This is a genomic window from Streptomyces sp. NPDC021100, from assembly GCF_044333095.1.
In the GTDB taxonomy this organism is placed as follows: Bacteria; Actinomycetota; Actinomycetes; order Streptomycetales; family Streptomycetaceae; genus Streptomyces.
The window spans coordinates 492,404-548,153 of sequence record NZ_JBIRQH010000001.1; the positions used below are offsets into that span (position 1 = coordinate 492,404).

Annotated in this window: 53 protein-coding genes, 2 tRNA genes and 1 riboswitch (2 of these 56 cut by a window edge); of the genes, 26 read left to right on the forward strand and 29 right to left on the reverse strand. The window is 72.4% G+C overall.

What is annotated here, in order from left to right; all coding sequences use genetic code 11:
* Window positions 1-1,368 carry the 5' portion of a Na+/H+ antiporter gene (locus ACH4PU_RS02255; protein ID WP_398264665.1) on the reverse strand. 234 nt of this gene lie to the left of the window's left edge, so the window shows 1,368 of its 1,602 coding nt (coding positions 1-1,368); the start codon lies at window positions 1,366-1,368; the stop codon falls past the left edge of the window.
* Between the two features lie 48 nt (window positions 1,369-1,416).
* Between ACH4PU_RS02255 and ACH4PU_RS02260 the strand changes: the two genes are divergently transcribed.
* The 4 genes from ACH4PU_RS02260 to ACH4PU_RS02275 all read left to right on the forward strand — a co-directional run bounded on the left by ACH4PU_RS02260 (window position 1,417) and on the right by ACH4PU_RS02275 (window position 3,912).
* A complete protein-coding gene (locus ACH4PU_RS02260; RefSeq protein ID WP_398264667.1) occupies window positions 1,417-1,680 on the forward strand; it encodes a UBP-type zinc finger domain-containing protein in 264 nt (87 codons plus the stop codon).
* Between the two features lie 119 nt (window positions 1,681-1,799).
* Window positions 1,800-2,357 (forward strand): GNAT family N-acetyltransferase, encoded by a 558-nt coding sequence (locus ACH4PU_RS02265; protein ID WP_398264669.1) that lies wholly within the window; start codon window positions 1,800-1,802, stop codon window positions 2,355-2,357.
* 198 nt (window positions 2,358-2,555) lie between these two features.
* A complete protein-coding gene (locus tag ACH4PU_RS02270; protein ID WP_004937609.1) occupies window positions 2,556-2,972 on the forward strand; it encodes a hypothetical protein in 417 nt (138 codons plus the stop codon).
* A 16-nt stretch (window positions 2,973-2,988) separates the two neighbouring features.
* Window positions 2,989-3,912, forward strand: a complete 924-nt coding sequence (locus ACH4PU_RS02275; protein WP_152262356.1) for an RNA polymerase sigma factor SigF — start codon at window positions 2,989-2,991, stop codon at window positions 3,910-3,912.
* A 90-nt stretch (window positions 3,913-4,002) separates the two neighbouring features.
* On the opposite strand, the gene ACH4PU_RS02280 is transcribed toward ACH4PU_RS02275, so the two are convergent.
* Complete coding sequence (locus ACH4PU_RS02280) at window positions 4,003-4,488, reverse strand: hypothetical protein (RefSeq protein ID WP_398264672.1); 486 nt, start codon at window positions 4,486-4,488, stop codon at window positions 4,003-4,005.
* Between the two features lie 121 nt (window positions 4,489-4,609).
* On the opposite strand from ACH4PU_RS02280, the gene ACH4PU_RS02285 reads away from it, so the two are divergent.
* Both ACH4PU_RS02285 and ACH4PU_RS02290 read left to right on the forward strand, forming a co-directional pair.
* Entirely contained in the window at window positions 4,610-5,578 is a 969-nt protein-coding gene (locus ACH4PU_RS02285; RefSeq protein ID WP_398264674.1) for a diacylglycerol/lipid kinase family protein, read from the forward strand.
* A 321-nt stretch (window positions 5,579-5,899) separates the two neighbouring features.
* Window positions 5,900-6,157, forward strand: coding sequence for a WhiB family transcriptional regulator (locus ACH4PU_RS02290; RefSeq protein WP_004937597.1), 258 nt, complete (start codon window positions 5,900-5,902; stop codon window positions 6,155-6,157).
* Between the two features lie 175 nt (window positions 6,158-6,332).
* Here ACH4PU_RS02290 and ACH4PU_RS02295 read toward each other — a convergent pair whose 3' ends face one another.
* Window positions 6,333-7,802 (reverse strand): sensor histidine kinase, encoded by a 1,470-nt coding sequence (locus ACH4PU_RS02295; RefSeq protein WP_398265337.1) that lies wholly within the window; start codon window positions 7,800-7,802, stop codon window positions 6,333-6,335.
* Between the two features lie 444 nt (window positions 7,803-8,246).
* On the reverse strand, window positions 8,247-8,864 hold the full coding sequence (locus tag ACH4PU_RS02300; protein WP_398264676.1) for a TetR/AcrR family transcriptional regulator: 618 nt from the start codon (window positions 8,862-8,864) through the stop codon (window positions 8,247-8,249).
* Between the two features lie 83 nt (window positions 8,865-8,947).
* On the opposite strand from ACH4PU_RS02300, the gene ACH4PU_RS02305 reads away from it, so the two are divergent.
* On the forward strand, window positions 8,948-9,709 hold the full coding sequence (locus tag ACH4PU_RS02305; protein ID WP_398264678.1) for an SDR family oxidoreductase: 762 nt from the start codon (window positions 8,948-8,950) through the stop codon (window positions 9,707-9,709).
* A gap of 80 nt (window positions 9,710-9,789) precedes the next feature.
* Entirely contained in the window at window positions 9,790-10,572 is a 783-nt protein-coding gene (nagB, locus tag ACH4PU_RS02310; RefSeq protein WP_398264680.1) for a glucosamine-6-phosphate deaminase, read from the forward strand.
* A 296-nt stretch (window positions 10,573-10,868) separates the two neighbouring features.
* Here the strand turns inward: nagB and ACH4PU_RS02315 are convergent, their stop codons facing one another.
* The 4 genes from ACH4PU_RS02315 to ACH4PU_RS02330 all read right to left on the reverse strand — a co-directional run bounded on the left by ACH4PU_RS02315 (window position 10,869) and on the right by ACH4PU_RS02330 (window position 15,719).
* Window positions 10,869-12,527: a glycoside hydrolase family 3 protein gene (locus tag ACH4PU_RS02315; RefSeq protein ID WP_398264682.1), complete on the reverse strand. Its 1,659-nt coding sequence runs from the start codon at window positions 12,525-12,527 to the stop codon at window positions 10,869-10,871.
* 10 nt (window positions 12,528-12,537) lie between these two features.
* Window positions 12,538-13,368 carry a carbohydrate ABC transporter permease gene (locus ACH4PU_RS02320; RefSeq protein ID WP_398264684.1) on the reverse strand — a complete coding sequence of 277 codons (831 nt, stop codon included), beginning with the start codon at window positions 13,366-13,368 and terminating at the stop codon, window positions 12,538-12,540.
* Window positions 13,365-14,342, reverse strand: coding sequence for a carbohydrate ABC transporter permease (locus tag ACH4PU_RS02325; protein WP_398264686.1), 978 nt, complete (start codon window positions 14,340-14,342; stop codon window positions 13,365-13,367). The genes ACH4PU_RS02320 and ACH4PU_RS02325 overlap by 4 nt, the downstream gene beginning before the upstream one ends.
* Before the next feature lie 99 nt (window positions 14,343-14,441).
* Window positions 14,442-15,719, reverse strand: a complete 1,278-nt coding sequence (locus ACH4PU_RS02330) for an extracellular solute-binding protein (RefSeq protein WP_398264688.1) — start codon at window positions 15,717-15,719, stop codon at window positions 14,442-14,444.
* A 241-nt stretch (window positions 15,720-15,960) separates the two neighbouring features.
* On the opposite strand from ACH4PU_RS02330, the gene ACH4PU_RS02335 reads away from it, so the two are divergent.
* Window positions 15,961-16,731, forward strand: a complete 771-nt coding sequence (locus ACH4PU_RS02335) for a GntR family transcriptional regulator (RefSeq protein ID WP_398264690.1) — start codon at window positions 15,961-15,963, stop codon at window positions 16,729-16,731.
* A gap of 152 nt (window positions 16,732-16,883) precedes the next feature.
* Complete coding sequence (locus ACH4PU_RS02340) at window positions 16,884-18,116, forward strand: radical SAM protein (RefSeq protein ID WP_398264692.1); 1,233 nt, start codon at window positions 16,884-16,886, stop codon at window positions 18,114-18,116.
* Window positions 18,117-18,153: 37 nt separating this feature from the next.
* Here the strand turns inward: ACH4PU_RS02340 and ACH4PU_RS02345 are convergent, their stop codons facing one another.
* Together ACH4PU_RS02345 and ACH4PU_RS02350 are read right to left on the reverse strand one after the other, a co-directional pair.
* A complete protein-coding gene (locus ACH4PU_RS02345; RefSeq protein ID WP_398264694.1) occupies window positions 18,154-18,528 on the reverse strand; it encodes a VOC family protein in 375 nt (124 codons plus the stop codon).
* A gap of 68 nt (window positions 18,529-18,596) precedes the next feature.
* A complete protein-coding gene (locus ACH4PU_RS02350) occupies window positions 18,597-19,253 on the reverse strand; it encodes an HAD family hydrolase (protein ID WP_398264696.1) in 657 nt (218 codons plus the stop codon).
* Between the two features lie 243 nt (window positions 19,254-19,496).
* On the opposite strand from ACH4PU_RS02350, the gene ACH4PU_RS02355 reads away from it, so the two are divergent.
* Window positions 19,497-19,778, forward strand: a complete 282-nt coding sequence (locus tag ACH4PU_RS02355; RefSeq protein WP_398264698.1) for a DUF3311 domain-containing protein — start codon at window positions 19,497-19,499, stop codon at window positions 19,776-19,778.
* The gene (gene mctP / locus ACH4PU_RS02360; RefSeq protein ID WP_398264700.1) at window positions 19,775-21,400 is read left to right on the forward strand and encodes a monocarboxylate uptake permease MctP; all 1,626 of its coding nucleotides are present in this window, start codon (window positions 19,775-19,777) and stop codon (window positions 21,398-21,400) included. The genes ACH4PU_RS02355 and mctP overlap by 4 nt, the downstream gene beginning before the upstream one ends.
* Before the next feature lie 7 nt (window positions 21,401-21,407).
* Here mctP and ACH4PU_RS02365 read toward each other — a convergent pair whose 3' ends face one another.
* Entirely contained in the window at window positions 21,408-21,872 is a 465-nt protein-coding gene (locus ACH4PU_RS02365; RefSeq protein ID WP_398264702.1) for a hypothetical protein, read from the reverse strand.
* 222 nt (window positions 21,873-22,094) lie between these two features.
* A riboswitch (cobalamin riboswitch) is annotated at window positions 22,095-22,234 on the forward strand.
* A 154-nt stretch (window positions 22,235-22,388) separates the two neighbouring features.
* Here ACH4PU_RS02365 and ACH4PU_RS02370 point away from each other — a divergent pair.
* The 3 genes from ACH4PU_RS02370 to ACH4PU_RS02380 all read left to right on the forward strand — a co-directional run bounded on the left by ACH4PU_RS02370 (window position 22,389) and on the right by ACH4PU_RS02380 (window position 26,397).
* Complete coding sequence (locus ACH4PU_RS02370) at window positions 22,389-24,797, forward strand: ribonucleoside-diphosphate reductase subunit alpha (protein WP_398264704.1); 2,409 nt, start codon at window positions 22,389-22,391, stop codon at window positions 24,795-24,797.
* Window positions 24,797-25,810 carry a ribonucleotide-diphosphate reductase subunit beta gene (locus ACH4PU_RS02375; protein ID WP_398264706.1) on the forward strand — a complete coding sequence of 338 codons (1,014 nt, stop codon included), beginning with the start codon at window positions 24,797-24,799 and terminating at the stop codon, window positions 25,808-25,810. Before ACH4PU_RS02370 ends, ACH4PU_RS02375 begins: the two co-directional genes overlap by 1 nt.
* Before the next feature lie 158 nt (window positions 25,811-25,968).
* Entirely contained in the window at window positions 25,969-26,397 is a 429-nt protein-coding gene (locus ACH4PU_RS02380; protein WP_398264708.1) for a YciI family protein, read from the forward strand.
* A 56-nt stretch (window positions 26,398-26,453) separates the two neighbouring features.
* On the opposite strand, the gene def is transcribed toward ACH4PU_RS02380, so the two are convergent.
* The 8 genes from def to ACH4PU_RS02420 all read right to left on the reverse strand — a co-directional run bounded on the left by def (window position 26,454) and on the right by ACH4PU_RS02420 (window position 34,436).
* Window positions 26,454-27,083 (reverse strand): peptide deformylase, encoded by a 630-nt coding sequence (gene def, locus ACH4PU_RS02385; RefSeq protein ID WP_398264710.1) that lies wholly within the window; start codon window positions 27,081-27,083, stop codon window positions 26,454-26,456.
* 90 nt (window positions 27,084-27,173) lie between these two features.
* A complete protein-coding gene (locus tag ACH4PU_RS02390) occupies window positions 27,174-28,160 on the reverse strand; it encodes a tetratricopeptide repeat protein (RefSeq protein ID WP_004937538.1) in 987 nt (328 codons plus the stop codon).
* A 347-nt stretch (window positions 28,161-28,507) separates the two neighbouring features.
* Window positions 28,508-29,761, reverse strand: a complete 1,254-nt coding sequence (locus ACH4PU_RS02395) for an HD domain-containing protein (RefSeq protein ID WP_398265340.1) — start codon at window positions 29,759-29,761, stop codon at window positions 28,508-28,510.
* 5 nt (window positions 29,762-29,766) lie between these two features.
* Window positions 29,767-31,437, reverse strand: a complete 1,671-nt coding sequence (locus tag ACH4PU_RS02400) for an HD-GYP domain-containing protein (protein WP_398264713.1) — start codon at window positions 31,435-31,437, stop codon at window positions 29,767-29,769.
* 168 nt (window positions 31,438-31,605) lie between these two features.
* Window positions 31,606-31,938, reverse strand: a complete 333-nt coding sequence (rsrA, locus tag ACH4PU_RS02405; protein ID WP_398264715.1) for a mycothiol system anti-sigma-R factor — start codon at window positions 31,936-31,938, stop codon at window positions 31,606-31,608.
* Window positions 31,935-32,624, reverse strand: coding sequence for a sigma-70 family RNA polymerase sigma factor (locus ACH4PU_RS02410; RefSeq protein ID WP_224346990.1), 690 nt, complete (start codon window positions 32,622-32,624; stop codon window positions 31,935-31,937). The genes rsrA and ACH4PU_RS02410 overlap by 4 nt, the downstream gene beginning before the upstream one ends.
* 294 nt (window positions 32,625-32,918) lie before the next feature.
* Window positions 32,919-33,578, reverse strand: coding sequence for an alpha/beta family hydrolase (locus ACH4PU_RS02415; protein ID WP_398264717.1), 660 nt, complete (start codon window positions 33,576-33,578; stop codon window positions 32,919-32,921).
* Between the two features lie 39 nt (window positions 33,579-33,617).
* The gene (locus ACH4PU_RS02420; protein WP_398264719.1) at window positions 33,618-34,436 is read right to left on the reverse strand and encodes an SOS response-associated peptidase; all 819 of its coding nucleotides are present in this window, start codon (window positions 34,434-34,436) and stop codon (window positions 33,618-33,620) included.
* Window positions 34,437-34,578: 142 nt separating this feature from the next.
* On the opposite strand from ACH4PU_RS02420, the gene ACH4PU_RS02425 reads away from it, so the two are divergent.
* The 4 genes from ACH4PU_RS02425 (at window position 34,579) to ACH4PU_RS02440 (ending at window position 38,191) form a co-directional block, all read left to right on the forward strand.
* Entirely contained in the window at window positions 34,579-35,292 is a 714-nt protein-coding gene (locus tag ACH4PU_RS02425) for a M50 family metallopeptidase (RefSeq protein WP_398264721.1), read from the forward strand.
* Window positions 35,293-35,393: 101 nt separating this feature from the next.
* Entirely contained in the window at window positions 35,394-36,758 is a 1,365-nt protein-coding gene (aroA, locus tag ACH4PU_RS02430; protein ID WP_398264723.1) for a 3-phosphoshikimate 1-carboxyvinyltransferase, read from the forward strand.
* 15 nt (window positions 36,759-36,773) lie between these two features.
* A complete protein-coding gene (gene rsgA, locus ACH4PU_RS02435) occupies window positions 36,774-37,781 on the forward strand; it encodes a ribosome small subunit-dependent GTPase A (RefSeq protein WP_398264725.1) in 1,008 nt (335 codons plus the stop codon).
* Window positions 37,782-37,867: 86 nt separating this feature from the next.
* On the forward strand, window positions 37,868-38,191 hold the full coding sequence (locus ACH4PU_RS02440; protein ID WP_171167244.1) for a multidrug efflux SMR transporter: 324 nt from the start codon (window positions 37,868-37,870) through the stop codon (window positions 38,189-38,191).
* Window positions 38,192-38,210: 19 nt separating this feature from the next.
* On the opposite strand, the gene ACH4PU_RS02445 is transcribed toward ACH4PU_RS02440, so the two are convergent.
* Window positions 38,211-38,852, reverse strand: a complete 642-nt coding sequence (locus ACH4PU_RS02445; RefSeq protein ID WP_398264728.1) for a TetR family transcriptional regulator — start codon at window positions 38,850-38,852, stop codon at window positions 38,211-38,213.
* 127 nt (window positions 38,853-38,979) lie between these two features.
* Between ACH4PU_RS02445 and hisN the strand changes: the two genes are divergently transcribed.
* On the forward strand, window positions 38,980-39,786 hold the full coding sequence (hisN, locus tag ACH4PU_RS02450) for a histidinol-phosphatase (RefSeq protein WP_398264730.1): 807 nt from the start codon (window positions 38,980-38,982) through the stop codon (window positions 39,784-39,786).
* A 187-nt stretch (window positions 39,787-39,973) separates the two neighbouring features.
* Window positions 39,974-40,384: a cyclic nucleotide-binding/CBS domain-containing protein gene (locus ACH4PU_RS02455; RefSeq protein ID WP_398264732.1), complete on the forward strand. Its 411-nt coding sequence runs from the start codon at window positions 39,974-39,976 to the stop codon at window positions 40,382-40,384.
* A gap of 106 nt (window positions 40,385-40,490) precedes the next feature.
* Here ACH4PU_RS02455 and ACH4PU_RS02460 read toward each other — a convergent pair whose 3' ends face one another.
* The gene (locus ACH4PU_RS02460; RefSeq protein WP_398264734.1) at window positions 40,491-41,945 is read right to left on the reverse strand and encodes a catalase; all 1,455 of its coding nucleotides are present in this window, start codon (window positions 41,943-41,945) and stop codon (window positions 40,491-40,493) included.
* 197 nt (window positions 41,946-42,142) lie between these two features.
* On the opposite strand from ACH4PU_RS02460, the gene ACH4PU_RS02465 reads away from it, so the two are divergent.
* The gene (locus tag ACH4PU_RS02465; RefSeq protein WP_185940285.1) at window positions 42,143-42,559 is read left to right on the forward strand and encodes a Fur family transcriptional regulator; all 417 of its coding nucleotides are present in this window, start codon (window positions 42,143-42,145) and stop codon (window positions 42,557-42,559) included.
* A 143-nt stretch (window positions 42,560-42,702) separates the two neighbouring features.
* Here the strand turns inward: ACH4PU_RS02465 and ACH4PU_RS02470 are convergent.
* From ACH4PU_RS02470 to ACH4PU_RS02485, 4 genes are all read right to left on the reverse strand, one after another.
* Window positions 42,703-42,776: transfer RNA gene (locus tag ACH4PU_RS02470), tRNA-Met, on the reverse strand.
* A 91-nt stretch (window positions 42,777-42,867) separates the two neighbouring features.
* The gene (locus tag ACH4PU_RS02475) at window positions 42,868-44,832 is read right to left on the reverse strand and encodes a tetratricopeptide repeat protein (RefSeq protein ID WP_398264736.1); all 1,965 of its coding nucleotides are present in this window, start codon (window positions 44,830-44,832) and stop codon (window positions 42,868-42,870) included.
* Between the two features lie 267 nt (window positions 44,833-45,099).
* A tRNA-Met gene (locus tag ACH4PU_RS02480) sits at window positions 45,100-45,173 on the reverse strand.
* Between the two features lie 43 nt (window positions 45,174-45,216).
* Window positions 45,217-48,105 carry a UPF0182 family protein gene (locus ACH4PU_RS02485; protein WP_398265344.1) on the reverse strand — a complete coding sequence of 963 codons (2,889 nt, stop codon included), beginning with the start codon at window positions 48,103-48,105 and terminating at the stop codon, window positions 45,217-45,219.
* 143 nt (window positions 48,106-48,248) lie between these two features.
* On the opposite strand from ACH4PU_RS02485, the gene ACH4PU_RS02490 reads away from it, so the two are divergent.
* Entirely contained in the window at window positions 48,249-48,842 is a 594-nt protein-coding gene (locus ACH4PU_RS02490; protein WP_398264738.1) for a PPA1309 family protein, read from the forward strand.
* A 150-nt stretch (window positions 48,843-48,992) separates the two neighbouring features.
* Here ACH4PU_RS02490 and ACH4PU_RS02495 read toward each other — a convergent pair whose 3' ends face one another.
* From ACH4PU_RS02495 to ACH4PU_RS02505, 3 genes are all read right to left on the reverse strand, one after another.
* The gene (locus tag ACH4PU_RS02495; RefSeq protein ID WP_398264740.1) at window positions 48,993-50,081 is read right to left on the reverse strand and encodes a PDZ domain-containing protein; all 1,089 of its coding nucleotides are present in this window, start codon (window positions 50,079-50,081) and stop codon (window positions 48,993-48,995) included.
* Between the two features lie 474 nt (window positions 50,082-50,555).
* Window positions 50,556-51,029 carry a molybdenum cofactor biosynthesis protein MoaE gene (locus tag ACH4PU_RS02500; protein ID WP_185941685.1) on the reverse strand — a complete coding sequence of 158 codons (474 nt, stop codon included), beginning with the start codon at window positions 51,027-51,029 and terminating at the stop codon, window positions 50,556-50,558.
* Between the two features lie 111 nt (window positions 51,030-51,140).
* Complete coding sequence (locus ACH4PU_RS02505) at window positions 51,141-52,265, reverse strand: SDR family oxidoreductase (protein ID WP_040887362.1); 1,125 nt, start codon at window positions 52,263-52,265, stop codon at window positions 51,141-51,143.
* A 203-nt stretch (window positions 52,266-52,468) separates the two neighbouring features.
* Here ACH4PU_RS02505 and ACH4PU_RS02510 point away from each other — a divergent pair, with 203 nt between their 5' ends.
* The gene (locus ACH4PU_RS02510; protein ID WP_398264743.1) at window positions 52,469-53,932 is read left to right on the forward strand and encodes a zinc-dependent metalloprotease; all 1,464 of its coding nucleotides are present in this window, start codon (window positions 52,469-52,471) and stop codon (window positions 53,930-53,932) included.
* Window positions 53,929-54,471: an NUDIX hydrolase gene (locus tag ACH4PU_RS02515; RefSeq protein ID WP_398264745.1), complete on the forward strand. Its 543-nt coding sequence runs from the start codon at window positions 53,929-53,931 to the stop codon at window positions 54,469-54,471. Before ACH4PU_RS02510 ends, ACH4PU_RS02515 begins: the two co-directional genes overlap by 4 nt.
* A 123-nt stretch (window positions 54,472-54,594) precedes the next feature.
* On the opposite strand, the gene ACH4PU_RS02520 is transcribed toward ACH4PU_RS02515, so the two are convergent.
* Complete coding sequence (locus ACH4PU_RS02520) at window positions 54,595-55,218, reverse strand: M48 family metallopeptidase (RefSeq protein WP_185941688.1); 624 nt, start codon at window positions 55,216-55,218, stop codon at window positions 54,595-54,597.
* A 215-nt stretch (window positions 55,219-55,433) separates the two neighbouring features.
* On the opposite strand from ACH4PU_RS02520, the gene ACH4PU_RS02525 reads away from it, so the two are divergent.
* Window positions 55,434-55,750, forward strand: partial view of a ThiF family adenylyltransferase gene (locus ACH4PU_RS02525; RefSeq protein ID WP_398264747.1) — the 5' portion only. 967 nt of this gene lie beyond the right edge of the window; 317 of the gene's 1,284 nt are visible here — the first part of the coding sequence; its start codon is at window positions 55,434-55,436; the stop codon falls past the right edge of the window.

Below are 55,750 nucleotides of genomic sequence, written 5' to 3' on the forward strand. Positions count from 1 at the left end.
GACGGCGCGCAGGCGGTCGGCGAGCGGCTGGGGCAGGGTGTTGCGGTCGTCGGCGAGGAGTTCGTCGAGCCGGCGCTCCGCGGCGGTGGACGCCTCGCTCTGGGCCTGCGCCTCGGCGAGGGTGGCGGAGCGCGGATCGCGGCCCGGCAGCCGCAGCGCGCGGATCAGCGGGGGCAGGGTGAGGCCCTGCACCACGAGGGTGCCGATCACCGTGGTGAAGGTGAGGAACAGCACCAGGTTGCGCGCCGGGAAAGCGTCCCCGCCATGGGTGGTGACGGGGATCGAGAAGGCGATGGCCAGCGAGACGACCCCGCGCATCCCCGCCCAGCCCACGACGAAGGTGCCGCGGGCGGTGGTCTCCCGTTCCCGTTCGCGGATCCGCGCGGACAGCAACCGCGGCAGGAACGTGGCCGGATAGACCCAGAGGAAGCGGGCGACGACCACGGCGAGGAAGACGGCCAGGGCGTACCAGGCCGCCTCGCCCGTCCCGTACTCCCCCACGCCGCCGACCACCACCCGGAGTTGAAGACCGATCAGGGCGAAGACGGCGGACTCCAGGACGAAGGCGACCATCTTCCACACGGCCGCCTCCTGGAGCCGGGTGGCGAAGTCCACCTGCCAGGAGCGGTGCCCGAGGTAGAGGCCGACCACCACGACCGCGAGCACACCGGACGCCTCCACCTGCTCGGCGGCGGTGTAGGCCACGAAGGGAATGAGGAGGGAGAGGGTGTTCTGCAGCAGCGGGTCCCGCAGCCGCTTGCGCAGCCAGTGCAACGGCACCATGAGAACCAGGCCGACCCCGACGCCGCCCAGCGCCGCCACCGCGAACTCCCGCATCCCGCCCGCCCAGGTGGCGCCCTCGCCGACCGCGGCGGCCAGCGCCACCTTGTACGCGGTGATGGCGGTGGCGTCGTTCACCAGGGACTCGCCCTGGAGGATCGTGGTGATGCGCGACGGCAGCCCCAGCCGGCGGGCGATGGCGGTCGCGGCGACCGCGTCGGGCGGGGCCACGACGGCGCCGAGGACGAGCGCCGCCGTCAACGGCAGGCCGGGCACCACCAGAAAGGCCGTACAGCCGACGGCGAGCGCGGCGAAGAGCACATAGCCGACCGAGAGCAGCGCCACCGGACGGGCGTTGGCGCGCAGGTCGAGGTAGGAACTGTCGAGCGCGGCGGTGTGCAGCAGCGGTGGCAGGACCAGCGGCAGCACGATGTCCGGGTCGAGGGTGTAGTCCGGCACGCCCGGCAGGTACGACGCGGCGAGCCCCGCCGCGACCAGCAGGAGGGGCGCGGACACGGGTGTCCTGCGGGCGGCGCCCGCGACGGCGGCGCTTCCCGCCACCAGTACCAGCAGTGGCATCACGTCCATCGGTGCCCGCCCATGTCCATGCCGTCCTCACCTTCTAATCTGGCCATCATGATCGAATGCCCGCACTGCGCCGAGCTGCCGCGCCCCGAGCCCGTCCCGCTGAGCGAGACCTGCCCCGAGTGCGCGACGGCCGGCAGCCACCCCGTCCAGCTCCGGTTGTGCCTGGTGTGCGGGCACGTCGGGTGCTGCGACTCGTCGCCGCACCGGCATGCCACCGCCCACTACGAGGAGACCGGCCACGCGGTGATGCGCAGCTTCGAGCCGGGCGAGTCCTGGCACTGGTGCTACGTCGACCGGCGCCTGCTGACCTGATCCTCCCCGGCGTTCCTTCGAACGTCCCCCTGATCCGACCCCGACGCGTCCCTGACTTTCCGCCCCTGAGCCGGGTCGGCGCCCGGGGCGCTGTCGGTGCCGCCCGCTAGCATGCAGGCATGATCCGATCCGCGACGCCCGCCGACGTTCCCGTCCTCCACGCGATGATTCGTGAACTGGCGGCGTACGAAAGGGCGCTGGGCTCCGCGCGAGCGACGGAGGAGCAGCTGCGTGAGGCGCTTTTCGGAGCGCATCCCGCGGTCTTCGCCTTGATAGCGGAGAGTGACGACCCCGGAACGGGGATTACGGAGGGCAGCGCGGCCCCGGCGGGCGAACCGGTGGGTTTCGCGCTGTGGTTCCGCAACTTCTCCACCTGGACGGGCACGCACGGTGTTTATCTGGAGGACCTCTACGTGCGGCCCGCGGCGCGAGGCGGCGGGCACGGCCGGGCGTTGCTCGCCGAACTGGCCCGCATCTGCGTGGAGCGCGGCTACCAGCGTTTCGAATGGTCAGTACTGGACTGGAACGAACCGTCGATCCGCTTCTACGCGTCGCTCGGCGCGGAGCCCATGGACGAATGGACGGTGCACCGGATATCGGGCGAACCGCTCCACGCCCTTGCGGCACTCGCGCAGAGTGACGAAAATCCCAACAGGGCGACCTCTCTTTCGATTTGAGACCGCAAGCCCCTAGCCACTTTCCGTGCTCATGGGTTTACCATGAGTGACAGTCGTGGGCCTGCGGCGCGGACCTCCAGATCGCGATAGCGTCGCAGCCGGAAATGTGCCGCGGCGGCCTTGTGCCATCCTCTCCCGGAGGGTGCACGGCCGACGCCCGTCAAAGCTCAAGAAGCTTGTGTCACCTTGGAGGTGAGGGTGTCCCCCATCGCAGGCGAGTCCGGGGCGACCCAGGACTTCGTGGAAGTCCGGCTGCCCGCTGCGGGTGCCTACTTGTCGGTCCTGCGGACGGCGACAGCCGGTCTCGCGGCCCGACTGGACTTCACCCTCGACGAAATCGAGGATCTGCGCATCGCCGTGGACGAGGCGTGCGCGATCCTCCTGCAACAGGCCGTGCCCGGCTCCGTACTGAGCTGCGTCTTCCGCCTCGTCGGCGACGCGCTCCGGGTGACAGTCTCGGCACCCACGACGGACGGCCGCGCGCCCGAGCGCGACACCTTCGCCTGGACGGTGCTCTCCGCCCTGGCCGGCGAGGTGGACTCCACCGTCGCGGACGACCGCACGGTCAGCATCAGCCTGCACAAGAAGCGCGGCGCCGGCCCCGGGCAGCCGTGACGGAAGAGGGGGCTCCGTGAGTACTGCATCGTCGCGGGAAGTACGCACCCCGGCCATCCCGCATCAGTCCGCCCGGCACCATCCGGGGAACGCGGCGGCTCTGGAGCCGGACGAGGCGAGTGACCGACCGGAGCGGGCGGACCACATGGATCAGCAGGACCAGCAGCGGCGGTCGCTCTCGCAGCCGCAGGACCGCAGCGGAGCGCGTGCCCTGTTCACCCGGTTGCGGTCGCTTCCCGACGGCTCCCCGGAGCGGGCGGAGCTGCGCAATCACCTGGTGCGGATGCATCTGCCGCTGGTCGAGCACCTGGCACGGCGGTTCCGCAACCGCGGCGAGCCGCTCGACGACCTGACCCAGGTCGCCACCATCGGCCTGATCAAGTCCGTGGACCGCTTCGATCCGGACCGGGGCGTGGAGTTCTCCACCTACGCCACCCCCACGGTCGTCGGCGAGATCAAGCGCCACTTCCGGGACAAGGGATGGGCGGTCCGCGTGCCGCGCCGGCTCCAGGAGCTGCGGCTGTCGCTGACCACCGCCACCGCGGAGCTCTCCCAGCGGCACGGCCGCGCGCCCACGGTCCATGAGCTGGCCGAACACCTCGGCATCTCGGAGGAGGAGGTGCTGGAGGGCCTGGAGTCGGCCAACGCGTACAGCACGCTCTCCCTCGACGTGCCGGACACGGACGACGAGTCGCCCGCCGTCGCCGACACGCTCGGCGCGGAGGACGAGGCCCTGGAGGGCGTCGAGTACCGCGAGTCCCTCAAGCCCCTGCTGGAGGACCTGCCACCACGCGAGAAGAAGATCCTTCTGCTGCGGTTCTTCGGCAACATGACACAGTCGCAGATCGCTCAGGAGGTCGGCATCTCCCAGATGCACGTCTCGCGACTGCTCGCCCGCACCCTCGCCCAGCTCCGCGAGCGGCTGCTCGTCGAGGAGTAGTCACCTCGTCGGGAAGTGGCCGCCACGACCGGACGTCGGGGAGCTCGGGCCCGGCGTCCGGGGTACCGCGACCCGCTCGGGAACGACGGCTCAGGACTCCCGCGGGCCGATCCCCAGCGCCTCGGTGGCCGTCGGGTTCACCAGCAGCCCCAGGGTGAGCATGGCGGCGAGCGCCAGCACCACGCCCGCGGCGATCAGGCCGCCGCCCCCGTTGATCAGCGACCAGGCGACAGGGAATGCCACGAGCTGGGTGATCAGTGCGGGTCCCCGGCTCCAGCGGCGGCGCAGCAGCAGGCCACGGGCCGCCGCCAGCGGCAGCAGGGCCAGGACGACCATGGTCGCCCCGCCCGTCACCGCCTGCCGCGGGCTGTCCGGCTTCCCGAGCAGCCCCATGACCAGGATGTACAGCCCGCCGACCAGCAGGGCCAGCCCCTCCAGGCCGGCCAGCGCGGCGGCCGCCGTCAACCGGGCGGGCCGCGGACCGGCCGGCTCCGGGACGTCGGGTGCCTTGCTTCCGCCGCGCTCGGGGGCGGCGCTCTTACGGGCGGACTTCGACGCGGACTGCTTGCTGCTCACCCCAGCAGGGTAGCCCCGCCCCGTCCCGACCGGTCGCGCCCGGGCGATCCGGCGACGCGGCGGGCCGGGGCGGCGAGACCTGAGGTGGGTCGTGTACCGACAGGTAGGTAGGCTGGCGCGCATGCGTGCGCTTCTCGTGGTCAACCCTTCGGCCACCACCACCAGTGCCCGTACGCGCGATGTCCTGGTGCACGCGCTCGCCAGCGATCTCAAGCTCGAGGTCGCCACCACCGAGTACCGGGGGCACGCGCGGGACCTGGCGCGGGCCGCCGCGGAGAGCGGGAACACCGAGCTGGTGGTCGCGCTGGGCGGGGACGGAACGGTCAACGAGGTCGTCAACGGTCTGCTGCACCACGGCCCCGACCCGGAGCGTCTGCCGCGCCTGGCCGTGGTGCCCGGCGGCTCGACCAACGTGTTCGCCCGCGCGCTGGGGCTGCCGAACGATCCCGTCGAGGCCGCGGGCGCCTTGCTGGAGGCGCTGCGCGACGGCGACGAGCGGATCATCGGTCTGGGGCACGCGGCCGGTACCCCGGGCAGCGAGGACGAAGGGGCGCCCGGCCGCTGGTTCACCTTCTGCGCCGGCCTCGGCTTCGACGCGGGTGTCGTCGGCCGAGTGGAGCAGCAGCGGGAGCGCGGCAAACGTTCGACGCATTCCCTGTACGTGCGACAGTTCATGCGTCAGTTCGCCGGCGAGTCCAACCGCCGGCACGGGACGATCACCCTCGAACGGCCTGGCGAGGAGCCACTCGCGAATCTCGTCATGTCGATAATCTGCAACACGTCGCCGTGGACGTACTTCGGCAACCGGCCGATCTACGCGCTGCCCCGCGCATCCTTCGACACCGGCCTTGACGTGCTGGGACTCACCAGGCTCTCGACCTTCACGGCCGGCCGCCACATCACCCGGCTGCTGACGTCCACACCGGAGCGCGGACCCGAGGGCAGACACGCTGTGTCACTCCATGACCAGAGTTCCTTCACCTTGCATTCCCAGGCCCCGCTCCCGTTTCAGATGGACGGTGACCACCTCGGATTGCGTACCAGCGTGACGTTCACAGGCGTTCGCCGTGCACTGCGTGTGATTGTGTGAGTGTGAGGGCCTAAAGTCCTTCCACTCGAACGTTTAGCCTGGGTTCCACCCCCTGGAAGTACGGCTGTGACCTAGCTGACACCGAGGAATCAAAAAAAACTTTCCAGAAGGGGTTGTGTCGGCCGCCGAGGTTTGCGAGTCTCTTCATGGCGATCGGGACAGCCGCTCATCTCGGCTTCCCCGGATTGCCCGAACCCCCTCTCTCTTTCCTGGACCGCAGCCAGTCTCGACTGGGTAACGGCCCTTCCGTTGCGGGGGGATTCGTGAAAGCGTTCACATTCACAAGCCACGTAGCCGCAATAACGAGGAGATGGAGCAGCCATGGACTGGCGTCACAACGCCGTTTGCCGCGAGGAAGACCCCGAGCTGTTCTTCCCCATCGGCAACACCGGTCCTGCGCTGCTGCAGATCGAGGAAGCCAAGGCCGTCTGCCGCCGCTGCCCCGTGATGGAGCAGTGCCTGCAGTGGGCGCTCGAGTCCGGCCAGGACTCCGGCGTCTGGGGTGGCCTCAGCGAGGACGAGCGCCGCGCGATGAAGCGCCGCGCCGCCCGCAACCGGGCTCGCAACGCGACCGCCTGACGATGCCCCCTCGGCCCCCGAGCCGCAGCGCGCAGTGCCCCTGACGTATCGGGGGCGCCCACCAGCACCGCACAGTGAAGCTTTGAGCCCCGGACCGGCCACGGTCCGGGGCTCAGTGCTATGCCCGGCGCGACGTGCCCCGATGCCGCGCCGCCGAAGAGCGAAACCCGTCTGATCAGGGCTTTTCCGGCCGGACGGGGAGGTCGAGGACGACTCGGGTGCCCCGCTCGGAGGCGGGCACCATGTCGAACCTGCCGCCGAGCTCGCCCTCGACCAGGGTGCGGACGATCTGGAGGCCGAGGTTCCCGGCCCGGTGCGGATCGAACCCCTCGGGCAGCCCGCGCCCGTCGTCCTGGACCGAGATCAGCAGCCGGGCGTCGGCCCGCGTGCCCCCGCGCACCGCCGTCACCTCGACCGTCCCCTGCTCCCCCGGCCCGAACCCGTGCTCCAGGGCGTTCTGCAGCAGCTCGGTCAGGACCATGGAGAGCGGAGTCGCGACCTCCGCGTCGAGCACTCCGAACCGCCCGGTCCTGCGGGTGTGGACGCGACCCGGCGAGATCTCGGCGACCATGGCAAGCACCCGGTCGGCGATCTCGTCGAATTCGACCCGTTCGTCGAGGTTCTGCGAGAGCGTCTCATGGACGATCGCGATCGAGCCGACCCGGCGTACGGCCTCCTCCAGCGCCTCGCGCCCCTCCGCCGAGCCGATGCGACGGGCCTGGAGCCGCAGCAGGGCGGCGACCGTCTGGAGGTTGTTCTTCACCCGGTGGTGGATCTCCCGGATGGTGGCGTCCTTGGTGATCAACTCGCGCTCGCGGCGACGCAGTTCGGTGACGTCCCGGAGGAGGACGAGCGAACCGATGTGCGTGCCCTTGGGTTTGAGCGGAATGACCCGCAGCTGGATGACGCCGCCGTTGGCCTCGACCTCGAACTCGCGCGGCGCCCAGCCGCTGGCGAGCTTGGCCAGCCCCTCGTCCACCGGACCGCGCGAGGGCGCCAACTGAGCGGTGGTCTCGCCCAGATGATGCCCGACGAGATCGGCGGCGAGGCCGAGCCGGTGGTAGGCGGAGAGCGCGTTCGGGCTGGCGTACTGCACGGTGCCGTCCGCGTCCAGCCGGACCAGGCCGTCGCCGGCGCGCGGCGAGGCGTCCATGTCGACTTGTTGCCCGGGGAAGGGGAACGTTCCGGCGGCGATCATCTGGGCGAGATCGGACGCGCTCTGCAGATAGGTGAGCTCCAGCCGGCTCGGCGTCCGCACGGTGAGCAGGTTGGTGTTCCGGGCGATGACGCCGAGAACGCGCCCCTCGCGGCGGACCGGGATGGATTCCACCCGGACCGGCACCTCTTCGCGCCACTCGGGATCACCCTCGCGCACGATGCGCCCCTCGTCGAGCGCCGCGTCGAGCATGGGCCGGCGGCCACGCGGGACGAGGTGACCCACCATGTCGTCCTGGTACGAGGTGGGGCCGGTGTTGGGGCGCATCTGGGCGACCGAGACATACCGGGTGCCGTCGAGCGTGGGGATCCACAGGACGAGGTCGGCGAAGGAGAGGTCGGAGAGCAACTGCCACTCCGAGACCAGCAGGTGAAGCCATTCGAGATCGGAGCCGTCGAGGGCCGTGTGCTGGCGTACGAGATCGTTCATGGAGGGCACGGCTGTGAGCCTAATTCCTTTCGCGGCCCGGTGGAGCGGGCCGGGGCGGGCGCGGGCGCGCGGCGGCCGGAGGGCGGGTGGGACCGTCCTCGCGCGGCACGACACCGGTGATTCGCCGCCGGGACACGCGGAGTTCCGGCGCGCGGGCATGGACAGGGGCGAATGGTCTAGTCCACAATGAACAGGTAAAGCCCCGCCCTCCCCGCACAGGAGGGCGGCACGAGGCCCGGCGCTCTCTGCCCTGACCGCGCCACGGCCTCCGGTCGGCCGCTCCGGACGCGGGGCTCGCACACCCCGCGGTGTCCGGTCCGGCCGATATCAGCTCCGGGCTGCGGTGCCGGCGGGGTCGAGGGTCCCCGCCAGGCGCCGCGGCCCGTGGCGCAGTCGCGTCCCCCTCTCCTCCCGGGCATCCGCTCCCGGACGCACCCCACGTCGTCAGCGGCCTGCCGGGCCGCCGCCCGGCCAGGCGCGGAGGGCCAGCTCCGCCACCGCTTCGAGCTCTTCACGGCTCGCGCCGTCGCGCGCCTGCTGCGACATGCCCTGGATGACGACGGCCGTGAAGCGGGCCAGGGCGCGCGGGTCGGCGTCCCGGGGCAGCTCCCCGGCGGCCTTGTCGGCCTCGATGGCCTGCTCCATGGCGCGTACGTTCGCCTCCCGCTGCTCACGCAGGGCCGCCACCACGTCCGCCGACGCCTCCGTCGCGTTGGTGGCGGCCGAGATGACCAGACAGCCGGGCGGGCGGCCGGGAGCCGTGTACTCGGCGGCGGCCTCGCGCAGCATCCGCGCGACCCCCCGGCGCGCGGTCGGCTCCTCGTCGAGAGCGCGGCCGAGGAACGCTCCGTACGTATGGCCGTACTCCTCGACGGCCGCGCTGAACAGGGCCTTCTTGTCGCCGAACGCGGCATAGAGGCTGGGGGCGCCGATGCCCATGCTGCGCGTGAGGTCCGCGATGGAAGTGGCCTCGTAGCCGTGCTCCCAGAAGGCCATGATCGCCTGCTCCAGGGCCGTGGCCCGGTCGAAGGACCGGGGACGGCCGCGCTGTTTCGTCGCCATGCCTGAATTTTATAGCGCTCACTCAAGAATCTCTGCTACCTTCTTTCTGTAACGATCCCTAGAGAAAGAGGGGGGCGGCTTCCATGGGCGCGCTCACGGGCAGGACGGCACTGGTGACGGGTGGCAGCCGGGGCATCGGCCGGGCGATCTCCGAACGGCTGGCGCGGGACGGCGCCCGGGTGGCCGTGCACTACGGACGGGACGAACGGGCGGCCGCAGAGACGGTCGCGGCGATCACGGCCGCGGGCGGTTCCGCCTTCACCGTCCGGGCGCGGCTCGGCGTGCCGGGCGACGCGGAGGCACTGTGGGCGGCATACGACGAGCAGGCGGACGGGGTGGATGTCCTGGTCAACAACGCCGGGACCGACGGGGCGCGCAAGCCGATCGGGGAGACGACACCGGAGGAGTTCGACGACGTCTTCGCCCTCAACGCCAAGGCTCCCTTCTTCATCACCAAGCTCGGACTGGAACGGATGCGGGACGGCGGCCGGATCGTGAACGTGTCGACCGGGCTGTCCCGCCGGGCGGGGATGACAGAACTCATCGCGTACGCGATGACCAAGGGCGCCCTCGACGTCTTCACCATGACGCTGGCCAAGGAGGTCGGCCCGCGCGGCATCACCGTGAACGCCGTGGCTCCCGGGGTGGTCGACACGGACATGAACGCCGGCTGGCTGCGAGGCGAGGAGAACAAGGCGGCTTGGGAGGCGATGGCCGGCCTCTCGCCGTTCCGGCGGGTCGGGGAGCCGCAGGACATAGCCGATGTGGTGGGCTTCCTGGCCTCATCCGAGGGGCGGTGGGTAACCGGGCAGTGGATCGACGCGACGGGCGGCTCCCTCCTGTAGCGCGCGGGCAACAGTCCCCACGGGCCGGGCTCTGTTAGATTGGTCTATACCACCCTAACCCCAAGATCGGCAGGCCCAGCGTGGAAGTTGTCATCGTCCCGGACGCCAAGGCAGGCGGCGCTCTCATCGCGGAGGCCATCGCCGCCCTGCTGAGCCGCAAGCCCGACGCTCTGCTCGGCGTTGCCACCGGCTCGACGCCGCTGCCCATCTACGACGCCCTGGCGGACATGGTCCGCTCCGGTTCCCTGGACGCCTCGCGCGCCCGTATCTGCCAGTTGGACGAGTACGTCGGCCTGCCCGCCGACCACCCGGAGTCGTACCGGTCGACGGTGCTGCGCCAGGTGGTGGAGCCGCTGGGGCTGACCGAGTCCTCGTTCATGGGCCCGGACGGCACCGCCGAGGACGTGCAAGGAGCGTGCGACGCGTATGACCGCGCGCTGTCCGAGGCGGGCGGTGTGGACCTCCAGTTGCTCGGCATCGGCACCGACGGGCACATCGGGTTCAACGAGCCGTGCTCGTCCCTCGCCTCCCGCACCCGGATCAAGACGCTGACCGAGCAGACCCGTCAGGACAACGCCCGGTTCTTCGACAGCATCGACGAAGTCCCCCATCACGTCATCACCCAGGGCATCGGCACCATCCTGGAGGCGCGGCACCTGGTGCTGCTGGCCACCGGGGCGGGCAAGGCGGAGGCGGTGGCCCGGTCCGTGGAAGGCCCGGTCTCCGCTCTGGTGCCGGCGTCCGCGCTCCAGCTGCACCCGCACGCGACCGTGATCGTCGACGAGGCGGCGGCCTCGCAGCTCCGGCTCGCCGACTACTTCCGCGCGACGTACGCGGCGAAGCCGAGCTGGCAGGGGCTGTAAGGCCGGCGCCGGGCGGTCGGGAGCCGCGCGGGCTCCGGCCGCCCGGCAAATCCTGCGGGGTCATGGGATCCAGCCGGGCCGGGATCCCTGCCGACCGGGGGATCCAGCCGGGCCGGGGGCCCAGGGCCTCCGGCCCGGGGGCACCCCAACCGGCCGGGTGCACGGCTCCCGAGGGCTGCCCTTCGCCCGTTGGTGCGGCTTCGGCGGGCGGGTCACCCCACCCGGGCGAACCGACGTGGTTCGGTGGCCAGGGCGGGCCGGTAGGCGACCGGCCCGAGCCGGCGACGCGGCCCGCTTCAGTCGGCGACGCGGCCCGCGATGGCCTCGGCGGCGGCTGTACCGCATACGCGGGCCGCGCCATGGGTGGCGATGTGCAGGGCACCGGTGGGCAGGGCCTGGGGCAGGCCCATTTCGACCACGACGGTGTCGGGCCGGGTGGCGACCAGGGCGGCCAGAGCCGTGGCCATCCACGGGTGGCGGTGGACGTCCCGTACCACCGCGACGACCGGGCGCCCGCCGGCATCCCGCAACACGGTGTCGGGGTCCGCGGTGCCCGGCCCGTAGCTGCCGGTCGACGTGCCCGGGAGCAGGCGGGCCAGGTCGGCGGCGATTCCCCAGGGGGTCTCGTCGCCCACGGCGAAGTTGGCCGACGGGGTGTACGCGGCCACATGGACCGGACCGTCGTGAACGGGGCCGTCATGGACGGGGCCGTCATGGACGGGGCCGTCATGGACGGGGCCGTCATGGACGGGGCCGTCGTGAACAGGGCCGTCGTGAACAGGGCCGTCGTGAACCAGACCCTCGTGGAGCAGACCCTCGTGGACCGGACCGTCGGACCGGCCGCCGGGTGCGCCGTGGCCGATCGGCCGCGTGACGCGCAGGGCCCGGCGGGCGGCGGTGAGCCCGATGTCGGGGGTGGGCGCGCTCCCCTCCCGCGCGCCCTCCCCCGCCTTCGAGGCCCAGCGGGCGAGTGCGCGGACGCGGGCGGCGGCGTCGGAGAGCCGCTCCTCGGGGAGTTCTCCCGAGCGGACGGCGGCGACGATGGCGTCGCGCAGCCGCAGGACGGTGCCCTCGTCGGAGTGTCCGCCGCCGACGCAGATGGCGTCGCAGCCCGCGGCAAGGGCCAGGACGCCGCCGCGTTCGATGCCCCAGGCGGCGGAGATCGCCCGCATCTCGATGCCGTCGGTGACGATCAGGCCGTCGAAGCCGAGGCCGCCCCGCTCGACGGGGGCCCGGAGCAGCCCGTGCAGGACGTCGGGGCTGAGAGTGGCCGGCAGCCGGGGGTCGAGGGCGGGCAGCAGGATGTGGGCGCTCATCACCGCCTTGGTGCCGGCCGCGACGGCCGCGTGGAAGGGCGGCAGGTCCCGCGCCCGGAGCGTCGGCAGGTCGACGCCCACCCGGGGCATGTCGTCGTGGGAATCGACGGAGGTGTCGCCGTGGCCGGGGAAGTGCTTGGTGCAGGCGGCCACGCCCGCCGCCTGGAGGCCCTCGACGTAGGCGGCGGTGTGCCGGGCGACGAGTTCCGGGCCGGCGCCGAAGGACCGCACGCCGATGACGGGGTTGTCGGGGTCGGAGTTGACGTCGGCGGAGGGCGCCCAGTTGAGGTTGATCCCGCACTCGGCGAGCCGGCGGCCCAGTTCGCGGGCGACCGCCCGGGTCAGTTCCGGGTCGTCGACCGCGCCGAGCGCGAGGTTGCCGGGGAAGGAGGAGCCGCTGCGGACCTCCAGTCGGGTGACGTCCCCACCCTCCTCGTCGATGGCGACGAGCACGTCGTCGCGTTCGGCGCGCAGCCGGGCGGTGAGGGCGGCCAGTTGTTCCGGCGTGGCGACGTTGCGGCCGAACAGGCCGACGGCGGCGAGTCCTTCGCCGAGCCGGCGCAGCAGCCAGTCGGGCGGGGTGGTCCCGGTGAAGCCGGGCTGGAGAACGGTGAGCGCGTCTCGGGTCAGCGTGTCCATGAGTGCAGTGCTAGCCCTTCACCGCGCCGGAGGTCAGTCCTCCGACGGCCCTGCGCTGCAGGAAGACGAACAGGATGAGGATGGGGACGGCGAAGAGGGAGGAGGCGGCCATGGTGGCGCCCCAGTCGTCGCCGAAGGTGGTCCGGAAACCGGTGAGCCAGAGCGGCAGCGTCTGCGCGGAGGGGTCCTTGCTCAGGATGAGCACGTAGGGGAACTCGTTCCACACGGTGATGAAGCCGAACAGGGAGGTGGCCATCAGGCCGGGCGCCAGCAGCGGGAAGATCACCCGGCGGAACGCCTGGGCGTGGGTGCAGCCGTCGACCATGGCGGACTCCTCCAGTTCCTTGGGCACGGCGGCGACGTAACCGCGGAGCGTCAGGATGGTGAAGGGCAGCACCATGAGGGTGTAGATGGCGATGAGCGGCGGCAGGCTGTTCAGCATGTCGGCGTCGCGCACGATCATGTAGTACGCGATGACCATGACCTCCCAGGGCGCCATCTGGGCCATCATCATCACCAGGATGAAGCTGCGGCGGCCCCGGAAGCGCATCCGGGCGATGGCGAAGGAGGCCAGCAGCGCGATCACCAGCGACAGCAGGACGGCGACGCCCGTGACGATGAACGAGTTGGCGACGAAGGTCCAGAAGCCCTCGGCGTCCACGGCCTTCTCGAAGTGCTCGAGGGTCGGGCTGGTGGGGACCCAGACCGGGGCGTCGCCGACGATGTCCTTGTTGGCCTTGAACGCCGTGGTGAACATCCAGTAGACGGGAAAGACGAAGCCGAGGAACAGGACGACCGCCGTCGCCCCCGGCCAGACCCGGCCGATCAGGGAGCGCTTCACAGCTCGTCCTCCTCTTGCTTGAGCACCAGGCGCAGGTAGTAAGCGGTCAGGGCGAGCAGGATGACGATGGTCAGGATGGAGATCGCGGCGCCCATGCCGAAGTGCTGGTTGTTCATGCCCTCGACGAAGGCGTACACCGGCAGGGTCTCGGTGAGGCGGTCGGGGCCGCCCTCGTTGATGACGAAGACCTGGGTGAACGACTTGAAGATCCAGATGACTTCGAGGAACGTCGTGGCGTAGAAGAACGGCTTGAGGAAGGGGAAGGTCACCGAGGTGAACCGCTTCCACACGCCGGCGCCGTCGAGCTCGGCGGCCTCGTAGAGCTCCTTGGGGATCGTGGTCGTCGCCGCGTAGAGGTTGATCGCGACGAAGGGCACGGACTGCCACACGAGCAGCACGGTGATCACGAAGAAGGTGGAGAACTGCCCGCCGGTCCAGTTGTACTCGGCCATGGAGTGCCAGCCGAGCTTGTCCAGCACGTAGTTGACGACGCCGAACCGCTGGGCGAAAAGCCACTGGAAAACCGTGGTGGCCGCGACAACGGGCATGGCCCAGGCCAGCACCAGGCCGAGGGAGAGCAGCAGCCGCGTCCGCTTGCCGAGCCGGGCGAGCAGCAGGCCGATCAGACAGCCGACCACCATGACCAGGGCGACGTTGACCGCGGTGAAGACGACGGACCGGAGGGTGACCCGCCAGAAGTCCTCGCTCCCCAGCGTGTCCGCGTAGTTGTCGAAGCCGATCCACTCGGTGGTGCGCCGGATGAGCTGCCGCCGGTTGAGGTTCTGGAACGACAGCAGGCCGTTCTGCACCATGATCCAGCCGAGCAGCAGCACCGTGAAGACGGCCGCGGGCAGGATCAGCAGGTACGGGGCTGTTCTGCCTGCCCGCTTCGACGCCCCGGGAACCGGCGGCGCGCCGCCCTTGCCGGTCCGGGAGGCGGGCCGGGCCGCCGCCTCTTCGGTCTGCGCTGACATCGTCGTCCGCCTTCTCCCCTGTACAACGGTGGTGCGTGTGATGCCGGGCGGGCGGGGCGCCGGCCGGTGTCCGGCCCGCGCCCCGCCCGCCCGCGCGGGTCACTGCTTCTGGCTGAGGCGCTTGTTCATCTCGCCCTCGACCTGCTTGGCCGCGTCCTCGGGCGACTTGCCGTTGAGCACGGCGGTCATGTACGCCTTGATCGGGTTGGGGGCGTTCTCGACGGCCGCCCACTCGGCGATCAGCGGGGTGGTGCCGCCGCCCTTGGCCGCCGGGGCCGCGGCCTCTCCGGCCGGGTTGCCCTTCACCTGGGAGAGCAGCGACTCCTTGTTGGGGATCGAGCCGACCTCATGGGCGAGCGCGCCCTCGTTCTTGTCGGACAGCGCGATCTTCAGGAACTCCTCCGCGAGATCCTTCTTCTTGCTCCGCTCGGCGATCGCGAGGTTGGAGCCGCCAAGGAAGACGCCCTCGGGCTTGTCGGCGGTCTCACCGGGGATGGTGAAGAAGCCGAGGTCCTTCTCGATCGCCGGGTTCGCCTTGACCGCGGTCTTGGCCTCCCAGCCCATGCCGATGAAGGCGCCGGTCTTGCCCTTGGCGAAGACGTCGGCCTGCTGCGGGGTGGCCTCGTCCTTGTCCTTCGGCGCCTTGCTGAACGCCTGGTACTGCTTGTAGACCTCCATGGCCTTGCCCACCTTGGGGTCGGCGAGGTTGGAGACGTACTTGTTGCCGTCCTTCTTCACCAGGTCGGCACCGGCGCCGATGGTCAGGCCGTCGAAGAAGTACCAGTTCTGGCCGGGCAGGTAGAGGGGCTCGGCGTCGCCCTTCTTCTGGATGGCCTCGAACGCCTTGAAGAGGTCGGCGCGGGTCTTGGGGACGTCCTTGACGCCGGCGTCGGCCCAGACCTTCTTGTTGTAGATGACGACGCGGTTGGCGGCCCACCAGGGCGCCGCGTACTGCGTCCCCTCGAACACCGACGGCTTGTTGAGGGAATCGGTCCAGTCCTTGCCGATCTCCTTCTTCAGGTCGGAGAGGTCGGCGAGGCCGCCGGTCGCGGCGTAGGAGGGCGTCTGGGTGTTGCCGATCTCGAAGACGTCGGGCGGCGTGGACTCGGAGAGCGCGGTGGTGAGCTTCTGCTGGATGTTGTCCCACTTCTGGATCTGGACATCCAGCTTGGCGCCGGTCTTCTGCTCGAACTCGGACTTCACGGCCTCGGTCCACTTGGGCGGGTTCGAGCCGTCCATGAACCAGACGGTGAGGGTCTTGCCCTTGGAGTCACCGGATCCGGAACCGGAGTCCTTGTCGCCGCCGTCGGACCCACAAGCAGCCACACTCACCAACAAGGCCGCGACACCCGTCGCCGCTATGAGCCCACGCTTCACAGCACTCTCCTCAGGACCGAAAAGTGGTCTTTAATGGTTTAGACCAGTGCCCGCAGCTTGGCCTAGACCTTTTGGGGTGTCAAGGGTGTATAAGAGTCGCTGTCGGCTCCGTTACCGGACCGACACCTGAGGGCCGACCTGGGCGTCTCCGGTCCCCTCGGGCACTGCCCGTGCCACCATGTGACCGCGATAGACGGAGGAGCCGGTGACGGCAGCAGGATCGGAGTCGGGAAGGCACGCCATGGCGACCGAGGGCGGGACAGCGGAGAACGGCAGCACCGCCGGCGGTGTGCGGACGGCCCGCGTCCCCAAGTACTACCGGCTCAAACGTCATCTGTTGGAGATGACCGAAACCTTGCGCCCCGGCACGCCGGTGCCACCCGAACGCACCCTTGCCGCGGAGTTCGACACCTCGCGTACCACCGTGCGCCAGGCCCTCCAGGAACTGGTCGTCGAGGGCCGCCTGGAACGCATCCAGGGCAAGGGCACCTTCGTCGCCAAGCCCAAGGTCTCCCAGGCGCTGCAACTCACCTCCTACACGGAGGACATGAGGGCCCAGGGCCTCGAACCCACCTCGCAGCTGCTCGACATCGGCTACGTCACCGCGGACGACCGCCTCGCCGGCCTGCTCGACATCTCCCCCGGCGGCCGGGTGCTGCGCATCGAACGGCTGCGGCTGGCCAGCGGCGAACCCATGGCCATCGAGACCACCCACCTCTCCGCGAAGCGCTTCCCCGCGCTGCGCCGCAACCTCGTCAAGTACACGTCGCTGTACACGGCGCTCGCCGAGGTCTACGGCGTGCACCTGGCCGAGGCCGAGGAGACCATCGAGACCTCGCTCGCCACCCCGCGCGAGGCCGGGCTGCTCGGCACCGACGTGGGGCTCCCCATGCTGCTGCTCTCCCGCCACTCGCTGGACGCGGACGGGGCGCCGGTGGAGTGGGTGCGTTCGGTCTACCGGGGGGACCGCTACAAGTTCGTCGCGCGATTGCGGCGGCCCGCGTCGGAATAGGGCGCGCGCGCCGTGGAATCGTCCGGCCTTCCGGGAAGGGCGGCAAGGGCGATTCCACGGGAACGGTCCCTCATGGTCCATTCCTATTGACGGTCATCACGGCGGCTCATAGTGTCACCGGCGCCCGACCGCTGCCTCGCGAGAGGACGATCATGGACGACACCGCGGGCGTGCGGAGCCACGGCGGAACCACTCCGCGGGGTGGCCGCCGACGTCCCGCGCCCGGCCTGGAACCGGCGCATTCACCACGGAAAGTCCTCGCACACGGCGCGTTGCTGCGCCGCTTCGTCGAAGGCCGGGAAATCCGTCCGGTGCATGTCCGGCTCGACATCATGGGGCCTTCCGCGTTTTCCCGGCAGGAAAGCCGCGGCGGAACGGACGCCGCCGGACGGGCCGACGGGAATTCCCCCGCGGAAAGCGCTCTCCCGACGGCGGACGCCGCCGCCCTGCTCCGCGGATTCGCGGCCTCCGGCGGCCGGGCGGTGACCTTCCGCGGCGCCCGCGAAACCACCCGCCACCCCGGATATCCGGCCGTGTGCGACGCGGGGCACGAGGCCGGGCTCCGCCTCGGGCTGGTCACCGACGGCACCCGGCTCGGCCGCCCGGACACGGCCGAGTGCGTGGCCTCCACCCACACCTGGGTGCGGGTCGCGCTCCCGGCGGGCACCGAGGCCGGCTTCCAGGCCGGCGGTTCCGGTTCCGGCCGGACGACGTTGGCGTCGCTCCTCGACGACGTCGGCAACCTGCGGCAGTCCGCCATCGACCCGGACTTCCGCATCGGCTTCCACTACGTGGTCACCGAACGCAACAGCGGGGAGATCCTGGCCGCCGCCCACGCGGCCCGGGAATCGGGTGCCCACTACATACGCTTCGACACCGACCCGTACTCCGTTCCGCACGGCGACCCGTACGCGGCTCCGGCGGACGTCGCACCGGCCCTGCGCCAGGCCGCCCTGCTGGCGGACGACGCGTTCGAGGTCCGGTTGCCGCGCCCCGCCGACGGCGCCCCGAACGGCGACGGCCCGAACGCCGACACCACAGACGGCGGCCCCCGCGAAGCCCGCTTCGGCCGCTGCCACTACAGCCGCTTCGCCGCTGCCGTCGACTCCCGCGGACACCTCCACCCTTGCCCCCAGGTGAGCCCCGACCCCCGCTACGACCTCGGCGACGTCGCCGCCGACGGCTGGCCGGACGTCCTGGACGGCGCCGCCCGCGCCGCCTGGCAGGCCACGGACCCGCGGACCACCGCACTGTGCGGATCCTGCTACTACCGGCCGCAGAACGAGCTGTTGGAGCTGCTGTTCAGCGGGCGCGTCGCCCTGGAGGACGCGCTGGGGGCGTACGCGGCCGAGGTGCCGTCCACGCTGCACGCGGACTTCCTCTGAGGCCCGGCGGAGAGACCCGACGAAGAGGCCCGACCGATCAGTCGTGGCTCGTATCGATCACGCAGAAGCGATTCCCCTCCGGGTCCGAGAGGACGACGAAGTCCGGGTCCTCCGGATAGCGGTCCCAGTCGACCCGCTCGGCCCCGAGCCCCAGCAGCCGCTCCACCTCCGCCGCCTGCGCGGCCGCGTCGGTGGCGTACAGGTCCAGGTGGACGCGCGGATACCGCTCGGCCGCCGTCTCGCTGCGCATCAGCGCCAGTTGGACGCCGGTGCCGCCGGCGGCGGGCACCAGGACGGTGAAGGACGCCTCGACCTCGCCGCCGCGCGGCACGTAGCCGAGGGCCCGGGTCCAGAACCCGGCGGCCCGCTCCATGTCGTCGACGCCAAGGACCACCGATCCGATGCTCAGCATCACATGATCATTGCAGACACCACGGACCGCGACAAGGACCGTGTCCCGCCGCCCGGTTGCCCGCGGACTCAGCCACCGGCGAGCAGCGCGGGCAGCTTCCGCATGTCGTCGAAGACGACCGTGCCGGGCCCCTCCAGCCAGGCGGCGAGCGTCAGTCCGCCGGCGTAGCCGAAGGACCGCATGCCCGCCGCGCGGGCCGCCCGGACGCCGTACCGGCTGTCCTCGACCACGGCGCACCGGGCCGGTTCGGCGCCCAGGGTCCGGGCGGCGTGCAGAAAGAGGTCCGGGTCGGGCTTGCCGCGTGCCACGTCCTCGGCGCTGAAGATCCGCCCCTCCTCGAAGAGACCGTGGAGGCCGGTGAGCCGCAGGTTCTGCCGGATGGCGGTGTGTTCGCCGTTGGAGGCGACGCAGAAGGGGAGGTCCAGCTCCCCCAGCGCCTCGGCGACGCCCTCCACGGCCGTCAACTCGGCGGCGAACGCGTCCACGTAGCGCCGCTCGTACGGCTTCCACCAGTCGGCGGGCAGCGGCCGACCGAGGAGTTCCGCGACCGCCTCCCGCATGATCTCCGCCGGGGAACCCACGAACTTCTCGACGATCTCCGCCTCGGTGAACGGGGCTCCCATCTCGGCCAGGTACTCCGCCTCCACGCGCACGCAGATCCGCTCGCTGTCCACCAGAACGCCGTCGCAGTCGAAGATGACGAGGTCAAAGGGCTTGTCGCACATGCCGTTCAACCTATGCGCGGGGCCGGGAGCGCGCACGGCCTCGGTGGAGGCTCCGGAGCGCACGCCCAGCGCCCCGGCACGTCAGGGAAGTTGATGTTGTCATACCGATATCCGGACAGGGGGTGACGACCGGAGGCTCCCTCACCTAGATTTCGTGCGCATTACGCGAATGATCGCACCGCGAGGGGATCGCGCCGCGACCGTCGCGCCATGCCGCCGACCGCACGGGGACGGAGCCGTCGCATGTCCGAACCACCCGCTTCCGCACCACCCGACGCCGCCGACGGCCGCCGCAAGCCGGTCGTGACCCTCCCGATGGTCGTCGCGGGGATCTGCCTCGCCCTGCCGTTCGGCGCGATGCTCTGGGTCGACTCCTACGCCCGGCTGAAGCCGGCGTTCATCGGCATCCCGTTCTTCTACTGGTACCAGATGCTCTGGGTCGTCATCTCGACGGCGCTGACGACCGTCGCGTACGTGCTCGTGCGCCGGCAGGAGCGGGAGCGGAAGCGGGGTGGGCGGGCGTGAAGGACGGCGTCAACGGTGTCGCGCTCACCGTCTTCATCATCTTCTTCCTGGGCGTCACGGTCATGGGCTTCTACGCCGCGCGGTGGCGGCGGGCCGAGAGCGCCGACAGCCTCGACGAGTGGGGGCTGGGCGGGCGCTCGTTCGGCACCTGGATCACCTGGTTCCTGCTCGGCGGCGACCTGTACACGGCGTACACCTTCGTCGCCGTGCCGGCGGCCGTCTACGCGGGCGGCGCGGCCGGGTTCTTCGCCGTGCCGTACACGATCCTCTGCTACCCACTGGTCTTCACCTTCCTGCCGCGCCTGTGGTCGGTGTCGCACAAACACGGGTACGTCACCTCGTCCGACTTCGTCCGGGGCCGCTTCGGCTCCCGGGGGCTGTCGCTGGCGCTCGCCCTCACCGGCATCCTCGCCACGATGCCCTACATCGCCCTCCAACTCGTCGGCATCCAGGCCGTGCTGGACGTGATGGGGATCGGCGGCGGCTCCAACTGGTTCATGAAGGACCTGCCGCTGCTCATCGCCTTCGGCGTGCTGGCGGCGTACACCTACTCGTCCGGGCTGCGGGCCCCGGCCCTGATCGCGTTCGTCAAGGACGCGCTGATCTACATCGTCATCGCGGTCGCCATCATCTACATCCCCATGCGGCTCGGCGGGTTCGACCACATCTTCGCCAAGGCGGGCGAGGCGTTCTCCGCCAAGAACCCGGACACGGGCAAGCCGCGCGGCGCCCTGGCCACCGGGCCGGACGCGCAGTGGGCGTACGCGACCCTCGCCCTGGGTTCGGCGATGGCGCTGTTCCTCTACCCGCACTCGGTGACGGCGGTGCTCTCCAGCAAGAACCGCAACGTCATCCGCCGCAACACCACGATCCTGCCGCTGTACTCGCTGATGCTGGGGCTGCTGGCGATGCTCGGTTTCATGGCGGTGGCGGCGGGGATCAAGGTGAAGAACGGGCAGCTCGCCATCCCGCAGCTCTTCGAGGACATGTTCCCGGACTGGTTCACCGGCGTCGCCTTCGCGGCGATCGGCATCGGTGCCCTGGTCCCGGCGGCCATCATGTCCATCGCCGCCGCCAACCTCTTCACCCGCAACATCTACAAGGACTTCCTGCGGCCGGACGCCTCGCCCGCGCACGAGGCGAAGGTCTCCAAGCTCGCGTCCCTGCTGGTGAAGGTGGGCGCGCTCGTCTTCGTCCTCACCATGGACAAAACGGTCGCCATCAACTTCCAGCTGCTGGGCGGCATCTGGATCCTCCAGACCGTCCCCGCCCTGGTCGGCGGCCTGTTCACCCGCTGGTTCCACCGCTGGGCGCTGCTGGCGGGCTGGGCGACCGGCATGATCTACGGCACCTGGCGCGCGTATGACACCCCGAGCGCCACGCAGGACCACTTCGGCAACACCAACCTCATCCCCTTCATCGGAGAGAAGGGGTACATCGGGCTGACGGCGTTCGCGCTGAACGTGCTCGTCGCGGTCGTGCTGACCTTCGCGTTCAAGGCGCTCGGCACACCGGACGGCGTGGACGAGACGAAGGCGTCCGACTACACGGCGGACGCGGGCGACCCGGGCGTCCAGGCGGAACTGCCCCCGGCGACGGCGGGAGCACCGGGCGGTCACTGACGCCCGGCTACGACCGTCGGCCCCCGCCTCGCCGGCGGGGCCGCGGTCGGCCGGGCCGGCTCGCCCAGCGCAGCGCCTCCGCCTCCCCGGGCGGCAGCAGGCCCGCACCGACGAGCGCGGCGCGCCCGGCCTCCCTGCCGGCCAGCAGATAGCCGAGGTCGCAGGAGTCCGCGTCGTGGTAGTGGCCATCGGTGACCAGGACGGCCGCCGCCACCCCGCCGAGCCCCTCCAGCAGACCCTGCCGCAGCGCCGGAAGGTGCTCCCGGGGCAGCAGGTCCTCCGGCACGGCACTGAGCAACTCCAGCCCACCGCCCGGACCGGGCGGTTCGACGTCCGCGACGATGTGCGCGTAGGGCCCGCAGCCACCGAGGTTGAGCCGCACGCACACGCGGATCCCCGGCACGGGCCGGGGCAGGGGCGTCACGGCGGCATCGCCGAGGGGGCCGCCTGTGATCGATCTCCCGTTCGACATAAGCGGACCGTACGAGTCCCCGGCCCGTCGACGCCCTCCCACCGACGGACGTCGGCCGGTGGTACGTCTACACATTCGTGAAGCCCGGCCGCCCTTCCCTTCTGCCGCCGCGTGACAGGGGATCGCTTCCGTGAACGCGCCTGTCACCGGGCCCCTCCGTTAGCACATTCCGCGACCGCTCCATGACGTGACGACACAACATGTGGGGGCACGCGCGATCGTCGGCACTAGATGTATGCTCGTCCTCGCTGTCGCCGCAGGGGAATCCGGTGGAAATCCGGAACTGTCCCGCAACGGTGTACGTACGGGCCCAATCCGCCCGTTCCGCAGTCCGAGGACCTGCCGGCAGCACGCCATCGCCGGGCCCGCCCGGTACGGCGTCTGAACACGTCCGGGCCTCGCGGGTTGGGCCGGTGGACGCCCGCGCGCACGCCTCGTACGGCTTCCGTACGCCGTCGGCTGCGCGTGCGCGCCCCCCTGCCTTCCCGCCGGGCCCCCGAGCGAGGAGAGCCACACGTGACGATCGCGCCCGCGGAACCTGTTTCAGGTCCGGTCTCTGCGCCCGAGGCGGACACGACCGGCGGCCCCGGGACCGCGCTCCTGCGCACCCTGACGGAGCTCACCGCCGATCTGCCCGCCACCGACCCCGGCAAGGTCGCCGCCGCCGCGCTGCGCGGCAGGCACCCCGGGTCGGACGAGGCCGAACTGCGCTCGCTGGCCACCGAGGCCGCGGCCGGGCTGATCTCCGAGGAGCCCGAGTACTCGCGGCTCGCCGCGCGGCTCCTCACGCTCGCCATCGCCGAGGAGGCGGCCGGGCAGGGCGCGGTCTCCTTCTCCGCGTCCGTCGCCACCGGCCACCGCGAGGGCCTGATCGCCGACGAGACCGCCGCGTTCGTGCGCGAGCACGCCGAGCGGCTGGACGCGCTGGTGGACGCCGCGCTCGCCGACGGCGCCGACGACCGCTTCGGCTACTTCGGCCTGCGCACCCTGCACAGCCGCTACCTGCTCCGCCACCCGATCACCCGGAACGTGATCGAGACGCCGCAGCACTTCCTGCTGCGCGTGGCCTGCGGCCTGGCCGAGGACGGATCGGTCCGCGCCCTGGAGGACGTGGCCGAGCTCTACCGCCTCACCAGCACCCTCTCGTACCTCCCCTCCTCCCCCACGCTCTTCAACTCCGGCACGCGCCACCCGCAGATGTCGTCCTGCTACCTGCTGGACTCGCCGCTGGACGAGCTCGACTCGATCTACGACCGCTACCACCAGGTCGCGCGGCTGTCGAAGCACGCGGGCGGCATCGGTCTGTCCTACTCCCGCATCCGTTCCCGCGGTTCGCTGATCCGCGGCACCAACGGGCACTCCAACGGCATCGTGCCGTTCCTGCGGACGCTCGACGCCTCCGTCGCCGCCGTCAACCAGGGCGGCCGGCGCAAGGGCGCGGCCTGCGTCTACCTGGAGACCTGGCACGCGGACATCGAGGAGTTCCTGGAGCTCCGCGACAACACCGGCGAAGAGGCCCGCCGCACCCACAACCTCAACATCGCGCACTGGATCCCGGACGAGTTCATGCGCCGGGTCGAGGCGGACGCGGACTGGTCGCTGTTCTCCCCGGCCGACACCCCGGACCTGGTCGACCTGTACGGCGACGAGTTCGACGCCGCGTACCGGAAGTACGAGGCCGAGGGCAAGGCCGTCAAGACCATCCCGGCGCGGGTGCTCTACGCCCGGATGATGCGCACCCTCGCGCAGACCGGCAACGGCTGGATGACGTTCAAGGACGCCGCCAACCGCACCGCCAACCAGACCGCCGAGCCCGGCCAGGTCGTCCACTCCTCCAACCTCTGCACGGAGATCCTGGAGGTCACGAACGACGGCGAGACCGCGGTCTGCAACCTCGGTTCCGTCAACCTCGCCGCCCACCTGGGCGCGGACGGCGAGATGGACTGGGAGAAGCTGGACCGGACCGTCCGCACGGCCGTCACCTTCCTCGACCGCGTCGTGGACATCAACTTCTACCCGACCGAGCAGGCCGGGAACTCCAACTCCCGCTGGCGCCCGGTCGGTCTGGGCCTGATGGGCCTCCAGGACGTCTTCTTCCGGCTGCGGCTGCCCTTCGACTCCCCCGAGGCGAAGGCCCTGTCCACCCGGATCTCCGAGCGGATCATGCTCGCGGCGTACGAGGCGTCCGCCGACCTCGCCGAGCGGCACGGCCCGCACCCGGCCTGGTCCGCGACCCGCACCGCGCGCGGCGTGCTGCACCCCGACCACTACCCGAACACCGAGCCGACCTGGGCCGGACGCTGGGACGCGCTGCGCGCCCGGATCGCCTCCGTCGGCATGCGCAACTCGCTGCTGCTGGCCATCGCGCCGACCGCGACGATCGCGTCCATCGCCGGCGTCTACGAGTGCATCGAGCCGCAGGTTTCGAACCTGTTCAAGCGCGAAACGCTCAGCGGTGAGTTCCTCCAGGTCAACACCTATCTGGTGGAGGACCTGAAGAAGCTCGGCGTGTGGGACCGCACCACGCGCGACGCGATGACCGACGCCAACGGCTCGATCCAGGACATGAACTGGATCCCGCAGGAGGTGCGCGACCTCTACCGCACCGCCTGGGAGATCCCGCAGCGCGCCCTGATCGACATGGCCGCGGCCCGCACCCCGTACCTGGACCAGAGCCAGTCGCTCAACCTGTTCATGGCCTCGCCCACCATCGGCAAGCTCAGCTCGATGTACGCGTACGCCTGGAAGCAGGGCATCAAGACCACGTACTACCTGCGCTCGCGTCCGGCGACCCGGATCGCCCGCGCGGCGTCCGGTGGCAGCGCCGCCGCCCCCGCCACCCTCCCCGTCCAGCAGGCCGCGCCCGACGCGGACGCCATCGCCTGCTCCCTTGAGAACCCCGAGTCCTGCGAGGCCTGCCAGTAATGTCGAACGAACAGAAGAACCTGCTCGACCCGGGCTTCGAGCTGACCCTGCGTCCCATGCGGTACCCGGACTTCTACGACCGCTACCGCGACGCGATCAAGAACACCTGGACCGTGGAGGAGGTCGACCTCCACTCCGACGTGGCCGACCTGGCCAAGCTCTCCCCGGGCGAGCAGCACATGATCGGCCGCCTCGTCGCGTTCTTCGCGACCGGCGACTCGATCGTGGCCAACAACCTCGTGCTGACGCTGTACAAGCACATCAACTCCCCCGAGGCGCGGCTGTACCTGTCGCGGCAGCTCTTCGAGGAGGCCGTGCACGTCCAGTTCTACCTGACGCTGCTGGACACCTACCTGCCCGACCCGGACGACCGCGCCGCCGCCTTCGCGGCCGTGGAGAACATCCCGTCCATCCGGGAGAAGGCCCAGTTCTGCTTCAAGTGGATGGACTCGGTCGAGAAGATCGACAGGCTGGAGACGAAGGCCGACCGCCGTCGCTTCCTGCTCAACCTGATCTGCTTCGCGGCGTGCATCGAGGGCCTGTTCTTCTACGGCGCGTTCGCGTACGTGTACTGGTTCCGCTCGCGCGGCCTGCTGCACGGCCTCGCCACCGGCACCAACTGGGTGTTCCGTGACGAGACGATGCACATGAACTTCGCGTTCGAGGTCGTGGACACCGTCCGCCAGGAGGAGCCCGACCTCTTCGACGACGAGCTCCAGCAGCAGGTGACCGACATGCTGAAGGAGGCCGTCGAGGCGGAGCTCCAGTTCGGCCGCGACCTGTGCGGCGAGGGCCTGCCGGGCATGAACACCGAGTCCATGCGCGAGTACCTCCAGTGCGTCGCCGACCAGCGCCTCCAGCGCCTCGGCTTCGCCCCGGTCTACGGCTCGGAGAACCCGTTCTCCTTCATGGAGCTGCAGAACGTGCAGGAGCTGACCAACTTCTTCGAGCGCCGCGCCTCCGCGTACCAGGTGGCGGTCGAGGGCACGGTCGCGTTCGACGACGAGTTCTAGGCCACGGTTCCCGAGCGGGCCCTTCCGGAGTTCTCCGGGAGGGCCCGCTCCCGTTCTCGCGAAAAACCGGCGACACGGCGGCCGGGGCGCCCGGACCGTCCCCGGCTGCGGGGAGGCTAGGTGGTCAGGGGGCAGCAACGGGACAGGAGAAGCACCTGATGCGCGTCATGATGATCGTCAAGGCGACCGAGGAGTCCGAGGCCGGCGTGCTGCCGACCCGGGAGCAGGTCGCCGACATGCAGCGGTACAACGAGGCCCTGGCCAAGGCGGGCGCGCTGCTGGCCGCCGACGGACTGTGGGCGTCGTCGGAGGGTGCCCGGGTGGTGTTCGCGGGCGGGAAGCCCAGTGTGATCGACGGGCCGTTCGACGAGATCGGCGAGCTGATCGCCGGCTATTGGATCATCCGGGTGGACTCGATGGACCAGGCCCGGGAGTGGGCGGCCCGGATCCCGTTCCGGGAGGGCGTCGTCGAACTCCGGCGGATCTTCGAGCCGGCCGACTTCCCCTCCGACGTGCTCCCGCCCGAGGAGGCCGCCCGTGAGCAGGCGCTGCGCGAGGAAGCCCGGGGTCGGGGCGGCCTGGTGTGACACCGGGCCGGGCCGGGCGCCACGGGCGGCCCGGCCCGGAGCGCGCGCCCGGCGGGTCAGTCGTTGGGGACGACCGGGTAGCGGGGCGTGCCCTCGGCCATCTGCCGGAGCGCGTCCTTGCGGTCGCGCTTGGAGAGGCGGTCGATGTACAGGTAGCCGTACAGGTGGTCCGTCTCGTGCTGGAGGCAGCGGGCGAAGTAGCCGGTGCCCTGGACGGCGATCGGGTTGCCCTTCATGTCCTGGCCGCGCACCACCGCGTAGTCGGGACGGGCCAGCGGGGCGTACGCCGTCGGGACGGACAGGCAGCCCTCGTTGGAGTCGTCGAGGATCCGGCGGTCGGCCGGGAGCTCGTCCAGGACCGGGTTGCAGACGTGGCCCACGTGCCGGACGCCCTCGTCGTCCATGCAGTCGTAGACGAACACCTTGAGGTCGACGCCGATCTGGTTGGCGGCGAGGCCGACGCCCTCGGCGGTCCGCTGGCTGGCGAACATGTCGTCGATGAGCTGCGCCAGCTTCTCGTCGAACTCCGTGACGTCCTTGCACTCCTTGTGCAGGACGGGGTTGCCGACCACGGTGATCGGACGGGACGTGCCGCGCTCGCGGTGCGCGGTCTCCCGCTCCTCGCAGTCCTCGGTGTCCACGATGAACTCGTCGTTCACCGGCTGATCGGTCTCTTGCTGCGCCATCGCCGCCGTATGCCTCTCTCACAACCCGAATGCACTGTCACGCCCCGGAGCCCAGGGCCCATCCAGGGTAAGCGGACCCGGCCCGGGGGCTCAGCAGACCTCTTCCAGATCCCGCCACTCACGGGTGTCCGGGCTGTCCGCGACCCAGCCGTCCAGCAGCCCGCGGACCAGCCCGGCGGGGGCCGCGATGCCGCACTCGCGCTCGGGCACCCACAGCAGGCCGGAGCCGGCCGTGCGGTGGCCGAGCGGGCCGGGGTGGCCAGGCTCGCTGTGGTCGTGCGGGTCCAGGTGCTCGCCGTCGCCCTCGTCGCTGGGCATCCGGCTCTCCGAGCACGTGCGGCACAGCAGCCGCACGGACGAGGACCAGTCCTCGGCGGCGAACCCGGCGTCGGCCGCCAGCCGCTCCAGCGCGTCCCGGTCCGCCTCGGTGGCGGCCTCCAGCAGGACGACCCAGGTCGGCACCGGCGAGGGGGCCCACAGCTCGATCTCGTCGAAGACCGGATACGACGGGCCGGCGGCGGTCACCCGCTCGCCGTGCGGGACGCCGTCGTGCAGCACGACCTCGCCCCAGCGGCGGCCGGAGGACGGCAGCGGGATGGACAGCACCTCCATGCGGGCCGGGTCGAGCCGGCGGCCCCAGACCACCTCGGCCTCGCCTTCGGGCGACAGCCGCACGGCCGCGCTGCCCAGCTCCATGCCGAGCGGCTCGCCGGCCGGGCCGCCGTCGCCGGGCACCCGCAGCCCGTACGCCTGCCAGGCGCGGCGGGCCAGCGGCCAGTCCTGGAGGGCGGTGGCGGCGATGCCCACGTTCCACCAGTCGGGGGCGCCCGCGTCGCGGTCCAGCAGCGCCACGGCCCGCAGTCCGGCGGCGCGGGCCTGCTCCCAGTCGTGCCGGAACTTGTGCAGCAGGGCCAGGTTGAACCAGGACTCGGACAGCCACGGCTCCATGTCCGCGGCGCGCGTCAGGAGCGCGCCGGCGTCCTCGTACCGGCCGTCGCCGATGAGCGTGAAGGCACGGTCGGTGGCCTGCCGCCACGAGGCGGAAGGCCGGTGCCGTACCCTGCCGAAGATCCTCACGATGTCCGCCTGCTGGTTTCTCGACGTCCCGCGTGCACCCACGCCGGAGAGCTCTGGTGACCGGCGCCGTCCTCCCCGACGGCCGCCCGCCACGCCTTGCTGACGGTCCCGCCCGCGGGCCGGGCCGCCGTACCGGGGAACCGTGCCCTCCACGACGCATACGCCGCAACAGCGCTCATGACACCCCCCGATCCCGCTTTCCCGTCACGATTCTCGGTCGTTCGTCCTCTGCGTGCTCCGCGTTCCCTGCGTACGCCGCGTCCTTCTCTTCGCATCCAACCATGCCCCGTCGGACGCCCGCTCATTACCCGTGGGTTAGTCGTGCTACTCGGGACTCGGCGGGCGTCTCACGGGTCCGGGCACACCGGCGCGCCGCGCGCGAGCACGCGCGCGAGCGCCTCCACCACCCGGGGCTCGTGGTCGTACGCGGTGGCCCGGCGCAGCCGCTCCAGGGCGCGCGCCGATTCCCCGCGCCCGCCGCGTGCGGGGCCCCCGGGGCCGGCGGGGGCGGTGAGCTCGTCGTAGGCGTTGGCGGTCCGGACGACACGGGCGGCGAGCGGCTGCTCGCGGTAGGGGTCGGCCTGGCGTTCCACGGCGTCCGCGACGACCGGTGCGACGGCGGCGTCCAGCGGGGCCAGCCGCGCCACGCTCCCGCCCAGCCGGGCCAGCCGGCGCCGCTCCTCGGCGGGCAGCGGCTCGGTGGCCCCGGCGGGCACCGGGTCGACGAGTGAGAGCTGGCCCACGTCGTGCATCAGCGCCGCGTACTCGACGACGGCGAGGTCGCGCTCCGCCATACCGAGCTCGCGGCCGACGGCACGGCTGAGGGCGGCTACGCGCCGTGCGTGACCGGCGGGGGTGCATCCCGCGAGGTCGGTCGCGCGGGCGAGCGAGGCGACGGCGGGCGGGCAGCTCTCGCGCGCCTCCCCGCGGCCCGCGGCGAGCCGCACGGCGAGCAGGGGCAGGCAGCAGAAGGGCAGGACCCACGGCCCGGCGACGGCGGGGGCCAGGGCGGCCACCACCGCGGTGGCGCAGACCGCCGGGGCGGTGGTGGGCAGGGCGTGCAGTTCGGCGCGGAGGGCCGCCGGGTAGGGGCAGCCGGTACGGGCCCGGGCGAGGGCCGCCGCGAGGGCGGCGTCGGCGAGGGTGGCCAGGGCGAGGAGCAGCAGCAGCGACAGGGCGTAGGCCGGCCCCTGCGCGGGCCCGGGGGCGGCCGGTCCGGCGCCGGGGAGCGCGGGGCGGCAGCCGGCGACGAGGGCGGTGGCGGCGAGGCGGCGGGCCAGCCGGTCCCGGCGGTCCGGGCCGCCCGGGCGGCCCGCGGCGCCCGCCAGGGCCGCGCCGGACACCACGGCGACGGCCTGCGGCACACCGCCGTCCGCGAGCAGGGCGTAGGCCAGGGCCCCCGCGGCGCCGACCGGGGCGCCACCCCGCGCCCCGAGCGGCTCCGGCCACCGCCCCGCGACCTCGCTCAACACGATGAGCAGCCCGTACGCGCAGGCGGTCCGCGGCTGCTGGACGCCGTGGAGCGCGGTCCAGGCGAGCGCGAGCAGAGCGCCGCCGCCGGCCAGCAGATGGACGGTACGCACCAGCCGGGCACCGGACACGGCGGTCACCGGTGGGCCCCGGGCGGCGGTACGGGGGCGGGCGGCGGGCGCCGTCCGGGAGGACGGTCGCGGTCGGGGACGAGCCGGGGGCGGCGGTACGTGAGCTCGGCCGCGGACTCCTCGGGTGGGCGCGGGCCGGGCGGACGGTCCGGGTCCGGAACGCGCGGGTGGCGCTCGGTAGCGGCTTGGTACGGGCCCCCGTCCGCGGGCTCCCCGGCCGAGCCCGGGCCGGCCGGGCGGCCGGGGTCCGGGACGAGCAGGAGCCGGCGGGAGGCGTACGGGCCCGCCTCGGGAGCCGCACCCGGGAGCCGGTCGCCGCTCGGGGCGGCCGGGCACCGGCCGGAGGCGCGTTCGTACGGGCGCCCGGCCGGAGGCGTGTGCCGGGGCGGCGTGGCGCCGTGATCAAGAGGGACGTTTCCGCAATCGGGAACTGCGGTTTCGTTCATCACCGGGACCCCCGGCAGGCCGTCCCGCTCCAGGGCCCGCGCGAGCGCCTCGACCATGCGCGGATCGAACTGGGCGCCGGCGCAGCGGCGGAGTTCGGCGAGCGCGGCGGGGACCGGGCGGGCGCGGCTGTAGGTACGGGTGGAGGTCATGGCGTCGAAGGCGTCGGCGACGGCCACGATCCGGGCCGCCTCCGGGATCCGGCAGCCCGTCAGCCCGTGGGGGTAGCCGCTGCCGTCCAGCCGCTCGTGGTGGTGGAGGATCGCCTCCCGCGCCTCGTCGGGGATCGCGACGCCGCGCACCAGCTCGTCCCCGTACTCGGGATGCAGCCGGACGATGCGCCGCTCCTCGCCGGTGAGCGGGCCGTCCTTGCGCAACACCCGGGTGGGGACGCCGAGTTTGCCCAGGTCGTGCAGGGTACCGGCGATGCGCAGGGCCTCCAGCCGGTCGCCGGCCATGCCGAGTTCGCGGCCGATCCGCAGGGCGAGCAGGCCGACCCGCTCGCCGTGGCCCCGCGTGTAGTGGTCCTTGAGGTCGACGGCCTCGACCAGCACCCGGACGGTCGCGCCGCGGTCGGCGCGCTCCCGCCGCGTACCGGCCAGACGGCAGGCGGGCACGGTGTGCGGCAGCAGGACCAGCAGGGCGGCCACCGGCCCGTAGGCACTGCGCCACAGCTCGGCCGCGAGCAGCGCGGCCGGCCCGTGGAGCAGTGCGAAGCCCAGCGCGGGCCCCAGGAGGGCGGGCCGCCGGGCGGCCGGACGGCATCGGGCGCGGAGTACGCCGTCGAAGCCGGCGCTCACCAGCGCGAGGACGAGGGCGGCGGCCAGCACGGCGGGCAGCGCGCCCAGGGGGCCGGGCGGCAGGGCGGCGCGGGCGGCGCCGAAGCACAGGGCGGCGGTCGTCGCGGCGACCGCGAGGAGCGCGGCACGCCCCAACCGGCGCCGTCCGTCCGGGCGTTCACGGCTCGGGCGGCGGGCCGGGGAGAGGAGGCCGCCCGGCACGGCGGCCAGCGCGGCGGCGGCCGGCGGCAGCAGCACCACGGCCAGCAGCAGTGCCGGCGGCACGGGCACCCGGCGCGGCCGGAGCCCGCCGAGCGCGCCGACGGCCGCCAGGAGGGCGGTCGTTCCCCAGGGGACGGCGGCGGGGTCCCACCCGGCGGGCAACGTGCTCAGGACCGCCGCGCCCACGGCACCGGAGATCCAGGCGCGCGTCGCCGCCGGGACTGCCTCCATGTCATGTCCTCCCCATCCGGACTCGCTGTCGGGATGGGGAGAATAGGCTCACGCGCGGCGCTCACGGCCGGATCGGCGGGAACCGCCGTCCGTTCGAGTGACGTTCGCCGGGCGGCCGTTTTGATGCGGGTTCCGGGCCCGTTCGCGCCGGGCCCTCGGGCACCCGGCTCAGTCCTGCGGGACGCTCCGGGCGTCGGCCTCGGCCGCGCGGGCCTCGGCCACCACGTCCTGCTCCGGCACGGACTCGCCGGCGCGGATGAGCTCGATCCGGCCCATCACCTTGGAGCGCAGGTCGGCGGGGACGTCGTCGTGCCCGCAGCAGCGCTTGACCAGCTTCTTGACCGCCTGCTCCAGCCCGTACTTCTCCAGGCAGGGGGAGCATTCGTCGATGTGCACCTCGAACTTGGCACAGTCGCCGTCCGGCATCTCGCGGTCGAGGTACTCGTAAAGGTGGTCGAGGACTTCAGAGCAGTCCGTCTCGTGCGGCTCTCCGCAGCTCATGAGTCCGAGCCCTTCCCATTGTGCGACGCGTCGGAACCGTGCGGCGCGGCGGCCCCGGCCGGGACCAGGCCACGCTCGCGGGCGTAGTCCTCCAGCAGACCGCGCAGCTGCCGTCGCCCCCGGTGGAGGCGGGACATCACCGTGCCGATGGGGGTACCCATGATGTCCGCGATCTCCTTGTAGGCAAACCCCTCGACGTCCGCGAGGTAGACCGCTATGCGGAATTCCTCGGGAATGGCCTGAAGGGCCTCCTTGACATCGGAGTCCGGCAGGTGGTCGAGCGCCTGCGACTCGGCGGACCGCAGCCCCTGGGACATGTGCGACTCGGCACGCGCCAGCTGCCAGTCCTCGATCTCCTCGGACGCGCTGCGCAGCGGCTCGCGCTGCTTCTTGCGGTACGAGTTGATGAAGGTGTTGGTCAGGATGCGGTACAGCCACGCCTTGAGGTTCGTGCCGTCACGGAACTGGTGGAAGGACGCGTAGGCCTTCGCGTACGTCTCCTGGACCAGGTCCTCGGCGTCCGCCGGATTGCGGGTCATCCGCAGGGCGGCGGAGTACATCTGGTCGAGGAAGGTCAGCGCGTCGCGCTCGAAGCGGGCGTTGCGCTCCGCCGTGCTCTCCGCGGCCTGGGCGGGGGGGTGCTCCTCGCCGTGCGTCCCCGCGTCGGTACCCACGACCGGACCCACCTCCTCCGAAAGCTTGGACGAGCCCTGGGCGGACCCGCTCGATTCGGAGAATAGACGATGACCTGCCGAACCGGCCGAACCCGCCGCTCCGGCCGCGGCGGCCAGGCCGCCCATGACGACCGGCCGGCCCCGGTCTGCGGTGCCGGGGCGGGACAGGCATGCGATCGAACCCATGGGGCGGGTCTCCCAATCCTTTGTCATGTGCCGGTGCGTGTCGTACGTGGTGCTCAACATCGGCACGGCCCGTCCCATTCCCGCCGGCCCCCGGCCGGTTCCGGAGGCCCGGCACCCGCCTCAGCCGCCCGGCAGCTCCGCCAGCCGGCCGGCCACGGCGTCGGTGATCACCGCCAGCGCGTCCTCCTGGGTGACGCCACCGTTCTTCGCGGCGCTCTTCGGCACCGCGAACCCGTGGTCACCGCCGGGCACGGCGACCGGCGCGACGCCGGGCGGGAACTCCTCGGGACGGCCGAACGGATCGCGGGCGCCCTGGACGACGAGGACCGGCACCCCGGCGCCGAGCAGCTCCTCCGCGCGGGACTTCTCCGGCCGGCCCGGCGGGTGGAGCGGGAAGCTCAGCGCGAGCACCGCGACCGCGCCCAGCTCCGCCGCAGTTCGGCACGCGACGCGCGCCCCGGCGCTCCGGCCGCCCGCGACGACGGGGAGCCCGGGCGCGGCGAGCGCGGGCCACAGGGCGCGCCAGGCCGTGTCGAGGGCCCGGGGTGCCGGGGCCACCTTCCTGCCGGCCACCCGCCAGGGCTGCTCCACGAGCGCCACGGTCACCCCGTGCGCGGGCAGGGCGGCGGCCAGGGCCTGGAGGTCGCGGGCCTCGACGCCGCCGCCGGCGCCGTGGCCGAGGGCGAGCACCAGGCGGGGCTCCGGCGCGGGGTACCAGTGGACGCGGGCCTCGCCCGCGGGGGTCTCCACGCTCTCCGTCAGCGGTTTCTTCGTCGTCACGCGGCCATCCTGCCGTGCCCGCCCTGATGCCACGCCGTGTCAGAACAGTGTCGTCTCCTCCGGCGCCGCCAGCTCCGTCACCAGCTCCGGCCCGTTGTTGCGGACGTCGCTGACCGCCGTCGCCACCGGGTACGCGCGCGCCAGCCCGGGCGGGGGCGGGGCGAGCAGCGAGCGCAGCTCCTCCGGGTCCGTACGCGCCGGGTCGAGCCAGGCGGCCCAGCGGTCGGGCGGCAGGACCAGCGGCATCCGGGGGTGGATCTCCGCCAGGGAGCGCGGGCCGCCCTCGGTGCCGCCGCCGGCGAACGGACGGTCGTCGGCCTCGGTGGTTATCACCGAGCAGGTGGCCCACCAGGCCGCCGGGTGGTCGTCGGGGAGGGTGCGGTCGCGCCAGAACTCGTAGAGGCCGGCCATCGCCATGACCGATCCGTCGGCGGGCGTGACGAAGTAGGGCTGCTTCCGGGGGCGCTTGCGGCGGCCCTGCACCTCCAGCTCGCGCTCCTGCGCGCCGGTGACCCACTCGTAGTAGCCGTCCGCCGGGAGCAGGCAGCGCCGCTCCGCGAACGCCCGCCGGTAGGACGGCCTCTCGTGCACCGTCTCCGCCCGTGCGTTGATCATGCGGGCGGCGCCTTCGGGCGACTTCGCCCAGGAGGGGACGAGCCCCCACTTCAGGGCGCGGAGCTGACGGACCGGGCGCCGGTCGGGCACGCCCTTGAGCGGGCGCTCCAGGACGGCGTACACCTCTTTGGTGGGCGCCACGTTCCAGTCCGGAGCCAGGGTCTCCTCCGGCTCCCACACCTCCACGTCCAGGAGTCCGGCCAGTTCCTCCGGCCCTCGGCTCGCCGCGTACCGCCCGCACATGTCCGACCGCCCCTCGGTTCCTCTCCGTACATCTGCCGCCGACCATGCTGCCGCACGGGTCGGACACTCCGGCCCCGGAACCGTCACGCGGCGCCGGCCGTCCCTCAGCACGGACCACGAACGCGCAAGGAGCGGCCCCGCCATGGACAGCACCACCGCCACCGACCTGTGGGACCGCCTGGCCGGCAGCCAGTCCGGGCCCTCGGTCTGGACCGTCGTCGGCACCGGGCTGGTCGCCCTGGCGATGATCGTCCCGCCCCGGGTCTGGCGGGTGACGCGCAACGCGATCACCATCGCCCACGAGGGCGGCCACGGTCTGGTGGCACTCCTCAGCGGCCGGACCCTGGACGGCATCAGGCTGCACTCGGACACCTCGGGACTCACCGTCTCGCGCGGCCGGCCGACCGGCTTCGGCATGGTCCTCACCGCGGCGGCCGGCTACCCCGCGCCGTCGCTGCTCGGCCTGGCCGGCGCCTGGACTCTGTCCACCGGGCACGTCACGGCCCTGCTGTGGGTGGCGGCGGCGCTGCTGGCCGCCATGCTGGTGATGATCCGCAACGCGTACGGCGCGCTGACGGTGGTGCTCACCGGCGCGGCCTTCGTCCTGGTCTCCTGGCTGGCCGGCCCGGAGGTGCGGGCGGCGTTCGCCTACGGGGTGGTGTGGTTCCTGCTGCTGGGGGGCGTGCGGCCGTCCTTCGAGCTCCAGCGCAAGCGCCGGTTCGGGGCGGCGGCGGACTCCGACGCCGACCAGCTCGGCCGGCTGACCGGGGTGACGCCGGTGCTGTGGCTGCTCTTCTTCCACGTGGTCGCGCTGGCCGCGCTGCTGGCCGGCGGCAACCTGCTGCTCCGGGGGTGAACCGGCGGGTGAACCGGCGGGCGTCCGGGCGCGCGGCGGCGGGGGGCCGCGCGGCCGTAGGGCCCGGTCACCGCCCTCGGTGAGGCCGTAAGGTTAGGGACATGACCGAGAGCCCCGCGCCCACCGACCTCTGGCCCGCTCCCACCGCGACCGGGGCCGTCGACGCGACCGTCACCGTGCCCGGCTCCAAGTCGGTGACCAACCGCGGCCTCGTCCTCGCGGCCCTCGCCGCCGAGCCCGGCTGGCTGCGCCGCCCGCTGCGCTCGCGCGACACCCTGCTGATGGCGGAGGCGCTGCGCGCCATGGGCGTCGGCATCGAGGAGACCGTCTCCTCCAGCTCCGAGGGCGACCGGGACGGCTCCGGCGAGGCCTGGCGGATCATCCCGGCCCGGCTGCACGGCCCGGCCGCGGTCGACGTCGGCAACGCGGGCACGGTCATGCGCTTCCTGCCGCCGGTCGCGGCGCTCTCCGACGGCCCGGTCCGCTTCGACGGCGACCCGCGCAGCTACGAGCGCCCGCTGCACGGCGTGATCGACGCGCTGCGCGCCCTGGGCGCCCGGATCGAGGACAACGACCGCGGCGCGCTGCCGCTGACCGTGCACGGCGCCGGGGCGCTGGAGGGCGGTCCGGTGGAGATCGACGCCTCGTCGTCGTCCCAGTTCGTGAGCGCGCTGCTGCTCTCGGGACCGCGGTTCAACCAGGGCGTGGAGGTGCGGCACGTCGGCTCGGCGCTGCCCTCGCTGCCGCACATCCGGATGACGGTCGAGATGCTGCGCGCCGCCGGCGCCCAGGTGGACACCCCCGAGTCGGGCGGCGAGCCGGACGTGTGGCGGGTCTCCCCCAGCGCGCTGCTGGGCCGCGACCTGGTGGTCGAGCCCGACCTGTCCAACGCGGCGCCGTTCCTGGCGGCGGCCCTGGTCACCGGCGGCCACGTCACCATCCCGGACTGGCCCGAGCGCACCACACAGCCGGGTGACGCGCTGCGCGACATCTTCACCGCCATGGGCGGCAGCTGCGAACTGACCGATGCGGGCCTGACGTTCACCGGCACCGGCCGGATCACCGGCATCGACGCGGACCTGCACGAGGTCGGCGAGCTCACCCCGGTGATCGCCGCGGTGGCCGCGCTCGCCGACTCCGAGTCCGAGCTGCGCGGCATCGCCCACCTGCGGCTGCACGAGACGGACCGGCTGGCCGCGCTGGCCAAGGAGATCAACGAGCTCGGCGGTGACGTCACCGAGACCGCCGACGGCCTGCGCATCCGCCCGCGCCCGCTGCACGGCGGCGTCTTCCACACCTACGAGGACCACCGGCTGGCCACCGCCGCGGCGGTGCTCGGCCTCACCGTCCCGGGCGTCGAGGTGGAGAACGTGGCGACCACCGCCAAGACCCTGCCCGACTTCCCGGAGCTCTGGCACGGCATGCTCGGATCCGTCGCGGGGGCGACGACGGCGCCGAGAGCCTGAGGGAACCGGAACACCATGCGCCGCTACGGCAAGCACACCGACGAGGACGACGTCCGCGTCCGCCCCAACCGCAAGGGCAACCGGCCGCGGACCAGCATCCGGCCCAAGCACGAGGACGCCGCCGAGGGCTTCGTCCTCACCGTCGACCGGGGCCGGCTGACGGTCCTCGTCGAGGACCGGATCGTCATGGCCATGAAGGCGCGCGAGCTGGGCCGCAAGGGCGTCGTCGTCGGCGACCGGGTCGCGGTCGTCGGTGACCTCAGCGGGCAGAAGGACACCCTCGCCCGGATCGTCCGGGTCGAGGAGCGCCGCTCGGTGCTCCGCAGGACGGCCGACGACACCGACCCGTTCGAGCGGGTCGTGGTCGCCAACGCCGACCAACTGGCCATCGTCACCGCCCTGGCCGACCCCGAGCCGCGCCCCCGGCTGATCGACCGCTGCCTGGTCGCGGCGTACGACGCGGGTCTCGAGCCGCTGCTCGTCCTGACCAAGTCGGATCTCGCCCCGGCCGAGAGGCTGATGGAGTCCTACGGCGCGCTGGGCCTGCCGTACGTGGTCACCAACCGCGAGGAACTGGCCGTCGGGGAGGCCGCGGAGCGGGTGCGGGAGCGGCTCAACGGCCGGGTGACCGCGTTCGTCGGGCACTCCGGCGTCGGCAAGACCACGCTCGTCAACGCGCTCGTCCCGGACCGGCAGCGGGCCACCGGGCACGTCAACGCGGTCACCGGCCGCGGCCGGCACACCACCACGTCGGCGCTGGCCCTGCCGCTGCCCAGCGGTGACGGCTGGGTGATCGACACCCCGGGCGTGCGGTCGTTCGGGCTGAACCACATCGACCCCTCGCGCGTCATCCACGCCTTCCCGGACCTGGAGCCGGGCACCGAGGGCTGCCCGCGCGCGTGCGGCCACGACGAGCCGGACTGCGCGCTGGACCAGTGGGTCACGGACGGGCACGCCGACCCGCAGCGGCTGTACTCGCTGCGGCGGCTTCTGGCCACCCGGGAGCGGCGCGAAGGCGACTGATCGCCTACGTTTGCGCATGACCGCCGATGGCAAGTGCAACAGCACCGGGACGGACGGGGCGGTCGACGACACGGGAGGCGAAACTGATGGCGTGGCTGCTGGTCGTGGTCGCAGGACTTCTGGAAACCGGCTTCGCCGTCTGTCTCAAACTCTCGCACGGCTTCACCCGCCTGTGGCCGACGATCGCCTTCGCCTGCTTCGCCCTCGGCAGCTTCGGCCTGCTGACGCTCTCCCTCCGAAAGCTGGACGTGGGCCCGGCCTACGCGGTGTGGACGGGCATCGGCGCGGCCGGGACGGCGATCTACGGCATGGTCTTCCTGGACGACCTGGTCTCCACGCTGAAGCTGGTCTCGATCGCGTTCGTGATCGTCGGAGTGATCGGGCTCCAGCTGTCGGGCTCCGCGCACTGAGCACGCCGGCCCCCGGGGCTCACTCCCGCCCGTCGCCGAGCAGCGTCCTGACGACGCCGGCCACCTCCTCGGCCGCCTCGGCGTCGGAACCGGCCGGGGCGACCACGTACGACAGGGTCATCCGGACGGCGGCCTCGCAGGCCCGGCGCAGCGCGGCCGGGTCCGGCGGGCGGCCGGTCCTGGCGGTGGCCTCGCCGGCCGCCCCGGCCGCGCTTCCGGTGATGCGCTCCACCAGGATGCCGGGCGTGGGGGCGCTCCGGGCCGTCACCGGTGACGGCGGGGTGCGCGGCGCCGGTACGGCGGGGGCCGCCTGGGCGGGCAGCCGCTCGCCGCGGCAGCCGGTGAGGGCCGCGCGGACCAGCGGGTTGACCCGCGCGGTGCGCAGCGTCCAGACGGCCGCGGCCGCGCAGCAGTCGCCGGCGTCGGCGTCCTCCCGCCCGACGGCGTCGGCCAGCGAGCGTTCCACACCGGCCAGGAAGGACTCCGCCTCGCGCCGGACCAGGGCCCGGGCCAGGCCGTCCTTGCTGCCGAACTCGTTGTACAAGGTCTGCCGGGACACCCCGGCGGCGGCCGCCACGTCGACCATCCGGACCCCGTGCCAGGGCCGGATGCCGAGCGCCGTGTAGGCCGCGTCCAGCAGGAGCTCTCGTGCCGCGGGCATCGTCGCCTCCCGGGGCCTGGCGGCCGCACGACGGTTGTGGCCACAGAATTGACGCACCACCAGACGGTGTCAAGAGCCCGGGCGGGCCGCACGTGCGCGGGCGGGGCCCGCGGGTAGTGTTCCTGTTATGTCCGACTACCACGATGATCTGCGCTTGGCCCATGTCCTGGCGGACGCCGCCGACGCGACGACCATGGAACGGTTCAAGGCCCTCGACCTCAAGGTCGAGACCAAACCGGACATGACCCCGGTGAGCGAGGCCGACAAGGCCGCCGAAGAGCTGATCCGCGGTCACCTCCAGCGGGCGCGGCCCCGCGACGCCGTGCTCGGCGAGGAGTTCGGCGGCGAGGGCCTCGGCCCGCGCCGCTGGGTCATCGACCCGATCGACGGCACGAAGAACTATGTGCGCGGGGTGCCCGTCTGGGCGACGCTGATCTCCCTCATGGTCCAGACGGAGCACGAGGGCACCGTCGACTACCAGCCGGTCGTCGGCGTGGTGTCGGCCCCGGCGCTGGGCCGGCGGTGGTGGGCGGCGAAGGGCTCGGGCGCGTACACCGGGCGCAGCCTGACATCCGCGAGCCGGCTGACGGTCTCCAAGGTCGAGCGCATGGCGGACGCCTCGTTCGCGTACTCCTCGCTGTCGGGCTGGGAGGAGCGCGGGCTGCTGCCGCGTTTCCTGGACCTGACGCGGGACTGCTGGCGGACGCGTGGCTACGGCGATTTCTGGCCGTACATGATGGTCGCCGAGGGCTCGGTGGACATCTGCGCGGAGCCGGAGCTGTCGCTGTGGGACATGGCGGCGAACGTCGTCATCGTGGAGGAGGCCGGCGGCCGGTTCACGGGCCTGGACGGGCGACGGGGGCCGCACAGCGGGAACGCCGCCGCGTCGAACGGGCTGCTGCACGACGAGCTGCTGGGGTATCTGCGCACCTGAGGCGTCGGCGGCGGACGGGGTGGCGGCAGGAACGTCACAGCCCGTTCGGCCGCGCGAAACCTCAAAGGCGGCGCAAAAAGTCGGCAAAGCGGCCGATTGCCGTCCTCTTCCCCGCCGGGGCGTCGCGTGTCACGCTGAGGAGCAGCTTGTGAATGCGTGAAAACGCCCCGCAGGAGGTGGCCCGCCCATGCTCGTCCGCGACGCCATGAGCACGATCGTCCTCACCATCGGCCCCGCCCACACCCTCCGGCAGGCCGCCCGGCTGATGTCCGCACGGCGGGTCGGCGCGGCCGTCGTCCTCGACCCCGACACCAGCGGCCTGGGCATCCTGACCGAACGCGACGTCCTCAACGCGCTCGGCGCCGGGTGCGACCCGGACCGGGAGACCGCCCACCGTCACACCACCTCCGACGTGGTCTTCGCGGCGCCGGAGTGGACGCTGCAGGAGGCCGCCACCGCCATGTCGCGCGGGGAGTTCCGGCACCTGATCGTGCTGGACGGCAAGGAGACCGTGGGCGTGGTCTCGGTGCGCGACGTCATCCGCTGCTGGGTGGCGCACGGGGGGCTACGGCAGGACGGTGCGGCGCTGACGGCGTGAGCCGGCCGGTCGCCCTTCGGCGGACAGCCGGAGAGGCCTTCGGCGGACAGCCGGAGAGGCCGGAGCCCCATGGCGTCCGGCCTCTCCGTTTCTTACGACAAGCGCCCTAGCCGCGCAGGGCCTGGACCGCGGCCTCCAGCCGCTTGCCGTAGTCGGGGTCCGCCTGGCGGAAGTTGTTGATCGCCCGCTCCGCGATGTCGTCACGCGACACCTTGGCGATGAAGCCCGCGAGGTTGGCGATCAGGCGCTCCTTCTCCTCCTCCGTCATCAGCCGGTAGAGGTTGCCCGCCTGGACGAAGTCGTTGTCCTCGGCGTGCGTGGGAGTCGCGATGTTGCCGGTGGCCCCGGTGACGGCAACCGGCTGCCACAGCGGCCGGCCGGTCTCGGCGGGGCCGCCGAAGCTGTTCGGCTCGTAGTTCTTCGCCCGGCCGTGGCGGCCGTCGTAGGCGTAACCGTCCCGGCCGTGGGTGCGGGCCGTGGTGGCGTGCGGGCGGTTCACCGGCAACTGGTCGGCGTTGATGCCGACGCGGTAGCGGTGGGCGTCGGCATAGGCGAACAGCCGGCCCTGGAGCATCTTGTCGGGGGACGGTCCGATGCCGGGCACGAAGTGCGACGGCGAGAAGGCGGACTGCTCGACCTCGGCGAAGACGTTGTCGGGGTTGCGGTTGAGCTCCAGCTTGCCGATCTCGTGCAGCGGGTAGTCCGCGTGCGGCCAGACCTTGGTCAGGTCGAACGGGTTGAAGCGGTAGGTCGCCGCCTCGTCCGCCGGCATGATCTGGACGGACACCGTCCAGCTCGGGAAGTCGCCGCGCTCGATGGACTCGCGCAGATCACGCTGATGGGAGTCGGGGTCCTCGCCGGCGAGCCGGTTGGCCTCCTCCTGCGTGAGGTTCTTGATGCCCTGGTCGGTCTTGAAGTGGTACTTGACCCAGAAGACCTCGCCGGCCTCGTTGTTCCACTGGTAGGTGTGCGAGCCGAAGCCGTCCATGTGGCGGTACGAGGCGGGGATGCCGCGGTCGCCGAAGAGCCAGGTCACCTGGTGGGTGGCCTCGGGCGACAGACCCCAGAAGTCCCAGACGTTGTCCGCCTCCTGCGAGCCGGTGTACGGGTCGCGCTTCTGGGTGTGGATGAAGTCGGGGAACTTGATGGCGTCCCGGATGAAGAAGACGGGGGTGTTGTTGCCGACGAGGTCGTAGTTGCCCTCTTCGGTGTAGAACTTCAGCGCGAAGCCGCGCGGGTCACGCACCGCGTCCGCCGAGCCGAGGTTGCCGGCGACGGTGGAGAAGCGGAGGAACGTTTCCGTCTGCTTACCGACCTGGGACAGGAAGTTCGCCCGGGTCCACCGGGTGACGTCCGCCGTCACGGTGAAGGTGCCGTAGGCGCCCGCACCCCGGGCGTGCACGACGCGCTCCGGGATCCGCTCGCGGTTGAAGTGCGCGAGCTTCTCCAGCAGCAGCTGGTCCTGCACCAGGACGGGGCCACCGATGCCCGCGGTCTCGCTGTTCTGGTTGTCCGCGACCGGAGCTCCGGACTCCGTGGTCAGCGGGCCCGTTGTAGTCATGGCCTCGTCCTGAACCGTCACGTACGCCTCCGTCTTCTCGGTCCTGCCCGCGCGGCCGGTCCTCTTCGGCCCCGCGGCGAGATCGATCCTTACATTGGACTTTGTCTAAGTCAAGATGGAGCTGACATAAAAACCGGATCCAGTGGTAGACGACTGCCGCTGCTAGGCTGGTCCTATCTGACTGATGGGTGAATGGCATGAGTGACCTGCTGGAACGGCTCCGGGGACGTGGCTGGCGGCTGACCGCGCAGCGGCGCGTCGTCGCCGAGGTGCTCGACGGGGACCATGTGCACTACACCGCCGACGAAGTGCACGCCAAGGCGACCGAACTGCTCCCGGAGATCTCCCGGGCGACGGTCTACAACACGCTCGGCGAACTGGTGTCCCTCGGCGAGATCATCGAGGTGAGCACCGACGGCCGGGCGAAACGCTACGACCCGAACGCCCACCACGCGCACCAGCACCTGGTGTGCTCCCGATGCGGCACCATCCGCGACGTCCACCCCTCCGGGGACCTCCTCGCCGGACTGCCGGCGGAGGAGCGCTTCGGGTTCCGGGTGTCCGCGGTCGAGGTGACCTATCGCGGGGTGTGCCCGGGCTGCTCGGAGGCGTGACGAAACGGCGGGCGCCGGGGGGGCGTTCGCTCGCGGCTCACTGATCGCACTCGCGGCTCACTGATCACAGGCCTCACGACGCGCCGGCTGCGAGAGCACAGCACGAAGGCCCGGATCCTTGGGATCCGGGCCTTCGTCAGGAGTAGCGGGGACAGGATTTGAACCTGCGACCTCTGGGTTATGAGCCCAGCGAGCTACCGAGCTGCTCCACCCCGCGTCGGTAAAGCAACTGTAACCCGGTCACGGCGTTCCGCGCAAACGGGTGATCGCCGACCGGTGGCGCGCGGTCCGGCCCGCCGGGGCCGCCGTCACGCCGACAGCTCCTGCTGGAGGGCGTCCCGCAGCCGCGCCGCCCGCTCGGCGACCTCGGCCGGGCCGTACTCGACCGCCTGGGCGCACCACAGCTGGGCCTCCGTGAGATCGCCGTGCCGGGCGGCCAGCAGGGCCAGCCGGAGGGCCGCGCGGCCGTGCCCGGCCTCGGCGGCCCGCGTCCACCACAGCGCGGCCTCCGGCTCGCTGCCCTCGCGGGCCAGCAGCAGCCCGAGGTTGAACGCGCCGTTCCGGCTGCCCGCCTCCGCCGCCTCCCGGTACCAGCGGGCGGCTCGGACGACGTCGCCGCGGGCCGCCACGATCATCCCGAGCCGCACCTGGGCCCGCCGGTGCCCCTGGCGGGCGGCGCGGTCGTACCACTCCTCGCACTCGGCCGCGGCGCCCTCGCCGCGGTCCTCCCGGTCCAGCAGGCTCGCGAGCCGGAACGCCGCCTCGGCGCTGCCGCCGCGGGCCGCGATCCGCAGGTGGCGCTCGGCCTCCTCGGCGTCCTCCTGGCCCCCGTCCCGCAGCAGGGCCATGGCGACCTGGAGGGCGGCCTCGGTGTGCCCGGCGGCGGCGGCGCGCTCGTACCAGCGCAGCGCCTCCCGCTCGTCGTGCCTCCCGGCGTACAGGATGCCCAGGTTGAACGCGGCGTCGACGCTGCCGGCCTCGGCCGCCTTGGAGAACCACGGCTCGGCGCCCGCCGGGTCGCCGGCCTGGAGCAGGAGGACGGCGAGGGCGTTGGCGGCTTCCCGGTGGCCCGCGTAGGCGGCGCGCCGGTACCACTGCTCGGCCTGGGCGGACCGGCCCTGCTCGGCGCAGAGCAGGGCGAGGTTGTACGCGCCGTTGACGTCACCGGCGTCCAGGGCGGCGCGGTACCAGCGCTCGGCCTGCTGGGCCTCGCCGCGGTCGGCGTGCAGGGCGCCCAGGGCGTTGGCCGCGTTGCCGTCGCCGTCCTGGGCGGCCCGGCGCCACCAGACGGCGGCGCTGTCGTTGTCGCCGGCGTCGCGGAGCAGGAAGCCGAGGGCGCAGGCGGCGCGGGACTCGCCGTCCTTGGCGGAGGTCAGGTACCAGCGGGCCGCCTCCTGGATCTCGCCGCGCGCCTCCAGCAGGGTGCCCAGGTGGAGGGCGGCGCGGCGGTGGCCGCGGGCGGCGGCCTGGCGGTACCACTGCTCGGCCTCGGCGGCGGGCCCGCGCTCCTTGCCGACCGCGGCGGCGGCCCGCAGGTCGCGTACGGAGGTGTCCCCGCCGCCGACGGGGGTGCGGCGGCCGCCGGCCGCCGGGGCCGGGCCGGGGAGGACACTGGGACGGTTGGCGGCGGAGCCGGGGGCGCGGCCGTCGAGGATGCGGGCGAGGCGGTACGCCGCCTCGCGGTGGCCCCGCTCGGCGGCGGACCGGAACCAGCGCTCCGCGCCGACGTCGCTGCGGTGCTCCAGGAGGTCGGCGAGGGCGTAGGCGCCGAGGGCGTGCCCGGACTCGGCGGACTGCCGCAGCCAGTACTCGGCGGCGGGCTCGTCGCCGCGCTCGCGGTGGTAGCGGCCCAGGGCGTGCGCGGCGGCGGCGGAACCGGCGACGGCGGCGACCCGCCACCAGCCGGCTGCTTCGTCGGGGTAGCCGCGCTGGTGCAGCAGGACGCCCAGGTTGTTGGCGGCGGAGCGGTCGCCCTCGGCGGTGGCGGCGCGCAGGCAGCGCTCCGCGGCGTCCAGGTCGCCGCGGCGCAGCAGCAGCGCGCCGAGGGTGCTCAGGGCGGCGGGGTCGCCGGATTCGGCGCGGCGGCGGGCGGTTTCGAGCTCCAGATCGGCGGCGTCCGCGGAGGCGCCCGTGGGGGCGGTGACGGACGTCTGGGACGGGACCTGCCCGCCTTGTCCGTCCGGGTCGCTCCCCCGGTCGGTCCCCTGCTCACTCCCCCGGACGGGAGCCCCTACCAGCCGACGTGCGTCCACCAGCCTCGCCTTGTCCCCCATACGTCCCATCGTCGCACTCCCGCAACCTGTGTACACCTGGAATGCCGTAGCCAGTGAGGTCACTTCGGCGTTTTGTCGACTTCCCGACTTCCCGACACAGCGATGCCCCAAACTCTAATCAAAAGCCCCGCACATAACCCGCACAGAGCAGCGTGGCGCCGGATGCGAACGGTGGTCCCCCGTCGGCCGGCCACGGAGCGTGGCCCCTACCACCGCTCCGAACGCACGACAAGGCCCGGAGTCCGAGACTCCGGGCCTTGTCTTCAGTAGCGGGGACAGGATTTGAACCTGCGACCTCTGGGTTATGAGCCCAGCGAGCTACCGAGCTGCTCCACCCCGCGCTGTTGTGGAACAACCGTACCACGGCGCGGGGCGGGGCTTCGGCTAACCGCCGGTCCGCTTCCCCTCGTCCTGCTTGTCGGCGGGCTTGCCGTCCGTCTTCTTCTCGGCCTCCTCCTCGGCCTTGCCCAGCCGGTCGAGGGCGTCCTTCAGACTCTTCTGCGCCTTGCCGTACGCCTCCAAGTCCTTCTGCTCCAGCGCCTTCTGTCCGGCGGCCCACGCGTCCTGCGCGTCCTTGACCGCCTGCTTGACCGTGGGGTTGGCGGTGGACGGACGCGTGGTGTCCGGCGGCTGCTTGCCGGTCTCGCCCTGCTGCTTGCCGAAGACCTCGTCCAGGGCCTCATCGAGGGTGTCCCTGAAGGCGATCTTCTCGCCGTAGTTGACGAGCACCTTCCGCAGCAGCGGGTAATTCGCCCTGGCGCCACGGACGTACACGGGTTCCACGTACAGGAAACCGCCGTCCAGGGGCACCGTCAGCAGATTTCCGTACTCGACCTCGGAATCGCCGCCCTTGAGGAGCCTGATCAGACTGGCGACGTCCGAATTGCTGTTGAAATTGGACTGCGCCTGCTCGGGGCCCCAGACCGCGCCCTTGGGCTCGAGGATTCTGATCCGGCCGTAGCCGTCGCTCTTCGCGTCCGCGTCGACCGCCATGAACGCGCCCAGGTTGGGGCGGTTCTTGGGCGTGAAGGTCGTCGTCAGCGAGAACGTCTGGTCCTTCTGGTCCGGCATCCGCATGCTCAGGTAGTACGGCGGCACCGCGTTGCCCTTGTTGGTCGGGTCGTCCGGCACCTGCCAGCGCTGGCTGCCCGTGTAGAACGCCGCCGGGTCGGTGACGTGGTAGCGGGCCAGCAGCTCGCGCTGCACCTTGAACAGGTCCTGCGGGTAGCGCAGATGCGCCTTCAGATCCGTGCTGATCTCGCCCTTCGGCTTGACCGTCCCCGGGAACGCCTTCATCCAGGTCTTGAGCACCGGATCCTCGGTGTCCCACTGGTAGAGCTTGACCGTGCCGTCGTAGGCGTCGACGGTCGCCTTCACCGAGTTGCGGATGTAGTTGACCTGGTTCTGCTGTGCGACAACGGCGCGTTGACCGGTCGTCAACGAGTCGGTGGTGGTGTCGCCCAGCGTGGTGCGGGAGGCGTACGGATAGCCGTTGGTCGTCGTATAGGCGTCCACGATCCACTGGATGCGATGCTCCACCACGGCGGGGTAGGCGTCGCCGTCGATGGTGAGCCAGGGGGCCACCGCCTCGACGCGCTCCTTCGGCGTCCGGTTGTAGAGGATCTTGGAGCCCTTGCCGATGGCGCCCGAGTAGAGGATCTTCGGCTCGCCGAACGCCACGGCGTACGCCGCGCGATTGACCGGGTTGGACAGCGCCACGCCGCCCTTGCCGTCGTAGCCGAAGCTCTCCTTGCCCTCGTCACCGGGCTTGTCGATCTCCTTCTGCGGCCCGCCGACGATGGAGTACTGGGTGGTCTTCTCCCCGTAGTACACGCGCGGCTCGTACGAGCCCAGGGTGCCGTCCGACTGGAAGTCCGGACCGCCGCCCTTGGGCACCGAGGTGCCCTTGGCGGTCACCGCGCCGTAGCCGTGGGTGTACTTGAAGTGGTCGTTGATCCAGTTCCGCTCGGGAATGCCCTTGATGTTGAGCTCGCGCAGGCCGATGACGGTGTCCTGCTCCTTGCCCTGCACCGTGTAGCGGTCGACGTCCAGGGTGGACGGGAACTGGTAGTAGCCGCGGTCCTGGCGCTCCTGCTGGAAGGCCGGCGAGACGATGTTCGGGTCCAGCAGCCGCAGACTCGCGGTGGAGTTCGCCATCTCGCGCAGCTTGTTCTTGTCCTTGCCGCCGGCGTCGCTCTTGCCCGGGTACCGGTCGTCGACCTTGGTGTCGTCGATCCCGTACGCCGCCCGCGTCGCCTTGATGTTCTTGGCGATGTACGGCGCTTCCTTGGTCTGCTCGTTCGGCGAGACCTGGAACTTCTGCACGATCGCCGGGTAGAGCCCGCCGATCAGTATCGCCGAGAGCACCATCAGGCCGAAGCCGATGACCGGGAGCTGCCAGGTGCGCCGCCAGAGCGTCGCGAAGAACAGCACCGCGCAGATCAGCGCGATGATGAAGAGGATCGTCTTGGCCGGCAGATAGGCGTTGGCGTCCACGTACCGCAGACCCGTCCAGCCGTCCGCCGACCGCAGCCCGCTCGACTTCACGGCCAGCCCGTACCGGTCCAGCCAGTACGCCACGGCCTTGAGCGCGACGAACAGGCCCAGCAGGACGGACAGGTGCCCGGTGGCCGCCGCGGTGGCCCGGTGGCCCGGGCTGGTCAGCCGCAGACCGCCGTAGAGGTAGTGCACCAGGGCCGCGGCGATCAGCGACAGCACGGCCGCCGCGAAGCCGAAGCTCAGCAGGAAGCGGTACCAGGGCAGGTCGAACGTGTAGAAGGAGATGTCCTTGTGGAACTGCGGGTCCTTCTGGTGGAAGGAGACGCCGTTGATCCACTGGAGCCAGGTGCGCCACTGCCCGGCCGCGGACGCGCCCGCCACCAGGCCGACCAGCGCGGTGACCGCCAGCAGCACCCACTTCTTGTACGGCGCGATGCTCATCCGGTAGCGGTCGAGGCTCTGCTGCTCGGCCGACATCGCGCTCAGCGGCGGCCGCAGCCGGTGCGCCAGCCAGATGTTGAACCCCACCGCCACGGCCATCAGCAGGCCGAAGACGGCGAACAGGCCGATCTTGGTGCCGAGGGTGGTGGTGAAGACCGACGAATAGTGCACCGAGCGGTACCAGAGCCAGTCCGTCCAGAACCCCGCGAACATGACGAAGAGCATGGCCAGCGCGGCCAGCACACCCAAGGTCATCAGCAGGGTCCGGACGCGCCGGGACGGTCGGCCGACTCTGATCCGTGGCCCTGTCGGGCCTCCGCCGCGGTCCGGCATCTGGAAAGCCAAGGTGCGCACCTCGAAGTTCGCTGTAAGGGAGCTGTCGATCAGGCCCTGGCGATAGTAGGACCCAGTGTGGCAACTTACCGAGGCTTTACTCGGTTCCCGATTTCGGCCCCTCTCAGGGCACGATATTGGGCATGTCCAGCAATGCCGGCTCCCCGAGCCACCCCGATCGCCCCGAAGCGGGCACGCCCCCGATGGCCGCCAGCCCGCTGACCCGCGCCGTCCTCGAGATCGACGACTACGCCTCCGGCCTCGGCTGGGACCAGCCCGCCCGGCTCTTCGCCCTCGTCGACACCGCGAAGCTCCGCACCCAGGAGCCCGCCCTGGCCGCCCAGCTCGGCCTCGACGAGGCGGCCGGCGCGGCCGCCTCCTCCTACACCCCCATCGAGCAGGACGAACTGCCCGCGGGCGCCGCCCTCGACGAGTTCCTCGCCACCATCGCCTGGCCGGACGCGGTGACGGGCTGTGCCCTGACCGTGGAGCGGCTGATGCTCCCGCCGTCCGCCGAGGGCGCCGTGCCCCACGGGATGAACGAGAAGCAGCTCGCCAAGTGGGTCGCGAAGCACCCGGAGCGGCAGGAGGTGCGGATGACAGTCGCCGTGCTGCGGGACGGGGCCCGGGAGTCCGCCGTCCGGCTGCGCGAGAAGGACTCGCCGACCGAGGTGCTCACCGGCCCCGACCTGGTGCCCGGTCTGGCCGAGGCACTGGCCGCGACCTTCGCGGACTGAGCCCTTCCGCCTGCCTTCCCGGCCGGGAACGCGTGACGAAGCGGACTCGTCGAAGTCCGGTGCGGTACCGCGCCCCCATGGGGGCGCGGGGAACCGCGCGACCGGCCACGGACGGCCCGCGGCCACCGAACCGTAGGGCGAACGGAGCGCTCAGCCTGCCGTGCAGCGCGGCAGGCCGGCCTCATCCCCCTTGCGGATCTTCTCCAGGGACTTCAGCGCGTCGCCTATCGTCTCCACCTTGACGAGCGTCAGCCCGGACGGGGTGTCCTTGGCGGCGGCCGCGCAGTTGTCCTTGGGGGTCAGGAAGAACCGGGCCCCCTTGTTCCGGGCGCCGACCGTCTTCATCTCGATGCCGCCGATCGGCCCGACCTTGCCGTCGTCGTCGATCGTCCCGGTACCGGCGACGAACTTCCCGCCGGTCAGGTCGTCCGGTGTCAACTTGTCGACTATCCCCAGGGCGAACATGAGGCCGGCGCTCGGCCCGCCGACGTCGGCCAGCTTGATGTTGATCGGGAACGGGAAGGTGTGCGCCGTCCCCGCCTGGATGCCCACGATGGCCCGCTTGTCACCGGGCGCCTCACGCGTCACCACGGTGACGGTCTCCGTCCCGCGCGGCTGCCGCTTCTCCTTCTCCGCGGCGGCGGCCTCCTTGGCCGGGACGACCGTGAAGGCGACCTTCTCGCCGGGCTTGTGCCGGGTGACGAACTTCGCGACGTCGCCGGGCTGCCGGACCTCCGAGCCGTCCACCGCCTTGATCACGTCGCCCGCGTGCAGCGCGCCCTCGGCGGGGCTCGCCTTGACGACGGAGGCCACCACGATGCGGGTGGGAACGGGGATGTCCAGCTGCTTGAGCGCCGCCACCTTGGCGCTCTCCTGGGACTGGCTGAACTCCTCGGCGGTCTCCTGGTTGAGCTGGTCGGGAGACTTGTCGTCCGGGTAGAGCGTGCTGTGCGGGACCACCAGCTTGTCGTGGTCCAGCCAGCCGTAGACCGCCTCGATCATGTTCATCCGGTACTGCGAGCCGGTGACCCGGACCGTGGTCATGTTGAGGTGCCCGCTGGTCGGATACGTCTTGCGCCCGGAGATCTGCAGCACCGGCTCCCCGTCGTGATCGCCCAGGGTGTTCACCGTCGGCCCCGGCGACATCTCCGCGTACGGCACGGGGATCAGCACGCCGGCGCAGAGCAGCGCGATCAGGGTCAGCAGGGAGGCGAGCATCGTCGCGGTGCGGCGGGGCATGGAACGACAGTACGGGACAGGTCTGACAGTCCACTTCCGGGGCGGTCCGTACGGGGCAGAAGTGCCTGCCGGGGCCCATGTCACGCGGAAATCCGGCTTCCGGGGCCCACCGGAACCACGTTACGGGGATCCGGCCCCGGAGTCCGAACGCTCCATGGCCTCGCGGAACTTCGCGTATCCCGCGAGCTCGGAGACATCGCCTGCCTTGCGGTTCCGGGCCGCCCAGCTTCCCCACAGGGCGGCGGCCACGGCCGCGGCAACCGGGATCAGCAACCAAGCGAGCGCCGCCATAACGGCCTCCGACCTCTTACTCCTCGCGACTTACCGATGAGCACATTAATCGTTTGCCGTCTCAACGCTCACGTCAGGGCGGGGGTTACGCAACTCGGGTGGCCCGTTCCGGGCACGAGAGGCGATCGCGCTACGCGCCGACCCTCCCACCCGTCACCCGGCCACCACCCCACAACGACGGCGCTACGCGCCGACCCACTCTTCTGTGCCGTCCGAGAAGACCTGGTGCTTCCAGATCGGCACCTCGCGCTTGAGGTCGTCGATGAGGCGGCGGCAGGCCGCGAACGCCTCCGCGCGGTGCGGGCAGGAGACGGCGACGACGACGGCCAGGTCCCCGATGGTCAGCTCGCCGACGCGGTGCACCGCGGCCAGCGCCCGCACCGGGAAGTCCGCCGCCACCTTCTCGGCCACCCTCCGCAGCGCCTCCCCGGCCGTGGGGTGCGCCGAGTAGCCGAGCCCGGCGACGGAGGCCCCGCCGTCGTGGTCGCGCACCGTGCCCACGAAGAGCGCGGTGCCGCCGGCGGCGGGGTCGCCCACCGCGGCGAAGACCTCGTCCAGGGAGAGCGGGGTCTCGCGGACCGCCACGAGACGCAGGGGGCCCGGATCGGGGACGGCGGGCCCGGAAGGATCTTCGTACGTACGGGACATGCGCCCCATCGTGCCGTACGCCGGCCGTCCTCCGGCCGGGCCGGGCCGCGATATTCCCGCCGGCGCCCGTCCCGGAGGGCGCCGGCCCCCGCGGAGCAGGCCCCCCGCCGGGAGACTTCGCTACACCCGCCGCCGGGCCTTGCGCGCCCGCCGTACCAGGGCCGCCGTGCCCAGCAGCGCCACGGTGGCCCCGGCCGCGCCGGCCGCCGTCGCGTCCTTGCGGCCGAGCCGCCGGCCGGCGACCGTGTGCCGTCCGGCGACCTCCTCCAGCAGCTCCGCCAGGACCTCCTCGTTGGTCCAGCGCGGCCGCCAGCCGGCGGCGTGCAGCCGGTGGCCGCTGACCACCCAGGGGTGCATCGTGTACTCGAGGTCGCCCGCGGGGGACGGCGTCAGGCCCAGGCGGTGCAGCCGGGAAGCCGCCCCCAGCGCCACGGCCGACGGCAGCTCCATCCGGCGGATGCCGGTGAGCTCCTCGACCTCCTCCTGCTCCAGCCAGCCGTCACAGCCCACCGCCAGCTCGCCCTCGGCCTTCTCCAGGGCGGCGAACTCCAGGGCGCTCACCAGGTCCTCCACGTGGCAGAACTGCCACACCGGCCGGGACCCGGCCACCACCAGCAGCCGCGGCGACTCGAAGTAACGGGTCAGGGCCGTGTCCGTGCCCCCGACGAGGACGGCGGGCCGCAGCACGGTGACGTTCAGCCCGGGGTGCGCCCGGGGCGCGCGGCGGGCCAGGCGCTCGATCTCCAGCAGATCGCCGACGCCGGTGGCCTCGGCGGTCGCCCGCAGCTCGGCGTCCTCGTCGAGGGGCACGTCGTTGTCGGGGTGCGCGCCGTAGACCATCGCCGAGGTGCACAGCACCACGCGGTGCACCCCGGCCGCCGCGGCGGCCGTCAGCACGGTCTGGGTGCCGCGCACGTTGTAGGCGGTGCGGGCGGCCGGGTCGGTCTCCAGGTCCAGGTCGAGCGCGAGGTGGACGACGACGTCGGCGCCCCGCAGCTTCTCCGCGATCGCCGGGTCGCGGACGTCCAGGACGTGCCACTGCGCCTCGCTGACGTCGCCGCGGCGCTCGTCGATGGCGAGGACGTGCTTGACCTCCTCGGACGCGGCGAGCCGCCGGGTGAGCAGCGCACCGACGCCGCGGGCGGCGCCGGTGACCGCGACCACGGGCCGTCGGCCGGTCGGGCTCGTACTGTCTCGCGCGGAACCGTTTCGCGCTGCGCGAACTTCTCGGTCGGGGGAACTCACCGGGCGTCTCCAGCGGTTGTCTTCAGTACGTATGTGTCATCACCTGTGTCATGACCCGTACGTACCAGGTGACGTCCATCCTGCCGCAGGCCCCGAGCCGGTGGAGCACCAAGCCCCGATACCGGGGAGGTGTCTACGCTGGGTGGTGTTGTCGGGCATTCGCCGTCGGCCATCGCCGGCGGCCCTAGGAGCCGAGGAAACCCGTGAGTGACACCCCATTCGGATTCAATCTTCCGCCGGAGGAGCCGGAGGACGGCGACAACGGCAAGAAGAAGGGCGGTGACCAGGGTGGCCGTGGACAGGATCCGGCGAACCCGTTCGGATTCGGTTCCGGAGCGGGCGGCGCGGACAATCCCTTCGCCGCGCTGTTCGGCGGCGGCGGGAACCCGGCCTTCGGGGGCATGAACCCCGGCGACCTGGGCGCCGCCTTCCAGCAGCTCGGCCAGATGCTCTCGTACGAGGGCGGCCCGGTGAACTGGGACATGGCCAAGGACATCGCGCGGCAGACCGTCGCGCAGGGCACCGCCGACGGCTCCAAGGACGCCAGCGTCTCGGCCGGCGAGCGGTCCGCGGTCCAGGAGGCCGTCCGGCTGGCCGACCTCTGGCTGGACGGTGTGACCTCGCTCCCGTCGGGCTCCGGCACGGCCGTGGCGTGGAGCCGCGCGGAGTGGGTCGAGGCGACCCTGCCGGTGTGGCGGGAGCTGGTCGACCCGGTCGCCGAGCGCGTCGGATCCGCCATGGGCGACGTGCTGCCCGAGGAGATGCAGGCCATGGCCGGCCCGCTGCTGGGCATGATGCGCAGCATGGGCGGCGCCATGTTCGGTACGCAGATCGGCCAGGCCGTCGGCGTGCTGGCGGGCGAGGTCGTGGGCTCCACCGACATCGGCCTGCCGCTGGGCCCGGCCGGCAAGGCCGCCCTGCTGCCGGTGAACGTCGAGGCGTTCGGTTCCGGCCTCGGGGTGCCGCAGGAGGAGGTGCGCCTGTACCTGGCGCTGCGCGAGGCCGCCCACCAGCGCCTGTTCGCGCACGTGCCGTGGCTGCGCTCGCACCTCTTCGGTGCCGTCGAGGGCTACGCCCGGGGCATCAAGGTGGACACCTCCAAGCTGGAGGACGTCGTCGGCCAGCTCGACCCCACCCGGCCCGAGCAGATGCAGGAGGCGCTCCAGCAGGGCATGTTCCAGCCGGAGGACTCGCCGGAGCAGAAGGCGGCCCTGGCCCGGCTGGAGACCGCGCTGGCGCTGGTCGAGGGCTGGGTGGACGCCGTCGTGCACGCCGCCGCGGCGCCGCATCTCCCGTCCGCCGGGGCGCTGCGCGAGACGCTGCGCCGCCGCCGGGCGACCGGCGGCCCGGCCGAGCAGACCTTCGCGACCCTGATCGGTCTGGAGCTCCGTCCGCGCCGGCTGCGCGACGCGTCGCGGCTGTGGGCCTCCCTCACCGACGCGCGCGGTGCCGAGGGCCGGGACGCGCTGTGGGAGCACCCGGACATGCTGCCGACCGCCGGTGACCTGGACGACCCGGACGGCTTCGTCCACCGGGAGCACCTGGACTTCTCCGAGCTCGACAAGATGCTCGGCGAGGCCGCCGGGGGCGGTCAGGACAAGGGCAAGCCGGATCTGAGGAAGGACTCCGAGGACTCGAAGGACCACGGCCCTGAGGACGGCGCGTGAGCCTTCGCCTTCGGGAGGACGCGGAACGGGTGCTCAAGGAGTGGCCCGCTCCGTCCGGTGACGCTCAGCAGGAAGCGCTGCGGCTCGCGTACCTGGAGCACCTGGCAGGCCACCCGGACGGCATGTGGAAGGCCTGCCGGGACGGCCACGTCACGGCCAGCGCCCTGGTGGTGGACCCGTCCCGCGGCCGGGTACTGCTGACGCTCCACCGCAAGCTGGGGATGTGGCTGCAGATGGGCGGCCACTGCGAGCCGGAGGACGCCACGCTGGCGGCGGCCGCGCTGCGCGAGGCCACGGAGGAGTCGGGCATCGCGAGCGGGCTGGCCCTGCTGCCGGGCGGCCCGGTCCGGCTGGACCGGCACCACACGCCCTGCGCCTGGCACTTGGACGTGCAGTACGCGGCGCTGGCGCCGGAGGGCGCCGAGGCGGCGATCAGCGACGAGTCGCTGGACCTGCGGTGGTTCGGCTACGACGAGGTGGCCTCGGTGGCCGATACGTCGGTGGTACGGCTGGTGGAGCGGGTGCGGGCGCTGGTGTAGGCGCTGCGCCGCCGGAGTGGGAGGCACCCCGCTCCGGTTCCGCTCTGCCGCTCTGCCGCTCTCCCGCGCTTCCCCGGCCTCCCCGGCCTTCCGGCCTTTCCGGGCTTCCCGCCGCCCGGGGGCTCATTCGCTGCGGGCGGCGGGGAGGTGCGGCAGCCGGCCCGCGGCGACGACGCCCTCCAGGTAGCCCCGCGCGCGCTCGGTGCGCGGGTACGCCTCCAGGAGCCGCCAGAAGGCGGGCCCGTGCCCGGGGACGAGCAGGTGTGCCAGCTCGTGCAGGAGGACGTAGTCCACGACGTACTCGGGCATGCCCTGCAGCCGGTGCGAGAGGCGGATGCTGCCCTCGGCGGGGGTGCAGGAGCCCCAGCGGGTGTTCTGGTTGGTGACCCAGCGGACGCTGTCGGGCCGGGCCCGGCCGCCGAGGTACTGCCCGGAGAGGCGCTCCGCCCGTTCCGCGAGCTCGGCGTCACCGAGTATCCGCTTGCTCTCCTGGGCCGCGAGCCGGTCGAGCATCACGGACACCCACCGCTTCTCCTCGGCGTCCGACATGCGGGCCGGGATGAGGACCACCGTGCGGTCGCCCTCGCGGTAGGCGGAGACGGTTCTGCGCCGGCGCGCGCTCCGGCGGACCTCCACCGGGCGGGTCTCGGCCGCCGGGAACGCCTCCGTCCCCAGGAAGGGCGGGCCGAGCGGGCTCGGCCCGCCGCGCGGTGGTCGTGCGGCACTGTGCAGGGGGTCGACGGGCACGCCACGACGTTACCCCGTCGGCGGCGCGGGAAGTCCCGCCGTCGCCCGGCCGTCGGTGATTCCCCACCTCATCACGGCACTAGTACGACTATCAGTCCGTGCCTGTGGACAACTTCGCGCGGCCATCGGCGCCGCCGTGCATGCTGGGTCCACCGGCGACGGACGGCGGCTCCGACGGCGGGATGGCGGCGTGTGCCGGGCGACGAGGGGGAGCCATGGTGGGGACGGACGGCGGGTGCGGGCTCGCGGTGCTGGAGAGCACGGAAGGCCTGGAGAGCACGGAGAGCACGGAGAGCACGGACGGGACCGGGTACGCGGTGGTCGAGGGCGCGGGCGGGGCCGAAGGGGCGCATCCGGTGGTGAAGCCCGCCCTGCGGCGGGCCTGGCGCCGCCGGGACGTCCTCCAGCTCGGGATGACGCGCGCCCACGCGAGGGTGGTGGGTCCGGTGGACACGGCGACGGCGTCGTTCCTCGGTCTGCTCGACGGCACGCGCGGGCTGCCGCTGCTCCGGACGGAGGCGGCGGCCATGGG

Coding starts and splice junctions, on each gene's coding strand:
- hisN (WP_398264730.1), top strand. CDS start 38,980: ATGTCCGACTACCACGATGATCTGCGCTTGGCCCATGTCCTGGCGGAC.
- ACH4PU_RS02325 (WP_398264686.1), bottom strand. CDS start 14,342: ATGTCAGCGCAGACCGAAGAGGCGGCGGCCCGGCCCGCCTCCCGGACC.
- ACH4PU_RS02445 (WP_398264728.1), bottom strand. CDS start 38,852: ATGCCCGCGGCACGAGAGCTCCTGCTGGACGCGGCCTACACGGCGCTC.
- ACH4PU_RS02460 (WP_398264734.1), bottom strand. CDS start 41,945: ATGACTACAACGGGCCCGCTGACCACGGAGTCCGGAGCTCCGGTCGCG.
- ACH4PU_RS02315 (WP_398264682.1), bottom strand. CDS start 12,527: ATGGACACGCTGACCCGAGACGCGCTCACCGTTCTCCAGCCCGGCTTC.
- rsrA (WP_398264715.1), bottom strand. CDS start 31,938: ATGAGCTGCGGAGAGCCGCACGAGACGGACTGCTCTGAAGTCCTCGAC.
- ACH4PU_RS02485 (WP_398265344.1), bottom strand. CDS start 48,105: ATGCCGGACCGCGGCGGAGGCCCGACAGGGCCACGGATCAGAGTCGGC.
- ACH4PU_RS02500 (WP_185941685.1), bottom strand. CDS start 51,029: ATGGGGCGCATGTCCCGTACGTACGAAGATCCTTCCGGGCCCGCCGTC.
- ACH4PU_RS02355 (WP_398264698.1), top strand. CDS start 19,497: ATGTCCGAACCACCCGCTTCCGCACCACCCGACGCCGCCGACGGCCGC.
- ACH4PU_RS02260 (WP_398264667.1), top strand. CDS start 1,417: ATGATCGAATGCCCGCACTGCGCCGAGCTGCCGCGCCCCGAGCCCGTC.
- ACH4PU_RS02375 (WP_398264706.1), top strand. CDS start 24,797: ATGTCGAACGAACAGAAGAACCTGCTCGACCCGGGCTTCGAGCTGACC.
- ACH4PU_RS02425 (WP_398264721.1), top strand. CDS start 34,579: ATGGACAGCACCACCGCCACCGACCTGTGGGACCGCCTGGCCGGCAGC.
- ACH4PU_RS02290 (WP_004937597.1), top strand. CDS start 5,900: ATGGACTGGCGTCACAACGCCGTTTGCCGCGAGGAAGACCCCGAGCTG.
- ACH4PU_RS02285 (WP_398264674.1), top strand. CDS start 4,610: ATGCGTGCGCTTCTCGTGGTCAACCCTTCGGCCACCACCACCAGTGCC.
- ACH4PU_RS02490 (WP_398264738.1), top strand. CDS start 48,249: ATGTCCAGCAATGCCGGCTCCCCGAGCCACCCCGATCGCCCCGAAGCG.
- def (WP_398264710.1), bottom strand. CDS start 27,083: ATGGCGCAGCAAGAGACCGATCAGCCGGTGAACGACGAGTTCATCGTG.
- ACH4PU_RS02400 (WP_398264713.1), bottom strand. CDS start 31,437: ATGGAGGCAGTCCCGGCGGCGACGCGCGCCTGGATCTCCGGTGCCGTG.
- ACH4PU_RS02350 (WP_398264696.1), bottom strand. CDS start 19,253: ATGTGCGACAAGCCCTTTGACCTCGTCATCTTCGACTGCGACGGCGTT.
- ACH4PU_RS02380 (WP_398264708.1), top strand. CDS start 25,969: ATGCGCGTCATGATGATCGTCAAGGCGACCGAGGAGTCCGAGGCCGGC.
- ACH4PU_RS02295 (WP_398265337.1), bottom strand. CDS start 7,802: ATGAACGATCTCGTACGCCAGCACACGGCCCTCGACGGCTCCGATCTC.
- aroA (WP_398264723.1), top strand. CDS start 35,394: ATGACCGAGAGCCCCGCGCCCACCGACCTCTGGCCCGCTCCCACCGCG.
- ACH4PU_RS02340 (WP_398264692.1), top strand. CDS start 16,884: ATGGACGACACCGCGGGCGTGCGGAGCCACGGCGGAACCACTCCGCGG.
- ACH4PU_RS02440 (WP_171167244.1), top strand. CDS start 37,868: ATGGCGTGGCTGCTGGTCGTGGTCGCAGGACTTCTGGAAACCGGCTTC.
- ACH4PU_RS02465 (WP_185940285.1), top strand. CDS start 42,143: ATGAGTGACCTGCTGGAACGGCTCCGGGGACGTGGCTGGCGGCTGACC.
- rsgA (WP_398264725.1), top strand. CDS start 36,774: ATGCGCCGCTACGGCAAGCACACCGACGAGGACGACGTCCGCGTCCGC.
- ACH4PU_RS02365 (WP_398264702.1), bottom strand. CDS start 21,872: ATGTCGAACGGGAGATCGATCACAGGCGGCCCCCTCGGCGATGCCGCC.
- ACH4PU_RS02495 (WP_398264740.1), bottom strand. CDS start 50,081: ATGCCCCGCCGCACCGCGACGATGCTCGCCTCCCTGCTGACCCTGATC.
- ACH4PU_RS02455 (WP_398264732.1), top strand. CDS start 39,974: ATGCTCGTCCGCGACGCCATGAGCACGATCGTCCTCACCATCGGCCCC.
- ACH4PU_RS02305 (WP_398264678.1), top strand. CDS start 8,948: ATGGGCGCGCTCACGGGCAGGACGGCACTGGTGACGGGTGGCAGCCGG.
- ACH4PU_RS02420 (WP_398264719.1), bottom strand. CDS start 34,436: ATGTGCGGGCGGTACGCGGCGAGCCGAGGGCCGGAGGAACTGGCCGGA.
- ACH4PU_RS02475 (WP_398264736.1), bottom strand. CDS start 44,832: ATGGGGGACAAGGCGAGGCTGGTGGACGCACGTCGGCTGGTAGGGGCT.
- ACH4PU_RS02300 (WP_398264676.1), bottom strand. CDS start 8,864: ATGGCGACGAAACAGCGCGGCCGTCCCCGGTCCTTCGACCGGGCCACG.
- ACH4PU_RS02265 (WP_398264669.1), top strand. CDS start 1,800: ATGATCCGATCCGCGACGCCCGCCGACGTTCCCGTCCTCCACGCGATG.
- ACH4PU_RS02335 (WP_398264690.1), top strand. CDS start 15,961: ATGGCGACCGAGGGCGGGACAGCGGAGAACGGCAGCACCGCCGGCGGT.
- ACH4PU_RS02345 (WP_398264694.1), bottom strand. CDS start 18,528: ATGCTGAGCATCGGATCGGTGGTCCTTGGCGTCGACGACATGGAGCGG.